Annotated in this window: 30 protein-coding genes; 14 read left to right on the top strand and 16 right to left on the bottom strand. The window is 74.6% G+C overall.

The annotated features are described in order from the left end of the window. Positions 1-168: 168 nt before the first annotated feature. On the top strand, positions 169-2,847 hold the full coding sequence (locus OO57_RS26040) for a DUF7507 domain-containing protein (protein WP_081973971.1): 2,679 nt from the start codon (positions 169-171) through the stop codon (positions 2,845-2,847). Between the two features lie 131 nt (positions 2,848-2,978). Here the strand turns inward: OO57_RS26040 and OO57_RS26035 are convergent, their stop codons facing one another. From OO57_RS26035 to OO57_RS26020, 4 genes are all read right to left on the bottom strand, one after another. Further along, positions 2,979-3,998, bottom strand: coding sequence for an N-acetylglucosamine kinase (locus OO57_RS26035; RefSeq protein ID WP_033255094.1), 1,020 nt, complete (start codon positions 3,996-3,998; stop codon positions 2,979-2,981). 61 nt (positions 3,999-4,059) lie between these two features. Beyond that, positions 4,060-5,340: a 6-phospho-beta-glucosidase gene (locus OO57_RS26030; RefSeq protein ID WP_033255101.1), complete on the bottom strand. Its 1,281-nt coding sequence runs from the start codon at positions 5,338-5,340 to the stop codon at positions 4,060-4,062. A gap of 250 nt (positions 5,341-5,590) precedes the next feature. Continuing rightward, the gene (locus OO57_RS26025) at positions 5,591-6,781 is read right to left on the bottom strand and encodes an ROK family transcriptional regulator (RefSeq protein ID WP_033255093.1); all 1,191 of its coding nucleotides are present in this window, start codon (positions 6,779-6,781) and stop codon (positions 5,591-5,593) included. 151 nt (positions 6,782-6,932) lie between these two features. Beyond that, the gene (locus OO57_RS26020; RefSeq protein ID WP_033255092.1) at positions 6,933-7,658 is read right to left on the bottom strand and encodes an SDR family NAD(P)-dependent oxidoreductase; all 726 of its coding nucleotides are present in this window, start codon (positions 7,656-7,658) and stop codon (positions 6,933-6,935) included. A gap of 90 nt (positions 7,659-7,748) precedes the next feature. Between OO57_RS26020 and OO57_RS26015 the strand changes: the two genes are divergently transcribed. Further along, positions 7,749-8,582: a LysR family transcriptional regulator gene (locus OO57_RS26015; RefSeq protein ID WP_033255091.1), complete on the top strand. Its 834-nt coding sequence runs from the start codon at positions 7,749-7,751 to the stop codon at positions 8,580-8,582. 24 nt (positions 8,583-8,606) lie between these two features. Here the strand turns inward: OO57_RS26015 and OO57_RS26010 are convergent, their stop codons facing one another. Continuing rightward, the gene (locus OO57_RS26010) at positions 8,607-9,674 is read right to left on the bottom strand and encodes a mechanosensitive ion channel family protein (protein WP_033255090.1); all 1,068 of its coding nucleotides are present in this window, start codon (positions 9,672-9,674) and stop codon (positions 8,607-8,609) included. A gap of 311 nt (positions 9,675-9,985) precedes the next feature. Between OO57_RS26010 and OO57_RS26005 the strand changes: the two genes are divergently transcribed. After that, positions 9,986-10,597, top strand: a complete 612-nt coding sequence (locus tag OO57_RS26005; protein ID WP_033212661.1) for an HNH endonuclease — start codon at positions 9,986-9,988, stop codon at positions 10,595-10,597. Positions 10,598-10,686: 89 nt separating this feature from the next. Here OO57_RS26005 and OO57_RS26000 read toward each other — a convergent pair whose 3' ends face one another. After that, a complete protein-coding gene (locus tag OO57_RS26000; RefSeq protein ID WP_051778256.1) occupies positions 10,687-14,529 on the bottom strand; it encodes a beta-N-acetylglucosaminidase domain-containing protein in 3,843 nt (1,280 codons plus the stop codon). Positions 14,530-14,824: 295 nt separating this feature from the next. Between OO57_RS26000 and malQ the strand changes: the two genes are divergently transcribed. Continuing rightward, a complete protein-coding gene (gene malQ / locus OO57_RS25995) occupies positions 14,825-17,023 on the top strand; it encodes a 4-alpha-glucanotransferase (RefSeq protein ID WP_051778255.1) in 2,199 nt (732 codons plus the stop codon). Positions 17,024-17,044: 21 nt separating this feature from the next. Beyond that, positions 17,045-17,266 (top strand): photosystem II reaction center protein PsbW, encoded by a 222-nt coding sequence (gene psbW / locus OO57_RS25990; RefSeq protein ID WP_081973970.1) that lies wholly within the window; start codon positions 17,045-17,047, stop codon positions 17,264-17,266. Positions 17,267-17,462: 196 nt separating this feature from the next. Here psbW and OO57_RS25985 read toward each other — a convergent pair whose 3' ends face one another. The 3 genes from OO57_RS25985 to OO57_RS25975 are packed head-to-tail and all read right to left on the bottom strand — an operon-like array spanning position 17,463 to position 19,962. After that, positions 17,463-18,155 (bottom strand): FAD:protein FMN transferase, encoded by a 693-nt coding sequence (locus OO57_RS25985; protein WP_051778257.1) that lies wholly within the window; start codon positions 18,153-18,155, stop codon positions 17,463-17,465. Between the two features lie 23 nt (positions 18,156-18,178). Then, a complete protein-coding gene (locus tag OO57_RS25980; RefSeq protein ID WP_033255087.1) occupies positions 18,179-18,613 on the bottom strand; it encodes an FMN-binding protein in 435 nt (144 codons plus the stop codon). A 14-nt stretch (positions 18,614-18,627) separates the two neighbouring features. After that, positions 18,628-19,962, bottom strand: coding sequence for a ferric reductase-like transmembrane domain-containing protein (locus OO57_RS25975; protein WP_033255086.1), 1,335 nt, complete (start codon positions 19,960-19,962; stop codon positions 18,628-18,630). 172 nt (positions 19,963-20,134) lie between these two features. Here OO57_RS25975 and OO57_RS25970 point away from each other — a divergent pair, with 172 nt between their 5' ends. Together OO57_RS25970 and OO57_RS25965 are read left to right on the top strand one after the other, a co-directional pair. Beyond that, positions 20,135-20,848, top strand: coding sequence for a response regulator transcription factor (locus OO57_RS25970; protein WP_033255085.1), 714 nt, complete (start codon positions 20,135-20,137; stop codon positions 20,846-20,848). Then, on the top strand, positions 20,845-22,389 hold the full coding sequence (locus tag OO57_RS25965; RefSeq protein WP_081973969.1) for a sensor histidine kinase: 1,545 nt from the start codon (positions 20,845-20,847) through the stop codon (positions 22,387-22,389). The genes OO57_RS25970 and OO57_RS25965 overlap by 4 nt, the downstream gene beginning before the upstream one ends. Before the next feature lie 173 nt (positions 22,390-22,562). Here the strand turns inward: OO57_RS25965 and pepN are convergent, their stop codons facing one another. Continuing rightward, complete coding sequence (gene pepN / locus OO57_RS25960) at positions 22,563-25,127, bottom strand: aminopeptidase N (protein WP_033255084.1); 2,565 nt, start codon at positions 25,125-25,127, stop codon at positions 22,563-22,565. Positions 25,128-25,290: 163 nt separating this feature from the next. Between pepN and OO57_RS25955 the strand changes: the two genes are divergently transcribed. The 6 genes from OO57_RS25955 to OO57_RS25930 all read left to right on the top strand — a co-directional run bounded on the left by OO57_RS25955 (position 25,291) and on the right by OO57_RS25930 (position 33,692). Further along, complete coding sequence (locus OO57_RS25955) at positions 25,291-26,460, top strand: ROK family transcriptional regulator (protein ID WP_033255083.1); 1,170 nt, start codon at positions 25,291-25,293, stop codon at positions 26,458-26,460. 180 nt (positions 26,461-26,640) lie between these two features. Next, positions 26,641-27,738 carry a sugar ABC transporter substrate-binding protein gene (locus tag OO57_RS25950; protein ID WP_033255082.1) on the top strand — a complete coding sequence of 366 codons (1,098 nt, stop codon included), beginning with the start codon at positions 26,641-26,643 and terminating at the stop codon, positions 27,736-27,738. A 155-nt stretch (positions 27,739-27,893) separates the two neighbouring features. Continuing rightward, on the top strand, positions 27,894-28,682 hold the full coding sequence (locus tag OO57_RS25945; RefSeq protein ID WP_081973968.1) for an ATP-binding cassette domain-containing protein: 789 nt from the start codon (positions 27,894-27,896) through the stop codon (positions 28,680-28,682). After that, a complete protein-coding gene (locus OO57_RS25940; RefSeq protein ID WP_033255080.1) occupies positions 28,679-29,935 on the top strand; it encodes a sugar ABC transporter permease in 1,257 nt (418 codons plus the stop codon). The genes OO57_RS25945 and OO57_RS25940 overlap by 4 nt, the downstream gene beginning before the upstream one ends. 202 nt (positions 29,936-30,137) lie before the next feature. Then, the gene (dxs, locus tag OO57_RS25935; protein WP_033255079.1) at positions 30,138-32,039 is read left to right on the top strand and encodes a 1-deoxy-D-xylulose-5-phosphate synthase; all 1,902 of its coding nucleotides are present in this window, start codon (positions 30,138-30,140) and stop codon (positions 32,037-32,039) included. A 135-nt stretch (positions 32,040-32,174) separates the two neighbouring features. Next, positions 32,175-33,692 (top strand): ArnT family glycosyltransferase, encoded by a 1,518-nt coding sequence (locus tag OO57_RS25930; RefSeq protein ID WP_033255078.1) that lies wholly within the window; start codon positions 32,175-32,177, stop codon positions 33,690-33,692. Between the two features lie 35 nt (positions 33,693-33,727). On the opposite strand, the gene OO57_RS25925 is transcribed toward OO57_RS25930, so the two are convergent. The 6 genes from OO57_RS25925 to OO57_RS25900 form a co-directional block, all read right to left on the bottom strand. Further along, positions 33,728-34,381, bottom strand: a complete 654-nt coding sequence (locus OO57_RS25925; protein WP_199811326.1) for an alpha/beta fold hydrolase — start codon at positions 34,379-34,381, stop codon at positions 33,728-33,730. A 131-nt stretch (positions 34,382-34,512) separates the two neighbouring features. Next, positions 34,513-36,639, bottom strand: a complete 2,127-nt coding sequence (locus tag OO57_RS25920) for a 3-hydroxyacyl-CoA dehydrogenase NAD-binding domain-containing protein (protein WP_033255077.1) — start codon at positions 36,637-36,639, stop codon at positions 34,513-34,515. Positions 36,640-36,641: 2 nt separating this feature from the next. Continuing rightward, positions 36,642-37,859, bottom strand: coding sequence for a thiolase family protein (locus OO57_RS25915; protein WP_033255076.1), 1,218 nt, complete (start codon positions 37,857-37,859; stop codon positions 36,642-36,644). A gap of 137 nt (positions 37,860-37,996) precedes the next feature. Then, positions 37,997-39,232: an HRDC domain-containing protein gene (locus OO57_RS25910; protein ID WP_051778253.1), complete on the bottom strand. Its 1,236-nt coding sequence runs from the start codon at positions 39,230-39,232 to the stop codon at positions 37,997-37,999. A 225-nt stretch (positions 39,233-39,457) separates the two neighbouring features. Beyond that, complete coding sequence (locus OO57_RS25905) at positions 39,458-40,198, bottom strand: response regulator transcription factor (RefSeq protein WP_033255075.1); 741 nt, start codon at positions 40,196-40,198, stop codon at positions 39,458-39,460. 373 nt (positions 40,199-40,571) lie between these two features. After that, positions 40,572-41,225 carry a DUF3000 domain-containing protein gene (locus OO57_RS25900; RefSeq protein ID WP_033255074.1) on the bottom strand — a complete coding sequence of 218 codons (654 nt, stop codon included), beginning with the start codon at positions 41,223-41,225 and terminating at the stop codon, positions 40,572-40,574. 185 nt (positions 41,226-41,410) lie between these two features. On the opposite strand from OO57_RS25900, the gene hemE reads away from it, so the two are divergent. Then, positions 41,411-42,490 (top strand): uroporphyrinogen decarboxylase, encoded by a 1,080-nt coding sequence (hemE, locus tag OO57_RS25895; protein WP_033255073.1) that lies wholly within the window; start codon positions 41,411-41,413, stop codon positions 42,488-42,490. Positions 42,491-42,585 lie beyond the last annotated feature (95 nt).

Raw genomic sequence — 42,585 nt, 5'->3', positions numbered from 1 at the left:
GGCTGACCCCGCCCCGCAGACCCCCGCCCCGCCCCCACCCCCGCCCCCAGAGTCCCGCCGCACCCGCCGCCGCGCCCACCGACGGCCCACTGGCCGGTCGGGCGTGGCCCCGCTGCTTACGCTCGCCCCGCCCGGACCGGGGCGGTGGCGCGTGCAACGGGAGAGCGGATGGCTGGACGGATGCGCACGGCGGTGCGCGGGCTGGCAGCGCTGCTGCTGGCGGCGGGCCCGACGGTGGCCGTGCCGCAGGCGGTGGCGGCCCCGGCGAACGGCGGGACGGTGATCGTGAACGAGACCTTCCAGGGCTCCTCGGTGCCGGACCCGTCCTGGGAGCCGCTGGGCGACACCTGCCTGACCGGCGCCCAGCCGGGCAGCACGCCCGCGCCCGGCGACGCGCCGATCCCGTCCTGCCCGACCGGCGGCACCCCGGCCGCGCCGGTGCCCGGAGTGGTGCCCGGCTACCTGCAGCTGAACGACTCGGCCGGGTTCGTCGGCGGCTCGGTGCTGTACCGCCGCCCGGTGCCCGCCTCGGCGGGCCTGTCGGTGACCTTCGAGCAGTACCAGTACGGCGGCACCCAGGCCCCCGGCGACGGCATCGGGTTCTACCTGGTGGACGGCTCCACCCCGCTGGACTCGAAGGGCGCGGACGGCGGCAGCCTCGGCTACGCGCAGCGCAACCTCAGCCCGGGCGTGGTCGGCGGGTACCTCGGCGTCGGCCTCGACATGTACGGCAACTTCTACAACGACGGCGAGAACCGGGGCGCGGACTGCCCGACCGGCCAGCAGTCGCCGGTCAAGGCGGACGGTCCGGTCGCGCCCAACGCGATCACCCTGCGCGGCCCGGGCGCGGGCATCTCCGGCTACTGCTACCTGGCGTCCACCACCCGGCCGCCGGCCGGCGACCCGCCGCGGGCCGCGAGCACGCTGCCCGGCAGCCTGGGCGCGCCGTACGGCACCACCGACCCGGCGCTCGCCAAGCGCACCGTCAACGTGCAGATCACCCCCGCGCCCTCGCCCCGGGTGATCGTCCAGGTGGACTTCGAGGACGGCACCGGCTGGCACCAGGTGCTGGACGAGCCGGCCCCGGCCGGACTGCCGTCCACGTACAAGTTCGGGTTCAGCGCCTCCACCGGCGGCTCCACCGACGTCCACCTGATCCGGAACGTCAACGCCGCCTCGATCCTGCCGCTGGGCGCGCTCGACCTGGTCAAGCAGGTCGACCGGTCCGGCACCCCGCTGCCCGCCGAGATCACCGCGGGCACCGTGATCCCGTACCAGTACGTGGTCACCAACGCCGGTGCGGCGGAGGTGAGTGCGCTGTCCGTCACCGACGACAGGCTGGCGCCGGTGAGCTGCCCGACCACCGTCCTGCCGCCCGCGCCCCAGCCGGGCTCGACCGTGGTGTGCACCGGCAGCTACACCGTCACCGCCGCGGACGTCGCCGCCGGGCAGGTCGTCAACACCGCGACCGCCACCGCGAACCCGGTCGTCGGCGACCCGGTGAACTCCGGGCCGTCCACCGTCACGGTGCCGCTGACCTCCGCGATGACGCTCGACAAGCAGGCCGTCACGCCCGCCCCGCACACCGTCGGCCAGGTGGTCGACTACACCTTCACCGTCACCGACACCGGCGGCTCCGCGCTCGCCACCGTGGTCGTCCAGGACCCGCAGATCACCGACCTGGCCTGCCCCTCCGCGGTGGTGGAGCCCGGCGGCACGCTGGTGTGCACCGGCAGCCACACCGTCACCGCCGCCGACCTGGCGGCCGGTTCGTTCACCAACACCGCCACCGCGAGCGCGGTCAGCCCGATCGGGCAGAACGTCACCGCGGCCCCCTCGACCGTGACCGTCCCGGTGGTCTCGACCGACGAGTTCGCCGACCTCGCCGTCACCGTCGGTGCCGACCCGACGGTGCTGCCGGTCGGCTCCACCACCACCTTCACCGTCACCCTGCACAACAACGGCCCGCACGAGGCGACCAACGCGGTCGTCGCCAACCCGGTGCCCGCCGGGACGACGCTGCTCACCGCGACACCCGACGCCGGCACCTCGTACGACCCGGCGACCGGTACCTGGACGGTGCCCGCACTGGCCAGGGACGGATCCGTGCGGCTCACCCTGCTGGTCCGGCTGGACGCCGCCGCCCCCGCCACCGACAGCGCCGCGATCACCTCCGCCGACCAGTACGACCCGGTGAAGGCGAACAACACGGCCAGCGCCACCGTCCGGCCGCTCAACGAGACCGACATCGCGATCGGCAAGAGCGTCGACCCGGCCCGCCAGACCGTCGGCGGGCAGACGGTGTTCACCGTCACCGCCACCAACAACGGCCCGGCGCCCGCCACCGGGCTGACCGTCGACGACCTGCTGCCCGCCGGGCTGGAACTGGTCTCGGCCGCCCCGAGCACCGGCGGCTACGCGGCCGCCACCGGCGTGTGGACGATCGGGAACCTCGCCGTCGGCGACCGGGCCCGGCTGCTGCTGACCGCCCGGGCCGCCGAGCCCGGCGCCCGCACCAACACCGCCGAGCTGGGCGAGCTCGACCAGCAGGACACCGACCCGTCCAACAACAGCGCGAGCGCGACCGTCACCGTCGACGCCCCCAGCCCCTCGCCGAGCCCGAGTCCGAGCCCCAGCCCCTCGCCGGAACCGACCCCGACCCCGACCCCGACCCCGACCCCGACCCCGACGCCGATGTCCACGAAGCACCCGCACCACCACGGTCCCGAACTGCCCGGCACCGGCGTGTCGGCCGCCTCCGTGGGTGCGGGCGCCGTCGCGGTGCTGCTGCTGATCGGCGGCGGCGTGCTGGTCGCGGCCCGGCGCGCCCGCGGCCGACGGAGCTGACGCCCGGGGAACCGACGCCCGGAGCGAACGGAAACCGCCGGCGGGAGCGGTCGAGGCATGTGCGGTGCCTCGGCCGTTCCCGCCGGCGGCGGCGTTCCGGGGGTCCTGCCGGGGCGGGCCGGCGGGGGCCGTCAGGCCGCTATCGGGCGGGCCGTCGGGTAGGCCTCGCGCAGGCGGCGGTGCGCGGCGGGGGCGGCGCCCAGGTGGTCCAGGCCGAGCAGGGCGGCGCCCAGCACCGGCGGGGCGACGACCACCCGCGGTTCGGCGAGCGGCGCGTCGGCGGCCAGCCGGGCGGTCAGGCTGTCCAGCAGCAGCGGCTGCCGGGAGGCCAGCACCCCGCCGCCGAGCACCACCGGCACCGGCTGCTCCAGCAGGTCGAGCCGGGTCAGCGCGACCACGGCGAGCCGGGCCACCTCGTCGGCCTGCCGCTCGATCAGGCCGAGCGCGGTCGGGTCGCCCGCCTCGCCCGCCGCGAACAGCACCCGGGCGACCTCGTGCAGCCGGGCCCGGTCGAGCAGGCCCAGGTGCATCGCCTCGGCGACGGCGTTGGCGCCCGCCAGCTCGAAGTGGGCGCCGATCATCGGGGAGAGCAGGGTCGCGGGGCCGCGGCCGTCCTCGGCCCGGGCGGCGTGCCACATCGCCTCCTCGGCGAGCCCGCCGCCGCCGCCCCAGTCGCCGGTGAGGCGGCCGAGCGCGGGCCAGCGGGCGGTGCGCCCGTCGGGCCGCAGGCCGACGCAGTTGATGCCCGCCCCGCAGACCACCGCGACGCCCAGCGGCCCGTCGGTGCCGGCCCGCAGCAGGCCGAAGGTGTCGTTGGCGACGTGCACCGACGCCGCCCAGCCGTACCCGGCTATCGCCGCGTGCAGCTGCTGCTCCTCGACCGGCAGGTCGGCGTTGGCCAGGCAGGCGCTGACGTGGTCGGTCAGCGGCCGCCCGCCGGGCCGCCAGTCGGCGCCGGCCTGCCGGGCGAGGTCGTCGACCAGCGGGGCGAGCGCGGCGACGGCCGCGGCCGGGCCGGTGTGCTGCGGCTGGAAGCCGCCGCCGCGGGCACGGGCCAGGACGGTGCCGTCGGCGCCGACCAGGGCCAGGTCGGTCTTGCTGTTCCCGGCGTCGACGGCGAGGACGCCGGGCAGGAGTGCGGAGTGGCTCATCGGCCGGTCCCCCCGTGGTGGTGCCGGGTGCTGGTGGGGCGGTGCGCGGTCATGGTGCCGGTCACGCCCAGCTCAGGTGCGCGCGGTTGTGCGCCAGCAGCCGGTCGGTGAGCTGGTCGGCGAGCTCGATCTGCCCGACCAGCGGGTGGGCGAGCAGCGCGTCGAAGACCCGGTCCCGGCCGCCGTGCAGCGCGGCGTCCAGCGCCAGGTGCTCGTACGCGGTGACGCCCGCGATCAGGCCCGCGTACAGCGGTTCGACGGGGCGCTGCGGCAGCGGGCGGACGCCGGTGGCGTCGACCTCGGCCGGGACCTCGATCACCGCGTCGTCGGGCAGGAACGGCAGCACGCCGTCGTTGCGGGTGTTGACGACCTGGACGGTGGTGCGGCCGTCGGTGCCCAGCAGCGAGGCGATCAGCTGCACCGCGGCCTCGGAGTAGAACGCGCCGCCGCGCTTGCCGAGTAGCTCGGGCTTGGTGTCCAGGGCCGGGTCGGCGTACATCTCCAGCAGCTGCTGCTCGATCGCGGCGACCTCGGCGGCCCGGGAGCCCTTGACCTTCAGCTCCTCCACCACCGCGTCGTGCTGGTAGAAGTACCGCAGGTAGTAGGAGGGGACGACGCCGAGCCGGCCGATCACCGGCAGCGGCAGGTGCAGGTCGGCGGCGATGGCCTCGCCGTGCTCGGCGAGCAGCTGCGGCAGCACCTCGCGGCCGGTGGCGGCGCCGGGGGAGTCGAGCAGGGTGACGCCGCGCTCCCAGGTCAGGTGGTTCAGGCCGACGTGGTCCAGGCGCACCAGCTCCGGGTCGACGCCCAGGTGGGCGGCGAACTTGCGCTGGAAGCCGATCGCGACGTTGCACAGGCCGACGGCCTTGTGCCCGGCGGTCTGCAGGGCGCGGGTGACGATGCCGACCGGGTTGGTGAAGTCGACGATCCAGGCGTCCGGGTTGGTGCGGCGGACCTGCTCGGCGATGTCCAGCACCACCGGGACGGTGCGCAGCGCCTTGGCGAGGCCGCCCGCGCCGGTGGTCTCCTGGCCGACGCAGCCGCACTCCAGCGGCCAGGTCTCGTCCCGGTTGCGCGCCGCCTGCCCGCCGACCCGCAGCTGCAGCAGCACCGCGTCGGCGCCCCGGACGCCCGCGGTGACGTCGGTGGCGGTGGTGACGGTGGCGCCGTGGCCCTGCTTGGCGAAGATCCGGCGGGCCAGTCCGGCGATCAGCTCCAGCCGGTCGGCCGCCGGGTCGATCAGCACCAGGTCGCCGATCGGCAGGGTGTCGCGCAGCCGCGCGAACCCGTCGATCAGCTCCGGCGTGTAGGTGGAACCACCGCCGACGATTGCCAACTTCAGTGCGGACATCAGCCCTTGACCCCTGTCAGTGTGACGCCTTCGACGAAGGCGCGCGGTGCGAAGAAGAAGCGAAGAAGAACGGAACGGTCGTACCGGTGGGAGGAGAACCGGAACGGCGCGAGGGCGGGGACCTGCGGATCGTGTCCACGGGAAGGCACTCCTGGAGCGGGTACGGGGCGGGTACGGGGGCAGGACGGCACGGCCCGGCGGCCCGTGGCGGGCCGGGGGCTTGGCGGACGGGGTCAGTGCGTCAGTGGGTGCTGAACAGGACGTCCCGGGTGCTCGCCAGCGCGCGCTGCAGCGCACCGGTCAGGACGGGCGACCCCGGCACGGCCGACAGCCGCACCTCCGGCCGCGGGATGGACATCCGGCCCAGCGCCTCCTGGACCAGCTCCCGCAGGCGTTCCCCGCCCGCGGTCGGCGTCCGCCCGGAGAGCACCACCAGCTCCGGGTCCACCACCGAGGCGATCACCGCCAGCCCGAGCGCCAGCCGTTCGGCCAGCTCGGTCAGGAAGGGCCCGCCCCCGGCGCTGTCCAGGGCCCCGGCCACCGCCTGCGCCCCGTCGGCGCCGGGCAGCCCGTGCCGGCGGGCCAGCGCCAGCACCGCGGGCTCGCCGACCAGGTCCTGGAACCCGCCGGACACCTTCCGGCGGGAGCCCAGCGACACCGGGGCGTCCGGCACCGGCATGTAGCCGACCTCGCCCGCGCCCCCGGTGAAGCCCCGGTGCAGCCGGCCCGCGATCACGATCGCCGCGCCGATGCCCTCCTCGGCCCACAGCAGCACGAAGTCCTCGCACCCCGCCGCCGCCCCGCCGGCCTGCTCCGCCACCGCGGCCAGGTTCACGTCGTTCTCGATCGACACCGGCGCGCCGAGCGCCAGCTCCAACTCCTCCACCAGCCGCGGCGAGTGCCAGCCCGGCAGGTGCGAGGCGTACCGCAGCTTCCCGGTCGCCGGGTCCGGCGCGCCGCCGATCCCGACCACCACCTCGCGCAGGCACCCCGGGGCGAGCTGCGCCCGCCGCACCGTCTCGGCGACCGCCTCGGCGACCCGGGGCACCGTCTCCGCGGCGGGCCACCCCTTGGTCGGCACCCGGTGCTCCGCCAGCGTCGTCCCGGTGACGTCCGCGACCGCGACCCGCACCGTCGTGCTCGTCACGGCCACGCCCGCGACGTAGCCCGCCGCCGGGTTCACCTGGTACAGCTGGGCGTTGGGCCCCGGCCCGCCGGCCGTCGTCCCCACCGGCACGACCAGCCCGACCGCCTCCAGCCGCGCCAGCAGCTGCGAGGCGGTCGGCTTCGAGAGCCCCGTCAGGCTCCCGATCTGCGTCCGGGACAGCGGGCCGTTCGCGAGCAGCAGCTCCAGCGCGGCGCGGTCGTTGATGGCCCGCAGCAGGCTCGGCGTACCGGCCAGCGGGGAACGGGGCGTCTTTCGGGTGGTCACGGCCCGATCCTCCTCTGCGTACGCCGTTGCGGCCAACTGTTAGGAAAGTTTCCAATTGCGGGCCGCAGATGTCAACGGTACGTGACCACTTCCTTGGCAGTACGGGCGGGACGGGCGGACGGGCAGGACGGGCGGGACGGGCGGGAGGCGGTCACCAGGGCAGCGGGCCGTCCTCGTTGAAGAAGCCGCCGCTGGGGCCGCCGTCGGGCAGCGCGGCCAGCCGGACGGCGACCGCCGCTCCCTGCGCGGGGGTGCGGGTGCCCTGGTGCCCGTTCAGGTCGGTGTCGCAGTAGCCGGGGCAGGCCAGGTTGACCAGCACGCCGGTGCCGCGCAGCTCCTTCGCGTACTGCAGGGTGACCGCGTTCAGGAAGGACTTCGACGGCGCGTACGCGGCCGAGATCGGCCCGGTGGACGCGTCCGGGTCGGACTGCAGGGTCAGCGAGCCCACGCCGCTGGACATGTTGACGATCCGCGGGGAGGCCGAGCGGCGCAGCAGCGGCAGCAGCGCGTTGGTCACCCGGATCACCCCCAGCACGTTGGTCTCCACCGCCAGGCGGACCTGCGCCAGGTCCACCGCGGTCGGCTCCTGCCCCGGACCGCCGGTCACCGCCGCGTTGTTGACCAGCACGTCGAGCCGGCCGAAGCGCTCCGCCAGCAGGTCGGCCGCCGCGGCCGCCGAGGCGTCGTCGGTGACGTCCAGCGGCACCGCGAAGGCGTCCGCGCCGCCCGCCCGCAGCGCCGCCACGGCCGCCGTCCGCCGCCCCTCGTCGCGGGCCCCGACCCCGACCCGCCAGCCCAGCGCGCCGAGGCCCGCCGCGATCTCGTACCCGATCCCCTTGTTCGCGCCGGTGACCAGCGCAACCGTCTTCTCGTTCATGCCCCCATGCTCCGGCCGCCGCCCGGGCCGCGGCCAGGACCGATCCGGGCACCCGGCGATACCCGGCGGGCATCGCCGTAGGCTGGGCCGGTGGAGACCCGGGAACTGCGGTACTTCGTGGCCGTCGCCGAGGAGTTGCACTTCGGCCGGGCGGCGCTGCGGCTCGGCATGGCGCAGCCGCCGCTGTCGCGGGCGATCGCCCGCCTGGAGCGGCGGCTGGGCACCGTGCTGCTGGAGCGCGACAGCCGCGGCGTGGCGCTGACCGGCGCGGGCCGGGTGCTGCTGCGCGAGGGCCGCACCGCGCTGGAGGCGGTGGCCGCCGCGGAGGCCCGCACCCGCCGGGCCGGGCAGCCGGGGCTGGTGCTGGCGGCGAAGGCGGGCGCCTCCACCGACCTGCTGGCCCGCCTGCTGGCCGCGTACGAGGCCGGGCCCGGTGCGGTGCCGGTGGACGTGCGGCTGTGCCAGTACGGCGAGCAGGGGCGGCTGCTGCGCCGGGGCGAGGTCGACGTCGCGCTGCTGCACCTGCCGTTCGACTCCACCGCGGGCCTGGACACCGAGGAACTGCACACCGAGGGCCAGGTCGCCCTGCTGCCCGCGGCCCACCCGCTGGCCGCCCGCCGGGAACTGCGCCTCGCCGACCTGGCCGACCTGCCGGACCTGCCCGCCCCCCGCTACCCGCGCGCGGACGGCACCCACCCGGACGGCCCGGGCCCGGCGATCCGCGACCACGCCCAGCTCCACCAGCTGATCGCCCTGGGCCGGACGTGCGCCGTCCTCCCGGAGTCCTGCCGCACCCAGCTGCGCCCGGACGTCACGCCCGTCCCCGTCCTCGACGCCCCGCCGGTCACCGCCGTGCTCGCCTGGCCCCCCGACAGCCGCTCCCGCCCGCTGGCCGCCCTGCTGCGGGCGGCGACCGGCGGCTAGACCGGGCTCAGTTCCGGGTCGGGCTCAGCTCTGGTGCGGTATGGGCTTGGCGGCCAGCGAGCGGGCCGAGTTGGGGTCGGCGAGGGCGGAGGGCGGGAGCACCTCGGGGGCGGTGGGCTGGGCCGGGACGGTGACGGCGGCCTCCTCCTTGAGCTTGACGCCGGCCAGGTCGAAGGCGGCCTTCAGGCGCACCCGCAGGGCGCGCGAGACCTGCGCGGAGCGCCCGGGCGTGCAGCGGGCCTCGATCCGCAGCTCGACGGAGTCGACGGACACCGACTCGACGCCCAGCACCTTGACCCGGCCCCAGATCAGCTCGTCGTACGGGCTCTCCTTGGCGAGCTGCTCGGCGGTCTCGGTGACCAGCAGCTCGACCCGCTCCAGGTCCTCCTTGTAGCCGACCTGGACGTCGACGGTGGCGGTGCCCCAGCCCTGGCTCATGTTGGCGATCCGCTTGACCTCGCCGTTGCGGATGTACCAGATCTCGCCGGAGGCGCCGCGCAGCTTGGTGACCCGCAGCCCGACCTCCAGCACGGTGCCGGTGGCCACGCCGGTGTCGATCTCGTCGCCGACGCCGTACTGGTCCTCCATGATCATGAAGACGCCGGAGAGGAAGTCGGTGACCAGGTTGCGGGCGCCGAAGCCGATCGCGACACCGGCCACACCGGCGGAGGCCAGCAGCGGCGCCAAGTCGACGCCGAGCACCGACAGGGCCATCAGCGAGGCGGTGCCGAGGATGGTGAAGGAGGCCACCGAGCGCAGCACCGAGCCGATCGCCTCGGAACGCTGCTGGCGCCGCTCGGTGTTGACCACGCCGCTGTTGGCGAGCAGGCCGCCGAGCACCCCGTGGTCGTCGTCGGACACCGCGGGCCGCCCCATCCGGGCCACCAGCTTGCGGATCACCTTGCTGACCACGGCCCGCAGCACCAGCGCCAGCCCGAGGATCAGGACGATCCGCAGCCCGCTGACCACCCAGCCCTGCCAGTTCTCGTCCAGCCAGCCGGCCGCCTGCCGGGTGGTGTCCGTCACATCGGCGGCGGTGGTGGGGATGGAGAACGTCGGGGCGGTGCTGTCGGCAGCGGAATCGGCGAGCATCGCCCCACTGTAGCGAGCCCTCCCACCGGCCCGTTCACCCGCTCGGACGGCTCGTCAGGGCACCCGTCCGGTTCCGGACACGCACCGCACCGCCACCCGCACGGTACGTGCAGGAGGGTCGCGAGCTGGGCATACCGACCATGGCGGGACGCGCGGGGGCCCACCGCACGCGCGCGGCCCGTTCACGGAGAAATGGTGGCGTCGTACGACGGCGTAAGGCGACACTGAGGGAGATCACGCCCCCGCGCGGGGGCGCGGTCGCCCGCTCGACTCGGCGCGAGCCACGCGCCGCAGGCGTCCAAGGAGGCCCCGTGCCGCATGTCCTTGTCCTCAACGCGTCGTACGAGCCGCTCGGTGTCGTCTCGATGCGACGCGCCCTCATCCTCGTCCTCAACCACAAGGCGATCGCCCTGGAGGATGCGGGCACCACTCTGCACAGCGCCACCGGTGCCGTCCAGGCACCGTCCGTCGTCAAACTGACCCGTTTCGTGCGGGTCCCCTACCGAGGCCCCGTGCCACTGACCCGGCGGGCGCTGTTCGCCCGCGACCACGGCCGGTGCGTGTACTGCGGGGCCGCCGCCACCAGTGTCGACCACGTCATCCCGCGCAGCCGGGGCGGCCAGCACCGGTGGGACAACGTGGTGGCGGCCTGCCGCCGCTGCAACCACACCAAGGCCGACCGGCACCTCGCCGACCTCGGCTGGCGGATGAAGCGCCCCCCGGCCGCCCCCAGCGGCCTGGCCTGGCGGGTCATCGGCACCGGGATCAAGGACCCTCGCTGGCGGCCCTACCTGGAGCCGTACGGCGGCCTCGACCAGTTCCGGGACTTCGAGCACCACGACCATCCGGAGACGGTCCTGCCCGCCCCGGTCCGCACCCGTCCGATCCGCCGCGGCGAGCAGCACGCCCCGCTCTCCGCCTGAACAGACAAGGGCCTGCCCGACACGAGAACCGGTACGCCTCATGGGCCGCCGCCGCCCCCGCAACGGGAGCGTCGGCGGCCCGCCGCGTCTCAGCCCTGCGGCACCGCGTACAGCTCGACCCCGGACAGCGCGTACCCGTACCGGGTGGCCCGGGCCACGCCCTGCACCCGCAGGTACTGCGCGCCCGGCGCGTCGAAGCGGACCGTCTCGGTGCCGCCCTGCCCGTTGTCCACCTCCGCCACCGTGGTCCACGCCACGCCGTCGGCCGAGGCCTCCAGCCGGTACGCGGAGGCGTGCGCGCCGCCCCAGTGCAGCACCGCCGAACCCAGCCTGGCGGGCTGCGGCAGCCGCAGCTGCACCCAGGCGCCGTCCTCGGCGGGGGCGCTCCAGGACGTCGCCGGGTCGCCGTCGGCGACCGCCGCCGCCGGGGTCTTCGGACCGTCCTCGGCCGAGGCGGTCGCGGTCGCGGTCGGCGCCAGGTCCGGCCCGCCGACCGGCGGGACGACGTGCACCAGCAGCTCCTGGCGGACGCTCAGCGCGCCCGCGGTGAACACCACCGGCACCCGGTAGGTGCCCGACGGGGTGTCCGCGGCCGCCGTGACCAGCAGCGGCGCGCCCGCCCGGCCGCCGCGCGGCACCGTCACCGCCGGGGCCGGGGCCACCACCAGGCCCTTCGCCACGGCCGGGACCTCGGCCCGCAGCGCGCCGGTCAGCGCGTCCGGCCGCCCGGACTCCACGGTGGCCCGGGCCGCGGCCGGCGCGGCCGCGCCCGCCACCACGTCCAGGGTCGGCTCGGCCAGCGTCAGCCGGGCCGCCGGGACGTCCGCCCACCACGGGATCACCTGGTTGACCACCGGGGCCTCGCCGCCCGGCCGCCACACCAGCCGCAGCGCCTCCACCGGCCCGCCGTCGGCCCGCAGCTCGTTGTAGCCGGGCCGCACCGGGCCCAGGTCCGCCCAGCTGCCGTCCGGGCGGCGGACCTGCGCGGTCGCCTCGGCCCGCACCGTCGGGTCGGTCAGCACGGTCAGCCGGTCCAGCGGCCGGGCCGAGCCCAGCTCCACCGTCAGCGGGTCGTCGCCCGCGGCGGGCGGCGCGGCCGCCCGGAACGCCGAGTCCGGGTCGCCGGAGAGCACCGCCTCGGGCGAGGAGCCCGGCGCGGCCGGGGGGCCGGACACCGCGGCGGCCACCGCGTCCGGCGCGGCCGCGGTGAACTCCCGCACCGCGACGGAGGTCTGCTGCCCGCCGGTGGCGCGCAGCCGCACCGCCTTGGCGACCGCGCCCGCCGGGGCGCTCGCGGTGACCGTCCGCTGCCCGTGCACCGTCGCCAGCCGGTGCCAGCCGCCCGAGCCGCTCCAGTACTCCAGCACCCCGTCGTGCAGGTAGTCGTCGGCCGCCGAACGGGAGTCCGGGTCGTCGCCCGGGCCGCCCATCAGCACCGTCACCGAGCCCAGCGGCTTCGGGGTGCCCAGGTCCAGGCCGAAGCTGTCGCCGACCTGCGGCTGCGCGGACGACCAGTAGAAGGTCTCCCCGGAGCCGTCCGCCATCAGCGCCGGGCCGTGGTCGTGCGAGGTGCCCAGCGTCGTCGTCGGGGACGCGCCCGCGGTGATGCCCGACCAGGTGTCCGCGGACTTCTCCGCCCGGTCCAGGAACGCGTCCAGCACGCCCTTGCCGACCGTCACCGGGTTCTGCTCCAGCACCCCGCGCTGCCGCCCCAGCTCCAGCCGGGCCTGCCAGGCCGCGGTGCCGTCGCCGCCCTGCTGCGCCAGCAGCACGTCCACCGCCGCCCGGCCCGCCGAGCCGTACGCCGACAGCCGGGCCAGCCACGGCGCGGCGTCCGCCGCCAGCGGGTCCCCGGCCAGGGTCCGCGGCGCGTCCGCCATCACCGCGAACGCCTCGCGCAGCGGCTGCGCGGCCGCCCGCAGCTGCGCCGCGTCGGCGGGCGCGCCGGAGGCCGGCTCGGCCGCCGCCCAGAACTCCTCCACCAGCGGCGCCAGGTACGCCGACTCCTGGCCGCCCAGCGGCGAGGACGCGCTGTTGCCCGCCAGCGCCGCCGCCGCGGCCTGCTGCGCGGGCCCCGCGGTCAGCAGCCGCAGCGCCGCGGCCAGCGACTGCCCGGGCCGGTAGCCGTCCGGCTGCCAGCCGAAGTCCGCGGCGGTCGCCAGCGGGATCCGGGACGCCACCGGCTGGCTCATCGCCGAGGTCAGCAGCACCGCCGAGCGCCGCGCCACCTCGGCGTCCCGCCCGGCGTAGCCGCCCAGGAACAGCCGGTCCGGCGCCGAGTCGTTCACCGGGTAGTTGTCCATGGTGACCAGCGGCCGCCCGAACAGGTCCGCGGTGGCGTCGGCCTGCTCGCCCGTCACCTTCTCCGGGATCGCCGCGCCGCCGCTCCACACCACCCGCACCCCGTCCGGCAGCCCGGCCGCCAGCGCCGCCCGGTACGGGGAGGTGCCCTGCTTCAGGTACTCGGTGGGCACCACCGACAGCGCCACCCGCCCGGGCCGCTCCGCCGCCAGCTTCTGCTGCACCGCCGCGGTCAGCGCCGCCTGCGCCTTCGCCGCCGCCACCGGCCCGGTGCCGAACTTGCGCCGGTCCGCCCCGCAGTGCCACTCGTCGTACGACACGTCCAGGAAGTCCAACTGGAAGGCCTGCACGCCCAGTTGCCGCAGCCCGTCGAGCTTGGCGACCAGCGCGTCCACGTCCTTGCCGGAGGAGAAGCAGAACGACTGCCCCGGCGCGACCGAGTACCCCACCGTCACGTGGTTGGCCCGCGCCCGCGCCGTCAGCTCGGCCAGCTCGGCCGCCTGCCGCGCCGGGTACGGCTCCCGCCAGCGCTGCGAGCGGTACGGGTCGCCGCCCGGCGCGTACAGGAAGTAGTCCTGCTTGGTGCGGCCCAGGAAGTCCACCAGCGCCAGCCGCTGCGCGGCGCTCCACGGCGCCCCGTAGAACGACTCCGCGGTGCCGCGCTGCGCCGCACCCGAGGGCCAGTCGCGCAGCAGCACCCCCGGGAACCCCCTGTCGCCCCCGCCGCCCTGCCCCTGGCCCGGGCCGACCGGCGACAGCAGCTGCGCCAGGCTCTGCGCCGCGTAGAAGGTGCCCGCGCCGTCCACCCCCGCCAGCACCACCGCGCCGTACGAGCCGCCCGCGGTGGGCAGTTGGCCGGACGCCAGCAGGTAGCCGCCCGAGGGCAGGCCCGCCAGCTGCGGCACCTCGGTGTCCTTCAGCCCGTTCGCCGCCGCGAGCAGCCGCAGCGCCCGGTCGACCGCCCCGCCCGCGCCCTCGTACGGGCCGCCGACGTACACCACCAGCGAACCGGGCGCGGGCTGCTCGGGCGCCTGCGCCGCGGTCACCACCCCGTCCGCGCCCGCCCGGGCCAGCAGCGCGCGCACCGCGTCCACCGCCGGGCCGTCCGCGGAGTCCGCCAGCACCACCGTCACCTGCCGGGGCACCGCCACCGGCCGGCCGCCCGCCCGCAACTCCTGCGGGCGCGGGAACACCTGGGGGTCCGTCAGCGAACCGAGCGGCAGCGGCGCCTCGGCGACGGCCGCGGGCTCGGCGGGCTCCGCGGCGTCCGTGGTGTCCGCGGCGGAACTGCTCAGGTCCTGGCGGGCGTTCGGCTCCGCGGCGAAGCCCGGTGCCGGGAGCAGCAGGCCGCCGACCACCGCCGCCGCCGACAGCGTCGCCGCCACCCGCAGCGTCCCGGCCCGTCGGCCGGTGCGGCGCTCGGCCCGCACCGAGGCCAGCAGCGGCTCGGTGCCCTTGACGTCCGCGATGAAGCGGTCCGCGGCCCGCGGCGCCAGCTGCCGCGCCGTCCGCGCCGCCGTCCGGCGGGCCGCCAGCGCCGCCGGGTGGTACAGCACCTCGCGCAGCGCCGCGCTCTGCTCCAACCGCTGTCGCAGCCGACGCCCGGCCGCCACCGACACCCGCGCCTGCACCGGAGCCTCCTCGCCCGAAACGCCCAGCTCAACGGCCCCCCGCCGCTCCGGCCCGGCCCCCCGCGGCCGTCCGGCCCGCCCACCCCACCAGCTACCCGCGCCCCTGTCAACGCCCCTGGCGGCTATGTCCGTTATCGCCCGAAAAGGCCGGAGGTCCGGTGCGGCGGCAACCGGGCGGTGCGACGTTCACCCGACCGGTGCGGGGCGCGGGCCGTGTCGGTCGGGGTCGCCGGGCGGCGGCGCGGGTAGGACTGTGCCTGTCGGCGTTCGGAAGCCTGAGGACGGAGTGCGCTGGGTGGCCGCATACCTTGACCGCGAGCAGGCGGGATTCGAACAGGTTCCGGCGGAGGACAACCCGCCGGCCCCACCGGAGTTGACGGCGCTCGCGCACGCGTACGGAGTGGACACCAGCTACGACGCCGGGTCCGGCCCGGTGCAGGTCGGGGCGCAGACGCTGACCGCGGTGCTGGCCGCGCTCGGCGTCGACGCCGGGACGCCGGAGCTGGCCGCGAAGGCCCTGGAGCGGCACCGCGAGGAGGCCGCCCGGCGCCTGCTGCCGCCGACCGTGGTGGCCTGGCAGGGGCGGCGCACCGCGCTCGACCTGCCCGCCGGGGCAGAAGTCCGGATCGAGCTCGAACAGGGCGGCGACGCCTGGGAGCTGACGGACGAGCACGCGCACTGGCTGCCCGCCGACCTGCCGCCCGGCCGCCACCTGCTGGCCGTCCGGGCGGACGGCCGCACCGGCCGCGCCGCGCTGGTCGTCGCCCCGCCGCGGATCCCCGAGCCGCAGCAGCGCAGCTGGGGCTTCCTCGCCCAGCTGTACTCGGTGCTGGGCGAGCAGTCCTGGGGCATGGGCGACCTGGCCGACCTCGCGGAGCTCGCCCAGTGGGCCGGCGCCGAACTCGGCGCGGGCTTCCTGCAGATCAACCCGCTGCACGCGGGCATGCCCGGCGCCCCCTCCGACCCGTCCCCGTACCGCCCCTCCTCGCGCCGCTTCGCCGACCCGGTGCACCTGCGGATCGAGGCGCTCCCCGAGTACGCCCGGCACGAGGAGGCCCGTGACTTCTCCCGCCGGGCCCGGCTGCTGCGCGAGGAGGTGCTGGAGCACGACGCCCTGATCGACCGCGACTCGGTCTGGTCGCTCAAGCGCCAGGCCCTGGAACTGCTGCACGCGGTGCCCCGCGGCGTCGGCCGGGAGGCCGCGTACCGGGCGTTCGTCCGGCGCGAGGGCGAGTGGCTGGAGCGGTACGCGGCGTGGAACGCGCTGGCCGAGGTGCACGGCGCGGGCTGGCACTCCTGGCCGAAGGGCCTGCGCCACCCCGCCAACCCCCAGGTGGCCGCGGCCAAGGCCGAGTTGAGGGACCGGATCGAGTTCCACCGCTGGCTCGCCTGGCTGGTCGACGAGCAGCTGCGCGCCGCCCAGCGGGCCGCCACCGACGCGGGCATGCCGCTCGGCCTGATCCACGACCTCGCGGTCGGCGTCCACCCCGACGGCGCCGACGCCTGGGCCCTGCAGGACGTGCTGGCCACCGGCATCTCCACCGGCGCCCCGCCGGACGCCTTCAACGCCCACGGCCAGGACTGGGGCCTGCCGCCCTGGCGCCCCGACGCCCTCGCCGAGGCCGGGTACGCCCCGTTCGCCGAACTGATCCGGGCCTCCGCCCGGCACGCCGGGGCGATCCGGATCGACCACGTGATGGGCCTGTTCCGGCTCTGGTGGGTACCCGCCGGGGCCCGCCCCACCCAGGGCACCTACGTCCGCTACGACGCGGAGGCGATGCTCGCCGTCCTCGCCCTGGAGGCCCACCGGGCCGGCACCGCCGTCATCGGCGAGGACCTCGGCACCGTCGAGCCCGGCGTGCGCGAACGCCTCGCCGACCACGGCGTGCTGGGCACCTCCGTGCTCTGGTTCGAACGCGACTGGCACGCGGGCGGCACCGTGCTGCCCCCCGAGCGCTGGCGCCCCGGCTGCCTGGCCACCCTCACCACCCACGACCTGCCCCCCACCGCCGCCCGGCTCACCGGCGAGCACGTCGAACTCCGCCACCGGCTCGGCCTGCTGGCCCGCCCGCTGAACGAGGAACAGGACGCCGCGACCGCCGAACTCGACGACTGGCAACGCGAGTTGATCCGGATCGGGCTGCTCTCCGAGGGCGAGCCCGCCACCCCCGAGGCGCTGTACGCCTACCTGCTCGCCACCCCCGCCAAGCTGGTCGGCGTCTGGCTCCCCGACACCGTCGGCGACCCCCGCCCGCAGAACCTCCCCGGCACCTGGGACCAGTACCCCAACTGGCGCCTGCCGATCGCCGACGCCACCGGCACCCCCCGCACCCTGGACGCCCTGGCCGCCGCCCCCGGCACCGCGGGCATCGCCGCCACCCTCGCCCCGCTCAACCCGCCCGCCCCGCTCAACCCGCCCGCCCCGCTCAACCCGCCCGCCCCGCCGCCGTCGGGACACGCCGACAGGCGCACCCCGCCGGGCGCGACGGTGTAGGGGGCCGGTACCTTGGGAAACGTGGACAAGAGGAACGCAATGCGCGCCGGTGCGGTCACCGCGGCGGCCACGCTGATGATGCTGATGTCGTCGCCCGCCATGGCCCTCGTGCGCGACGACGGCGACGACCCGGGCACCGGCCTGAGCGTCGGTGAGACCCTGGGCCTGTTCGTCGCCCTCCCGATCGTCGCCTTCGCGGTGATCGCGGGCCTCTGCATGATCCCCGGCAGCAAGAAGAAGTAACCCGGGCCCCACCGCCCGGACGACGGCGACCGCCGGATCCCGACCCAGGTCGGAGACCCGGCGGTCGCCGTCGCGTTCCGGCGCTGCCGACGAGCCCCGCCAGGGGCCCGGGGAACGGCGGGTCCGTGCCTGCCGGTGGCCGGATCCCGTCGAAGGTCCGTGCTGCTCCGGGCCGCTGAAGGGCCCTCCGGCCGCCTCAGTCCCAGCCCGCCGTCGTCTCCTGCCGCCCGTCCGGGTGGATCGCCAGCGCCCGGACGCCCTTCGCGGCCAGCCAGGGCAGGGCCCGGGGCGCGCCCATCGCGAACGCCGCGGTGGCGAGGGCGTCGAGGCGGGTGAGGTGCGGGCCGACCAGGGTGAGGGAGGCGAAGGAGGCGGCGGGCAGACCGGTGTGCGGGTCGATGACGTGCGGGCCGCGCTCGGCGGTGCCGGAGGTGGCGACGGCCAGGTCGCGGCCGGTGACGACCCGGGCGACCGCCCCTTCGCGGTGCGGGTCGGCGATGCCGATCCGCCAGGGCCCGCCCGCGGTCTGGACGTCCCCGCCGCCGCTGACGCAGTGGTGCGCGGAGCCGGACTCGCGCAGCGTCCGGGCGGCCTCCTCGACGGCCCAGCCCTTGACGTAGCCGCTGGGGTCGAGCCGTCCGCCGGGCCGCGCGGTGAAGTAGCCGCCGGTCTCCGCGCCGAGTTCCGCGCACCGCTCCAGCACCCACCGCACCTCGGGGTCGGCCTCCGCGAGGGCGAGCTCCCCGCGGCCGAGCCGGCTGATCTCGCTCTCCGGCCGGTACGTCGAGAACAGCGCGTCGATCCGGTGCAGCCGCTGCACGGCGCGCCGGAGCGCCGGGCCGGTCCCCGGCCCGGGGTCGCGGACGGCGAAGGAGAAGACCGTCCCCATCACGTGCTCGACGTGGTCGGCGGTCACTGCGCGGCCTGGTCGAGGGCGCTCTGCAGCGAGCGGGTGTAGCCCTCGCTGGTGTACGTCGCGCCGGAGACGACGTCGATGTCGGCGCTCTGCGCGGCGATCGCCTCCTGGTTGAGGACGGGAACGGCGCGCTCGTTGATCTCCTGGTCGCGGCGGTCGCGGGTGGGGTACTGCACCACGTCGATCCTGCTGATCCTGGTGCCGGCCATGGTGACCACGACCTGCACCGGCCCGTACCGGGTGTTGACCGCGCTGCCGGTGAGGGTCCGGGAGTCCGCACCGGTGTCCTGGACGCCGCCGGTGCCCCCGGCGGGGGCGGTGCCGTCCGCGGCGGGGACGGCGCGGACGGCGGCGGGGTCGTGGGGCTTGAGGGAGAGCAGCAGGACGACCCCGGCGGCGGTCGCGGAGGCGGTGATGACGGCGCGTCGCATGGCGGCGGGTGCTCCTAGAGGGCGAAGGACTCGTGGTGGATGCGGCCGGCCCGGACCCCGGCGGCGCGCAGGGCGCGCACGGCGTCGGCGGTGAACTCCTCGGGGCCGCACAGGTAGACCTCGTGCCGGGCGAGGCCGGGGACGAGCCGGCGCAGCGCCGCACCGAGGTCGCCGACCTCGGCCCGGCCGCCGAGCAGTTCGTGCACGCGCACGCCGCGCTGCGCGGCGACGGCGGCCAGCTCGCGGCGGAACAGCACGTCCTCGGGGCGGCGGGCGCGCTGCACCAGGGTGAGCTCCCCGGGGAGGGTCTCGGCCAGCGCCCGCAGCGGCGTGACGCCGACGCCCGCGCCCAGCAGCAGCACCGGCCCGCCGCGGTGCCGCCGCGCGGTGAACGCCCCGTACGGGCCCTCGGCGCGGACCTCGGTGCCGGGGGCGAGCGCGGCGAGGGCCGCGCTGTGGCCGCCCAGGTCCTTCACGGTGAAGCGCAGGAAGCGCGGGTGCGGGGGAGCGGAGAGCGAGTACGGGTTGGCGGCCCAGCGCAGTTGCGGGGTGAGGAACTGCAGCCGGAAGAACTGCCCGGGTTCGGCCCGCAGTTCCTCCAGGTGCCGCCCGGTCAGGAACACCGAGACCACGCCCGGCCCCTCGGCCCGGACCTCGGCGACCTCCAGCCGGTGCCGCCGGTCGCGCAGGTACGGGCCGATCAGCCGGTACCGGGCCAGGACGGCGGCGGTGCCGAAGTACAGCAGGTACCAGCCGGCCCTCGCGGGGCCGTCGGCCAGGTCGGCGCCGGTGGTGAGCTGGTGGGCGAAGCCGAGCGCGACGGCCAGGTAGGTGGCCAGGTGCAGGTAGTACCAGGTCTCGTAGCCGAGCCTGCGGCGGGCGGCCCGGGCGGAGACCGCGCCGGTGCCGAGCAGCAGCAGGGTCCCGGCGGTGGCCTTCAGCATGTCGGGGAAGTGGAACACGACCTCCACGGTCTGGCCCCACAGGCCCTGACCGCCGGTCAGCGCGTAGCCCCAGACCACCGTCAGCACGTGCACGGTGACCAGCGAGACCAGGTAGCGGCCGCCGTACGCGTGCCAGCGGGCCAGCCGGTCGGCGCCGACCTCGCGCTCCAGCAGCGGGATCCGGGCCATCAGCAGCAGCAGGACGGGCGCGGCGTACCCGGCGAGCAGGCCGGTGATCCGACCCGCGCCGGTGAGCCAGTCGGCGGCGCCCGCGACCCGCGGGGTGCCGGTCCACCAGAGCGCGAGGACGCCGAGCGCACCGAGCGCGACCAGGGCGGGCACGCCGCGGCGGACGGCGTCCGGGTGCGGGGCGGCGGGCCGGGCGGGGGTGGGAAGTGCGGTCAACGGGCCCTCCTTCGGCGGTACCCGGTCACGCTCGCACCGGAAGCTCTCAGTTTCCTGTGAACCCGTTGCCCGATCGATGGTCCCCGAAGGGTGTCCGCCCAGCTCGGAGGCCCGGCAGCGGGGCCCGGAGCAGTCCGACGATCTCACCGCTTTCTCATCCCGGAACGGCAGAATGGCCCCCATGCAGCACGCGGACACCCCCTGGCGGGTCCTGGTGGTCGACGACGAACCCGACCTGGTCGAGGTCCTCTGCGGGGCCCTGCGCTACGAGGGCTGGCAGGCCCGCGGCGTCACCGGCGGCCTGGACGCCGTCGCCGCCGCCGCCGACTGGCAGCCGCACGCCGTGGTGCTCGACGTGATGCTCCCCGACTTCGACGGGCTCGAAGTGCTGCGCCGCATCCACACCACCGCCCCCGAGGTGCGCGTCCTGTTCCTCACCGCCCGCGACGCCGTCGAGGACCGGATCGCCGGGATCAGCGCGGGCGGCGACGACTACGTCACCAAACCGTTCAGCCTGGAGGAGGTCGTGGTCCGCCTGCGCGGCCTGCTCCGCCGCACCGCGCCCCCCGGCCCCGCCACCCCCGGCACCCTCGCCGTCGGCGACCTGCGCCTCGACCCCGCCACCCGGGAGGCCCGCCGCGGCGACGACCCCGTCGACCTCAGCCCCACCGAGTACGCCCTGCTCCGCTACCTGATGGAGCACCCCCGCCAGGTGCTCAGCAAGGCGCAGATCCTGGACGCCGTCTGGTCCTACGACTTCGGCGGCCAGGCCCACGTGGTCGAGCTGTACATCAGCTACCTGCGCCGCAAGATCGACGCCGGCCGGACCCCGATGATCCACACCGTCCGCGGCGCCGGGTACGTCCTGCGGGCGGCCGCCGGATGACCCTCCCCGCCGACCCCGTCGGCCCTGCTGTTCACGCCGCCCCTGCCGTCCATGCCGCCCCCGCCCCCGCCCGGCGCCCCCGCACGCTCCGCCCCCGCACGCTGCGCTCCCGGCTGGTGGCCGGCCTCCTCGTCCTGCTCGCCCTGATCTGCGCGGGCATCGGCGTGGCCACCTGCGAGGCGCTCCGGCACTTCCTGGTCGACCGGCTCGACCAGCAGCTCGCCGCCGCGGGGGGCCGCTACGCCGCCAGCCTCGAACACCCCGGCGAGGACGGCCACGACACCCGCGGCCAGGCTCCCGGCACCTTCGGCGCCCGCCTGGTCGACGGCGGCCTCACCCACGCCTCGGTGGTCTGCGGCGCCCTGGCCGGGGACGAGGACGACCACGCCGACGGCACCGAACGCGTCGGGAGCACCGGGGAGGCCGACGCCGCCGTCCCGCTCGACGCCGCCGACCTGGGCGCCCTGCGCGCCCTGCCCGTCGACGGCAGCCCGCGCGACCTCCGGCTCTCCCGCCTCGGCCAGTACCGGGTCGCCGCCATCGCCGGCGACGACCGCGCCACCCTGGTCACCGGCCTGCCGCTGCACCCCGTCGACGAGACCGTCCGGCGCCTGCTGCTGATCGAGCTGGTGGTCTTCGCCGCCGCCCTCACCGCCGCCGCGGCCGCCGGGACGGTGGCCGTCCGGATCGCCATGCGGCCCCTCGACCGGGTCGTCGCCACCGCCGAACGGGTCTCCGCCCGCCCGCTCGCCAGCGGCGCCGTCGACCTGGCCGAACGCGTCCCCGACGACGACCCGCGCACCGAGGTCGGCCGGGTCGGCACCGCCCTGAACCGCCTGCTCGGCCACGTCGCGGACGCCCTGACCCGCCGTCAGAACGTCGAGGAGCGCCTGCGCGCGTTCGCCGCCGACGCCAGCCACGAACTGCGCAACCCCGTCGCCACCGTCCGCGGCCACGCGGAACTCGCCCTCCGGCACCCCGGCCCCGTCCCCGCGCCCGTCCGGCACTCGCTGGAACGCATCAGCGCCGAGTCCCGCCGGATGGGCACCATCGTCGAGGACCTGCTGCTGCTCGCCCGCCTGGACGCCGGACGCCCGCTCGCCGTCCAGGACACCGACCTCACCCGGATCGCCCTCGACTGCACCGCCGACGCGCGGGCCGCCGCCCCCGGCCACCGCTGGCTGCTCGAACTCCCCGCCGAACCCGTCACCGTCCCCGGCGACCCGCACCGCCTCGCCCAGGTCGTCACCAACCTGCTGGCCAACGCCCGCACCCACACCCCCGACGGCACCACCGTCACCCTCCGCCTCGACCCCGCCGGCCGCCTCACCGTCACCGACGACGGCCCCGGCATCCCCGCCGACCTCGTCCCCCACGTCTTCGACCGCTTCACCCGCGGCGACCGCGCCCGCTCCCGCCGCACCGGCTCCACCGGCCTCGGCCTCGCCATCGTCCGGGCCGTCGTCCACGCCCACCACGGCACCGTCACCCTCGACAGCACCCCGGGCCGCACCACCTTCACCGTGACCCTGAACGCTTAGGGAGGCGAGAACAGGGGCTCGGGGAACGGCGGGTCCGAGCTGCTGGAGGCCGGACCCCACCGGTGCGTCCGTGCTGCTCCGGGCCGTAGTGACAGCACCCGAAGCCCCACGGCACGCACCGGCGGTGAACCCCTCGCAGCCCCGGGCCCGCCGTTCCCCGGGCCCCTGATTCCTCAGCGGTCGGCGGCCTGAGCCCTGAGCGCCCGCTCCACGCCCGCCCGGGCCTCGACGACCTGGCGCCGCAGCGCCGGGGCCGGGTCCGCGGTGGCGAGCCAGGCGTCGGTGGCGTCCAGGGTGGCCTGCGAGACCGCGTAGGCGGGGTAGAGCCCGCCGATGATCTGCTGGGAGATCTCGTGGCTGCGGGTCTCCCACACCTGCTTGACCGAGGCGAAGTACTTCTCGGTGTAGGCGGCCAGCAGCTCCCGCTGGTCGGGCTGCTGGAAGCCCGCGATCACGGCGTCCTGGACGTAGTTGGTGAGGGTGTCGGAGTCGACCACCGACGCCCAGGCCTCGGCCTTGGCCTCGGCGGTGGGCCGGGCCGCGCGGCAGGTCGCGGCGTGCTCCTGGCCGGAGGAGGTGTTGTCGCGGGCGAGTTCGGCGTCGATCGCCGCCTCGTCGGCGCGCCCGGTGGCGACCAGCCGGCCGAGCAGGCTCCAGCGCAGTTCGGCGTCGACGGCCAGGCCGTCGATCTCCGCGGTGCCGTCCAGCAGCCCGGCGAGCAGGGCGAGCTGGTCGTCGGTGCGGGCGGCGCCGGCCAGCGCGCGGGCCCAGGCGAGCTGGTGGTCGCTGCCCGCGGGGGCGGCGCGCAGGGCGTCCTCGGCGGCGGCGGCCCAGCGCTGCAGGCCGGTCTCGCGCCAGGCGGGGTCGGCGTACAGCTCCAGGGCGAGCTTGACCTGGCGCTGCACGGACTGGACGACGCCGATGTCGCTCTCGCGCTGGAGGCCGGAGAGGGCGAGCGCGAGGTAGTCGCGGGTGGCGAGTTCGCCGTCGCGGGTCATGTCCCAGGCGGAGGCCCAGCACAGGGCGCGCGGCAGCGAGTCGGCGAAGTCGCCGAGGTGCGCGGTGACGACGGCGAGCGAGTCGGCGTCGAGCCGGACCTTCGCGTAGGAGAGGTCGTCGTCGTTGAGCAGCAGCACGGCGGGCCGCTTCCGCCCGGCGAGCTGCGGGACGGCGGTGCGCTCGCCGTCGACGTCCAGCTCGATCCGGTCGGTGCGCACCAGCTTGCCGTCGACGAGCTCGTACAGGCCGACGGCGATCCGGTGCGGGCGCAGCACGGCCGCGCCGCGGGCGCCGGCGGGCAGCGCGGGGGCCTCCTGGAGGACGGCGAAGGACTCGATCGTGCCGTCCGCGGCGACCGACAGCTCGGGCCGCAGCACGTTGATGCCCGCGGTCTCCAGCCAGGCGGCGGACCAGGCGCGCAGGTCGCGGCCGCTGGCCTCCTCCAGGGCGCCGAGCAGGTCGGCGAGGCGGGTGTTGCCCCAGGCGTGGCGCTTGAAGTAGGCGCGCACGCCCTGGAAGAAGGCGTCCTGGCCGACGTAGGCGACCAGCTGCTTGAGCACCGAGGCGCCCTTGGCGTAGGTGATGCCGTCGAAGTTGACCTGGACGTCCTCCAGGTCGTTGATCTCCGCCATGATCGGGTGGGTGGAGGGCAGCTGGTCCTGCCGGTACGCCCAGGTCTTCATCTGGTTGGCGAAGGTGGTCCAGGAGTGCGGCCACTTGGAGCCGGGGGCCTCGGCCTGGCAGACGACCTCGGCGAAGGTGGCGAAGGACTCGTTCAGCCACAGGTCGTTCCACCACTCCATGGTGACGAGGTCGCCGAACCACATGTGGGCGAGCTCGTGCAGGATGGTCGCGGCGCGGGCCTCGTAGGAGGCGTCGGTGACCTTGGAGCGGAAGACGTACTGGTCGCGGAAGGTGACGGCGCCCGCGTTCTCCATCGCGCCCGCGTTGAACTCCGGGACGAACAGCTGGTCGTACTTGGCGAACGGGTAGGGGAAGTCGAACTTCTCCTGGAAGTAGTCGAAGCCCTGCCGGGTCACCGCGAAGATCGCGTCGGCGTCCAGGTGCTCGCGCAGCGAGGGGCGGCAGTAGACGCCGAACGGCACGTGCTGGGCGCCGTTGTCGTAGCTGTCGAAGACGCCGACGTACGGTCCGGCGATCAGCGCGGTGACGTAGGTGGACATCCGGGGGGTGGGCTCGAAGGTCCACACCCGGGTGTCGCCGTCGCCGACGGGCTCGGGGGTGGGGGAGTTGGAGACCACGACCCACCCGGCGGGGGCGGTGACGGTGAAGGCGAAGGCGGCCTTCAGGTCGGGCTGCTCGAAGTTGGCGAAGACGCGGCGGGCGTCGGGCACCTCGAACTGGGTGTAGAGGTAGGTCTCGCCGTCGGCGGGGTCGACGAAGCGGTGCAGGCCCTCGCCGGTGTTGGTGTAGGCGCAGTCGGCGACGACCCGCAGCTCGTTCTCGGCGGCCAGGTCGGGCAGCGCGATGCGGCTGTCGGCGAAGTTCTCCAGCGGCAGGGCGCGGCCGTTGAGGACGATCTCCGTCACGGCGGGGGCGACCAGGTCGATGAAGGTGGAGGCGCCGGGTTCGGCGGCGGTGAACCGGACCACGGTGGTGGACCGGAAGGTGCCGCCCGCGCGCGCGGAGCTCAGGTCGAGCTCGATCTCGTACGCGTCCACGGCCAGGAGTGCGGCCCGGGTGCGGGCCTCCTCACGGGTCAAGTTGGTGCCAGGCACTCGCAGGACTCCTTCGTCAGGGCTCGGGTTACCGGGAATCCTCCCATGCGAGTAACGATCCGTGTTCGGGCTTGACTCCCCCTCCGAGCAGTGCCGGAGCATAGAGTTCAGAAGTTGAAGCTGAACTTCTCACGAACAGCAAGTGCGCCCTGGAGGGTGGAACATGTCGACGGACACACCGGGATCGCAGTCCTCGCTGCACCGGGCGAATCTCGAACGGGTGCTGCGGGCCGTGCGGATGGCCGGTTCGCTGACCCAGGCGGAGATCGCCCGGGGCACGGGGCTGTCGGCCGCGACGGTGTCCAACATCGTCCGCGAGCTCAAGGAGTCCGGCACCGTGGTGGTGGCCGACACCTCCTCGGGCGGGCGGCGGGCGCGCAGCGTGTCGCTGAGCGGGGACGCCGGGATCGTGGTCGGCGTGGACTTCGGCCACACCCACCTGCGGGTGGCGGTGGGCAACCTGGCGCACCGGGTGCTGGCCGAGGAGAGCGAGCCGCTGGACGTGGACGTCTCCGCGCAGCAGGGCTTCGACCGGGCCGAGCGGATGGTGGAGCGGCTGCTGGGCCAGGCCGGCTTCCCGGCGGACAAGGTGATCGGGGTGGGCCTGGGCGTGCCGGGCCCGATCGACGTGGAGACCGGGGCGCTCGGCTCGACCGCGATCCTGCCGGGCTGGACGGGCGTGATGCCGGGCCAGGAGCTGTCCGGCCGCCTGGGCATGCCGGTGCACGTGGACAACGACGCCAACCTGGGCGCGCTGGGCGAGCTGGTCTGGGGCGCCGGGCGGGGCCTGGGCGACCTGGCGTACATCAAGGTGGCCAGCGGCGTGGGCTCCGGCCTGGTCATCAACAACCAGATCTACCGGGGCCCGGGCGGCACCGCGGGCGAGATCGGGCACATCGTGCTGGACGAGGCGGGGCCGGTGTGCCGCTGCGGCAACCGGGGCTGCCTGGAGACCTTCGTGGGCTCCCGGTACCTGCTCAACCTCTTGAACGCCAACCACCCCGGCGATCTGAGCCTGAGCAAGGTGGTGCAGCTGGCCCAGCAGGGCGACCTGGGCTGCCGCCGGGTGATCGCCGACGCGGGCCGGCAGATCGGCATGGGCGTGGCGACCCTGTGCAACCTGCTCAACCCCCGCCGGGTGATCCTCGGCGGCGACCTCGCCGAGGCTGGTGACCTGGTGCTTTCCCCGATCCGCGACTCGGTGGCGCGGTACGCGATCCCCAGTGCGGCCCGGCAGTTGTCGGTGGTCCCGGGGACGCTGGGCGGCCGGGCCGAGGTGCTCGGCGCGCTGGCCCTGGTGATGAGCGAGATGGGGGAGTCGGGGGTGCTCTGACCCCCGTGCAGGTCGTCCTGAAGGCTCGCTCGGTATCGAGTCAGCCTTCAGGAAGATAACGAAAGGGTTTGAATCCGGGGCCTCCCGGTTTTACTTATTGACGTCAAGCTTCGTCACGGGGTTGACTCCTGCCCACCTCGCCGCAACGTTCGCGGCTCTGTCAGGGAGGCTCCCCCCACCATGAACGCAATGATGCGTCGCGTTGTCGTCGGTACCGCCGCTGTCTCGATGGCGCTGACCATGGCCGCCTGCGGCAAGGCCGGCGACGACAAGAAGAGCACCGACGCGGGTTCGACCGACAACAAGTCGATCGGTCTGCTCCTGCCGGAGAACGCGTCCTCGACCCGTTACGAGTCGTTCGACAAGCCGTTCATCGAGGCCAAGGTCAAGGAGCTGTGTGCCGACTGCAAGGTCGAGTACAACAACGCCGAGGGCTCCGCCGCGAAGCAGAAGCAGCAGTTCGACACCCTGATCGCCCAGGGCGTCAAGGTGATCATCCTCGACGCGTTCGACGCCAAGTCCACCCAGGCGTGGGTCACCGAGGCCGCGAAGAAGAACGTCAAGGTCATCGCGTACGACCGTCTGGCCACCGGCCCGGTCTCCGCCTACGTCTCCTTCGACAACGAGAAGGTCGGCGAGCTCCAGGGCCAGGCCCTGGTCGAGGCGCTGGGCGCCAAGGCCGCCGAGGCCAACGTCGTGATGATCAACGGTGACGAGGCCGACCCGAACGCCGCGAAGTTCAAGTCGGGCGCCCACAAGGCGCTGGACGGCAAGGTCAAGAAGATCGTCTACGAGCAGAGCGGTGAGTGGAAGCCCACCGTCGCGGGTCAGAAGGTCGGCGCCGCCATCACCCAGCTCGGCAAGGACGGCTTCCAGGCCGTCTACTCCGCCAACGACGGCATGGCCGCCGCGATCATCACCCAGTTGAAGTCCCAGGGCATCAACGTCCCGGTCGGCGGCCAGGACGCGGGCCTCGACGCCATCCAGCGCCTCGTCTCCGGCGACCAGGCCTACACCATCTACAAGGCCTACAAGCCGCTGGCCGACTCGGCCGCCCAGCTCGCGGTGAACCTGCTCCAGGGCAAGGACATCAAGTCGGTCGCCACCTCGACCATCGACAGCGACACCGACAAGGGCATCCCGGCCCAGCTGCTGGACCCGAAGGTCGTCACCAAGGCGAACATCAAGGACACCGTGATCGCCGACGGCCTCTACAAGGCCGCGGACATCTGCACCGCGGACTACGCCGCCGCCTGCACCGCGGCCGGCCTGCAGTAACACCCGCCGGGCGGGGGCTCCCTGACCACACGGGAGCCCCCGCCCGCACTGCTCCACCCCCCCAGCAACACGCACGACGCACTACCCCGCGTGCCCGGCCCGGCACGCGGGACGGCCGTGCCGGAAACGTCAGGTCCGGCACGGGACTCAAGGAGTTGGTTCACGTGACAGGCGCACCCGTACTGGCGTTGCGCGGGGTCTCCAAGCGCTTCGGTGCCGTTCAGGCGCTCACCGACGTGCACTTGGAGGTCCACGCGGGCGAGGTCGTCGCCCTGGTCGGCGACAACGGTGCCGGTAAGTCCACCCTGGTGAAGACCATCGCGGGCGTCCACCCGATCGACGAGGGCGTCATCGAGTGGGAGGGCAAGGCGGTCGGCATCAACCGCCCGCAGGACGCCCAGCAGCTCGGCGTCGCCACCGTCTACCAGGACCTCGCGCTCTGCGACAACCTGGACGTGGTCGGCAACCTCTTCCTCGGCCGCGAGCTCAAGCGCTTCGGCACCCTGGACGAGGTCGCGATGGAGAAGCGCGCGCGCGAGCTCCTCGACACCCTGTCGATCCGCATCCCCAGCGTCCGCATCCCGATCGCGGGCCTGTCCGGCGGTCAGCGCCAGGTGGTCGCGATCGCCCGCGCCCTGGTCGGCGACCCCAAGATCGTCATCCTGGACGAGCCCACCGCCGCCCTCGGCGTCGAGCAGACCGCCCAGGTCCTGGACCTGGTCGAGCGGCTCCGCCAGCGCGGCCTCGGCGTGATCCTGATCAGCCACAACATGGCCGACGTCAAGGCCGTCGCGGACACCGTCGCGGTGCTCCGCCTGGGCCGCAACAACGGCAGCTTCGAGGTCGCCAGCACCTCGCACGAGGAGATCATCTCCGCCATCACCGGCGCCACCGACAACGCGGTGACACGTCGTCAGGCCCGAATCGCGGAGGAAGCCAAGTGAGCACCGAGACCCCCACCACCCCCGCCGCCCCCGCGGTGGACCCGCGCCTGCTGGTCCGCAAGGAGGGCCTGGCCGGCTACTTCGACGAGTTCACCCGCAAGATCCGCAGCGGTGAGCTCGGCTCGCTGCCGGTGGTCATCGGCCTGATCATCATCGCCGCGATCTTCCAGGTGAAGACCGGCTCCTTCCTCAACGCCGACAACCTCACCAACATCACCAAGTGGATCGCGGGCCCCGGCCTGATCGCGGTCGGCGTGGTGTTCGTGCTGCTGCTCGGCGAGATCGACCTCTCGCTCGGCTCGGTGGCCGGCGCCACCGCCGCCATCACCTCGGTGCTCTCGGTCCGCCAGGGCCTGAACGAGTGGCTCGCGATCGTCCTGGCGATCGCCTCCGCGATCGCCATCGGCGCCCTGCACGGCTACTTCTTCGCCAAGATCGGCGTCCCCGCCTTCGTCGTCACCCTGGCCGGCATGCTGGCCTGGAACGGCCTGCAGATGCTGGTGCTCGGCACCCTCGGCACCGTCAACAACCCGAACGACGGCGTGGTCGCCAACCTGGACAACTACTTCCTGGGCGACGGCGACATCATCTGGGCCTGGCTGTTCGCGATCGTCACCATCGTGCTGTTCGCCGCCGGCCAGCTGCTCGACTCCCGCCGCCGCTCCGCGGCCGGCCTGCCGGCCCGCCCGGTCAGCGAGATCGCGCTGCGCACCGGCGTGATCGGCGTCGTCGTCCTGGTCGCCGCCTACATGCTCAACCAGGACAGCGGCCTGCCGCTGCCGCTGGTGATCTTCGTGGGCATCGTGGCGCTCGGTGACTTCGTGCTCCGCCGCACCGCCTACGGCCGCCAGATCTTCGCGGTCGGCGGCGGCATCGAGGCGGCCCGCCGCGCGGGCATCAACGTCGCCTGGGTCCGGATCTCGGTCTACATGATCTCGGCCGGCCTGGCCGGCTTCGGCGGCCTGTTCATCGCCTCCCAGCAGGGCTCCGCCGACAAGGCGCTGGGCACCGGCAACGTGCTGATGAGCGCCATCGCCGCCGCCGTCATCGGCGGCACCAGCCTCTTCGGCGGCCGCGGCAAGACCTGGTCGGCGCTGCTCGGCATCCTGGTCATCCAGTCCATCACCACCGGTCTGGACATGGTCCGCGCCCAGCAGGCCATCCAGTACATGATCACCGGCGCGGTGCTGCTCGCCGCGGTGGTCCTGGACTCGGTCTCCCGCCGCACCCAGAAGTCCCACGGCCGCGGCTGACCCCCCGGCCCCACCCCGAACCGCGCGACCGGCGCCCCATACCAGGGGCCGGTCGCGCGGTTCGGCGCGTTCGGCGCACGGCCACCCGAAGAGCTGGTCGGCTTGCCCCCCGTACTACGGACCGGTAATGGACATTAGACTCGAGCGGGGCGTACGCCCTCCGGGCCCATGCGGGCGCGAGAACTTGGACGAGGAGGAACGGGTGGCCCTGCTGACCCGCATTCGGGGACCGCGCGATCTCGATCGACTCACGCCCGCGCAGCTGTCGGCGCTCGCCGAGGAGATCCGCGGCTTCCTGGTGGAGGAGGTCTCCAAGACCGGCGGCCACCTCGGCCCCAACCTCGGCGTGGTCGAGCTCACGCTCGCGATGCACCGGGTCTTCGACTCGCCGCGCGACCGCATCCTCTTCGACACCGGGCACCAGAGCTACGTCCACAAGCTGCTGACCGGCCGCCAGGACTTCTCCCGGCTCAAGATGAAGGGCGGCCTGTCCGGCTACCCCTCGCGCAGCGAGTCCGAGCACGACGTGATCGAGAACTCGCACGCCTCCACCGTCCTCGGCTACGCGGACGGCCTGGCCAAGGCCAACAAGATCCAGGGCCACAAGGACCGCCCCGTGGTCGCCGTGATCGGCGACGGCGCGCTCACCGGCGGCATGGCCTGGGAGGCGCTCAACAACATCGCCGACAGCCGCGACCTGCCGATCGTCATCGTCGTCAACGACAACGAGCGCTCCTACTCGCCGACCATCGGCGGCCTCGCCAACCACCTCTCCACGCTGCGCACCACCCAGGGCTACGAGCGCTTCCTGTCCTGGGGCAAGGACGCGCTGCAGCGCACCCCCGTGGTCGGCCAGGCGATGTTCGACACCCTGCACGGCGCCAAGAAGGGCCTAAAGGACTTCATCGCCCCGCAGGGCATGTTCGAGGACCTCGGCCTCAAGTACATCGGCCCGATCGACGGCCACGACCTGCAGGCCCTGGAGTCCGCCTTCACCAAGGCGCGCGGCTTCGGCGGCCCGGTCATCGTGCACTGCATCACCGAGAAGGGCCGCGGCTACCACGCCGCCGAGAACAACGACGAGGACCGCTTCCACGCGGTCGGCGTGATCCACCCCGACACCGGCCTGCCGGTGAAGACCTCCGGCAAGGACTGGACGTCCGTGTTCGGCGAGGAGATGGTCGCGCTCGGCCGCGAGCGCCGCGACCTGGTCGCGATCACCGCCGCGATGCTGCACCCCGTCGGCCTGGCCCCGTTCGCCAAGGCGTACCCGGAGCGGACCTTCGACGTCGGCATCGCCGAGCAGCACGCCGCGGTCTGCGCGGCCGGCCTGGCCACCAACGGCCTGCACCCGGTCGTCGCGGTGTACGCGACCTTCCTCAACCGGGCCTTCGACCAGGTCCTGATGGACGTGGCGCTGCACCGGCTGGGCGTCACCTTCGTGCTCGACCGGGCCGGCGTCACCGGCACCGACGGCGCCTCGCACAACGGCATGTGGGACATGTCGATCCTGCAGGTCGTCCCCGGCCTGCGGCTGGCCGCCCCGCGCGACGCCGAGCAGGTCCGCCTGCAGCTGCGCGAGGCCGTCGAGGTGACCGACGCCCCCACCGTGGTCCGCTACTCCAAGGGCAACGTCGGCCCGGCGGTGCCCGCCGTCGGCCAGGTCGGCGGCATGGACGTGCTCCGCCGCAGCGAGGGCGGCTCCGCGGACGAGGCCGCCGACGTGCTGATCGTCTCGGTCGGCGCGATGGCCCCGATCTGCCTGGAGGCCGCCGAACTGCTCGCCGAGCGCGGCGTCACCAGCACCGTGGTCGACCCGCGCTGGGTCAAGCCGGTGGACGCCGCGCTGCCCGGCCTGGCCGCCCAGCACCGCCTGGTGGTCACCGTCGAGGACAACGGCCGGGCCGGCGGCGTCGGCTCCGCGATCGCCCAGGCGCTGCGCGACGCCGACGTGGACGTCCCGCTGCGCGACTTCGGCATCCCGCAGGAGTTCCTCGACCACGCCTCGCGCGCCGAGATCATGGCGGAGATCGGGCTGACCGGCCCGGCGGTCGCCGAGAAGATCGAAGCGCTGGTCAGCGCCCGTTCCTTCGCCCGGAGCTGACCGCCCGGAACCTCCGTGGGCGCACCGTCCGGAAACCGCACGACGGCTCCCGGGCGGTGCCCCTATTGTCGGACCGTCACACTCATTCCTGGACTGGCGCTCCTCGGCCCGTTCGCGCCCGGTAGGTTGTCACCCGTGCCCATCACCGCCACGAGCCGCCCACGCGCCCTCGCCGACCGCCTCCACGGGCACGTCCGCGCCGGGTACTGGACCAGACTGGTCCCGCTGCTCGCGGTCCTGGCCACCGTCACCCACTTCCCCTCCTTCCTGCGCCCCGTGTGGAGCCCCGACGAGGGCTACCTCGCCACCCAGGCCCGGATGCTCGCCGACGGCGGCGTCCTCTACGACACCGTCGTCGACCGCAAGCCCCCGCTGCTGCCCTGGCTGTACGAGGCCTGCTTCGCCCTGTTCGGCTCCGTCTCGCTCTGGCCGCTGCGCACCCTCGCGATCGGCGCCCACCTCACCACCGCCGTCCTGCTCGCCTCCATCGCCCGCGGCCGCTGGGGCGACCGGGCCGGACGCTACGCGGGCGCCCTCTACCTCCTGGTCTCCATCGGCCTCTCCCCGGAGGACACCCAGGCCGCGACCTTCGAGGTCTTCATGCTGCCCGCCATGGTGCTCGCCTTCCGCTACGCGGAACGCCGCCGCTGGCTGGCCGCGGGCATCGCCGTCGCCCTCTGCTCCCTCACCAAGCAGACCGGCGGCGCCGTCATGCTGCCCGTCCTGTGGATGCTCCTCCAGGACACCCGCCGCCGCGGCGTCCCCTGGCCGCCCGCCCTCGCCAAGATCGGCTTCGGGTTCGCCCTCCCGATAGCGCTCGTCGCCGCCATCCTCACCAAGCCCAAGGGCTTCCTCTTCTGGGTCGTCACCGGCTCCGGCGACTACGCCGGGCTCGGCTCCAACTGGCCCCAGATGCTCGGCCGCGCCCTCGGCAACTCGGCGATCCTGATGAGCGCCGGACTGGCCTTCCTGCTGCCCCACGCCCACCGCCTGTGGCTGCGCCGCCGCCGCCGTCCCGTCCCCGCCCGCGGCCCCGAACGCGGCTCCACCGCCGACCTGTGGGTGTGGCTGCTCTCCTCGGTCGTCGCGGTCTCGGTCGGCTTCCACTTCTTCGGCCACTACTACCTCCAGCTGATGCCCCCGCTGGTCCTGCTCGGCGTCGGCGCCGTCGCCACCTCCGCCGTCCCCTGGCGCCCCGTCGCCGCCTACTCGGCCCTCGCCAGCACCGTCTTCCTCTCCCTCGCGGTCTTCTGGCCCGGCCAGCGCCTCACCCAGACCACCGAGGTCGCCACCGCGGTCGCCGCCCAGAGCTCCCCCAAGGACACCGTCCTGGTCTGGGGCATGCACCCCGAGCTCTACTGGCTCGCCGACCGCCGCCCCGCCAGCCGCTACCTCACCGCCGGCTTCCTCACCAACTTCAGCGGCGGCAAGGGCGGCGAGAAGGTCGGCGAGCAGTACTCCGTCTCCGACGCCTGGCAGACCTTCGACGACGAGATCACCACCAACGGCCTCCCCGAGGTCTTCGTCGACGACTCCGGCACCGCCCCCTACCAACCCGACAAGGTCCCCCGGATCGCCACCCTCCTCGACACCCACTACGAGGTCGTCGGCGTCACCGGCGACACGGTGATCTACCGCCTCAAGAAGAAGTAGCGCCCCGCCGAGAAGACCCCGTCACGAAGGCCCCGTCAGGGGCCCGGGGAACGGCGGGCACGGGTCCGCTGACGGTTCACTGCCAGTGCGCGCACCGGCTCCGGGTTCCGTCCCCACCCGGTCAGCGCAGCGACGAGCGGCTCCGGCCGGAACGCCGGGTGCGGCGGCTCCGGGCAGCCCGGCAGTTCCACCGCGCCGGGGACGAGGCCCAGCAGCGCGTCGGCCGTGCGGCGCCGGTGGACGGGGTTCTCCGGGTCCGCGGGCAGGACCGCGACCGGCAGCCGCAGCCCGGCGAGCTCCGCGTCGTCGACGCCCCGCAGCGTTCCGCCGGCGAGCAGCCCAGCCGCCTCCGGCAGCGCCTCGCGGATCCGCCCGTCCAGCCGCCCGTCGCCCGCCGTGGCGGGCCAGGCCAGGACCAGGGCCCGGACGCGCTCCGGCGCCGCGAGGGCCAGCCGGACCGCCGCCGAGCAGCCGTTGGAGCCGCCGACCAGGACGACCGGCGGCCCGTCCGGCAGGGCCGCCGCGAGGTGCTCCGCCTCGGCGGTCCAGCTCCCGGCCCGCATCGCCCGGTCGGGCGCGGCCACGGCGGCCCCGGCCGCCCGCAGGCCGTCCACCACCCCGGGCCGCTCCCAGAACGCCGCCGCGTCCACCGGGTCGTCCCACAGCCCGCCGTGCACCAGTACCAGCACGTGCCCCTCCACCCCTCAGCGCCCGAAGGACCGGCAGCATACAGAAGAGCCGCCGGGCGGCACCCGTCCCGGAGGAGGGGTGACGCCCGGCGGCTCCCGGCGTTGCGTCAGGCGTTGCGTCAGGCGGTGCGTCAGGCGGGGACCGAAGCCAGGCCGGGGGCCAGGAACTTCTTGCCGTTGACGCGCTCGGAGACGCCCTCGCGGTCGAGGTACGGGGTGATGCCGCCGAGGTGGAAGGGCCAGCCGGCGCCGGTGATCATGCAGAGGTCGATGTCCTGGGCCTCGCCGACCACGCCCTCCTCCAGCATCAGGCCGATCTCCTGGGCGACGGCCTCCAGGGCGCGGGCGCGCACCTGCTCCTCGGTGAGGACGCTGTCGCCGAAGGTCAGCAGCGCCAGCACCTCGGGGTCGAGGACCTGGGCGCCGTCCTGCCAGGTGTAGAAGCCGCGCTTGCCGGCCTCGACGACCTTGCCGAGGTTCGCGGAGACGGCGAACCGCTCCGGGAAGGCGCCGTGCAGGGTCTCGGAGACGTGCAGGGCGATGGCGGGGCCGACCAGTTCGAGCAGGGCGATCGGGGACATCGGCAGGCCGAGCGGCTTGACCGCGGCCTCGACGGTCTCGAACGGGGTGCCCTCGTCGATGATGCCCTGGATCTCGCCCATGAAGCGGGTCAGGATCCGGTTGACCACGAACGCGGGGGCGTCCTTGGCGAGCACCGCGGTCTTCTTCAGCTTCTTGGCGACGCCGAACGCGGTGGCCAGCGAGGCGTCGTCGGTCTGCTCGGCCCGGACGATCTCCAGCAGTGGGAGGATCGCGACCGGGTTGAAGAAGTGGAAGCCGACCACGCGCTCCGGGTGCCGGAGCTCGGAGGCCATCTCGGTGACCGACAGCGAGGAGGTGTTGGTGGCCAGCACGGCGGTCGGCGAGACCACCGCCTCCAGCTCCGCGAACACCTTCTGCTTGACGCCCATCTCCTCGAAGACGGCCTCGATCACGAAGTCGGCGTCGCCGAACGCGACGGCCTTGTCGAGGTGGCCGGAGACCAGGCCCTTGAGCTTGTTGGCCTTGTCCTTGCCGATCCGGCCCTTGTCCAGCAGCTTGTCGATCTCGGCGTGGACGTAGCCGACGCCCTTGTCGATCCGCTGCTGGTCGATGTCGGTGAGCACCACCGGCACCTCCAGGCGGCGCGCGAACAGCAGCGCCAGCTGGGAGGCCATCAGGCCGGCGCCGACCACGCCGACCTTGGAGACCGGGCGGGCCAGCGACTTGTCCGGCGCGCCGAACGGCCGCTTGGCGCGGCGCTGTACCAGGTTGAAGGCGTACAGCCCGGCGCGCAGCTCACCGCTCATGATCAGGTCGGCGAGCGCGGCGTCCTCCGCGTCGAAGCCGGCCTGCAGGTCGCCGTCCTTGACCTGCTGGATGATGTCGAGCGCCTTGTACGCGGCCGGGGCGGCCCCGTGCACCTTGGCGTCGGCGACCCAGCGGCCCCACAGCACGGCGTCGTCCCAGGCCTTGCCGCGGTCGAACTCCTCGCGCTCCACGGCGACCCCGCCGGTGAGGACCTTCGCGGCCCACAGCAGCGACTGCTCCAGGAAGTCGGCCGGCTCGAAGATCGCGTCCGCGATGCCGAGCTCGAACACGTCCTTGCCCTTGAGCTGCTTGTTCTGCGCCATCGAGTTCTCGATGATGACCTTGACGGCCTTGGCGGGGCCGATCAGGTTCGGCAGCAGGGTGCAGCCGCCCCAGCCGGGCACCAGGCCGAGGAAGACCTCGGGCAGCGAGAACGCCGGGACGCCCGCGCTGACGGTGCGGTAGGTGCAGTGCAGGCCGACCTCGACGCCGCCGCCCATCGCCGCGCCGTTGTAGAACGCGAAGGACGGGACGGGCAGCGCGGCGATCCGCTTGAAGACGTCGTGGCCGCCCTTGCCGATGGCCAGCGCGTCGGAGTGCTCGGTGAGCAGCTCGACGCCCTTGAGGTCGGCGCCGACCGCGAAGATGAACGGCTTGCCGGTGATCGCGACCGCGACCACCCGGCCCGCCGCGGCCTCCGCCTCGACCTGGTCCAGCGCCTCGGACAGCTTGGCCAGCGAGCCGGGGCCGAAGGTGGTCGGCTTGGTGTGGTCGAAGCCGTTGTCCAGGGTGATCAGCGCCAGCTTGCCGGCCCGCAGCGGCAGGTCCAGGTGGCGTACGTGCGCGGTGGTGACGACCTCGCCGGGGAACAGTCCGGCGGCGCGCTGCAGCAGTTCAGTGGTGCTCATGGTCACTTACCACCCTCGAAGTGGGGGTTCTCCCAGATGACGGTGCCGCCCATGCCGAAGCCGATGCACATGGTGGTGATGCCGTAGCGGACGTCGGGCCGCTGCTCGAAGCGGCGGGCCAGCTGGGTCATCAGGCGCACGCCCGAGGAGGCCAGCGGGTGGCCGAACGCGATCGCGCCGCCGTACGGGTTGACCCGCTCGTCGTCGTCGGCGATGCCGTAGTGGTCCAGGAAGGCCAGCACCTGCACGGCGAAGGCCTCGTTGACCTCGAACGCGCCGATGTCGTCGATGGTCAGACCGGCCTTGGCCAGTGCCTTCTCGGTCGCCGGGACGGGGCCGATGCCCATCACCTCGGGCTCGACGCCCGCGAAGGCGTAGCTGACCAGGCGCATCTTGACCGGCAGGCCCAGCTCGCGGGCCACGTCCTCGGCGGCCAGCAGCGAGGCGGTCGCGCCGTCGTTCAGGCCGGCCGCGTTGCCCGCGGTGACGTTGCCGTGCGGGCGGAACGGGGTCTTCAGGCCCGCCAGCGACTCCATCGTGGTGCCCGGCCGCAGCGGCTCGTCCACGGTGGCCAGGCCCCAGCCGGTCTCGCCGACCTCGGGGTTGGTGTTGCGGACCGCGATCGGCACCAGGTCCGGCTGGATGTCGCCGTTGGCGTACGCCTTCGCGGCCTTCTCCTGCGAGCGCACCGCGAACGCGTCGCAGCGCTCCTTGGTGATGTGCGGGAAGCGGTCGTGCAGGTTCTCCGCGGTCATGCCCATGAACAGGGCGGACTCGTCGACCAGCTTCTCCGAGACGAACCGCGGGTTCGGGTCCACGCCCTCGCCCATCGGGTGGCGCCCCATGTGCTCGACGCCGCCGGCCACCACGACGTCGTACGCGCCGAAGGCGATGCCGCCCGCGGTGGTGGTGACGGCCGTCATCGCACCGGCGCACATCCGGTCGATCGCGTAGCCGGGGACGGACTTCGGCAGGCCGGAGAGCAGCGCGGCGGTGCGGCCGATGGTCAGGCCCTGGTCGCCGATCTGGGTGGTCGCCGCGACGGCGACCTCGTCGATCCGCTCGACGGGCAGGCTCGGGTTGCGGCGCACGAGCTCACGGATGCACTTGACGACCAGGTCGTCGGCGCGCGTCTCGTGGTAGATGCCCTTCGGGCCGGCCTTGCCGAACGGGGTGCGGACGCCGTCGACGAAGACGACGTCCCTCGCGGTACGAGGCACGGGGGCTCTCCTCCCAGGGGGACATGACGATGAGCGCGCCCAGGAGCGGCGCCGCTACGCCCACCAATCTACCCACGAGTAACAACGCCCGGCAAGGAGCTGCGGACGTGACCCGGACGACGCGGCCGCGCCGCCGCTCAGGCCGCGGCCTCCCGGAACGCCTTCGCCAGCGCCGGGGCGACCAGGTCGGTCTGCCAGGCGCGCGCGCCCAGCGCCCGCAGCGCGGCCGCGACGGCGTCGGAGTCCGGCTCGGCCGGGGGCTCCCAGGAGACCCGGCGGACCAGGTCGGGGGTGATCAGGTTCTCCGCGGGCAGGTGGTGCTGCTCGGCGAGGGCGGCCACGGCGGCGCGGGCGCCGCTCAGCCGGGCCGCGGCGACCGGGTCCTTCTCGACCCAGGCGCGCGGCGGCGGCGGGCCGTCGTGCGGGGCGGTCGCGGGCGGCAGCGCGGCCTCGGGGATCTCGCGGGCGCGCTCGATCGCGGCCAGCCACTGCTCCAGCTGGCGGCGGTTCACCCGCGGCCCGAAGCCCTGGACGGCGATCAGCGCGGGCGCGTTGAGCGGCATGGCGAGCGCGGCGTTCACGATCGCGGCGTCGGCCAGCACCCGGCCGGGGGAGACGTCCCGCTCGCGGGCGATCCGGTCCCGGGCGAGCCACAGCTCGCGGACGGCGGCGAGCTGGCGGCGGCGGCGGACCTTGTGCAGCTGGGAGGTGCGCCGCCAGGGGTCGACCCGGGGGGAGGGCGGCGGCGCGGCGGCCAGCGCGGCGAACTCCTGGTGCGCCCAGTCGAGTTTGCCCTGCCGGTCGAGTTCGGCCTCCAGCGCGTCCCGCAGGTCGACCAGCACCTCGACGTCCAGCGCGGCGTAGCGCAGCCAGGGCTCGGGCAGCGGGCGGGTGGACCAGTCGACCGCGGAGTGCTCCTTGGCCAGCGACAGGCCCAGCACGTTCTCGGTCATCGGGCCGAGCCCGACCCGGGCGAACCCGGCGAGCCGCCCGGCCAGCTCGGTGTCGAACAGCACGCCCGGGTGCATGCCGACCTCGAACAGGCAGGGCAGGTCCTGGGTGGCGGCGTGCACGACCCACTCGGCGTCGGCGAGCGCGGCGTTCAGGCCGGTCAGGTCGGGGCAGGCGATCGGGTCGATCAGCGCGGTGCCCGCGCCCCGGCGGCGCAGCTGGATCAGGTAGGCGCGCTGGCCGTAGCGGTAGCCGGAGGCGCGTTCGGCGTCGACGGCGACCGGCCCGGTGCCGCCGCGGAGGGACTCGACGACGGCGGCGAGGGCCGCGTCGTCCGCCACCACCGGTGGGAGTCCGTCCCTGGGTTCGAGGAGCGGAACCGGGGCGGTCTCTTCGGGGATGGAGGCTACGGCGTCGGTCACCCCCCAAGGGTACGTCGTGTGCCGCCGCCGGGAGTGTTGTCTGACTGGTCGGACGATGTTCGGACATATGCCAGCCGGGGTCGGCGCGCGGTTCGGTCGCCGCCGCGGAACGCCGCCCGGGTGGGCTGACGGGCCGTCACCGGCGGCGGTCCGGCCGCCCGGGAGCGGGCGCGACGACGGCCCGGAGGAAACGTTCCTCCGGGCCGCCACCAGGGACGATGCGGGTCAGTGGATGATGCCGGTGCGCAGCGCCACGGCCACCATGCCCGCCCGGTCGCCGGTGCCCAGCTTGCGGGCGATCCGCGCCAGGTGGCTCTTCACCGTCAGCGCCGACAGGCCCATCGCCACGCCGATCGCCTTGTTCGACTGGCCCTCGGCGACCAGCCGCAGCACCTCCACCTCGCGGCCGGACAGCTCCCGGTACGCCGAGGGCTGCGCGCCGGGCGCACCCGGGGCGCCGGGCGCGGCACCGGGCTGGCCGGGGGCGCCGTGGTGGCCGGGCGCACCGGGGTGGTGGTGGCCGGGGATGCCGGGGCGGCGCATCCGCCCGGCCAGCCCGGCGCCGATCGGCAGGCCGGGGCGGCCGGGCATCGGCATGTTGGTGCGGGTGCCGGTCACCACGTATCCCTTGACGCCGCCGGCCAGCGCCGAGCGGACCGCGCCGATGTCGTCGGCGGCGGACAGCGCCAGGCCGTTGGGCCAGCCCGCGGCGCGGGTCTCGGCCAGGACGGTCAGGCCGGAGCCGTCCGGCAGGTGGACGTCGGCGATGCAGATGTCGCGCGGGGTGGAGACCCGGGGGCGGGCCTCGGCGATCGAGGAGACCTCGATGACGTCACGGACGCCCAGCGCCCATAGGTGCCGGGTGACCGTGTTCCGGACCCGGGGATCTGCGATGACCACCATGGCGGTGGGCTTCGTCGGACGGTAGGCGACCACGCTTGCGGGGTGCTCGAGAAGGACCGACACCTGAGGCCTCCGGGGGGAGTGGCGGACGAACCCCGAGGGGGCGGTCGGAGCGTTCCGCGTCTGGAAAGGGTCACTGACACCTTCGGCATCAACCGTGCCCGGCTTTAGCGGGTGATCACGATCTGGTGAGTAACAATACGGACAAATCGTGCAGATGACCGGTACGACATGCCTGGAAATCGCACAGAATCGATCACTGTCGACACTTTGGTGATCGTGAACGTGCAGGTAATTGACCTGGAGTGCCCGCGAAGTCACACTCCGTCAGTCCTGCGGGTGGCACCGGGACCGGAGCGCGGGGTTGTCCCCCTGAGGTGTCGGGAACGCCTGACGGCCGCTCAGCGGCCGGTGGCGGACGGACGCGCCGACGGCGTCAGTGCGAGTTGCGCGGACGGCGGCGGGCCGGCATCGGCACCACCCCGCCCAGCACGCCCGGCCCCTCCGCGGGCAGCGGCGCCGGGGCGGACGGCGGCAGCCCCGCGCACACGCACAGCAGGTCCGCCCAGGCGGCCAGGTGCCGCTCGAAGCGGCGGTCGGCCGGCGTCCAGGACGCCCGCAGCTCGATCTCGGTGGACGAACCGCGCTCGACCAGCGCACCGAAGTACTGCGAGTGGCACCTGGTCACCGTGCCGGACGGCTCGGTGTACCCGGCGGCCTGCGTCTGCAGCGCGTCCAGCAGCCAGCTCCAGCCGACCTCGGACAGCAGCGGGTCGCCCGCCATCTCCGGCTCCAGCTCGGCCCGGGTCATGGTGACCACCCGGAAGTCCCCGCTCCACGCCTCCGGCGCGGACGGGTCGTGCAGCAGCACCAGGGTGCCGTCCGCCAACTCCTCGCCGTCCACCTCGACCGAGGCGGAGAGCGCGAAGGCGTACGGGGCCAGCCGACGGGGGGCGGGCTGCGGCGACAGCCGCACCTCGGGACGCAACCGCGCCCCGGTCAGCGCCTCGACCGCGTCGCGGAACTCGATCGGCGCCGACTCCCTGCCCGTTCCTCCACCCTGTGCGGATTGCCCGCCGACCGCTGCCATGACCGGAAGCCTAGGCGGCGCGGACCCGCAATCCGAGCACTTTCGTACCTCCGGCGTGCCGAAAACCCGGAAAACGACCGGGCCGTGGACCCCGCCCCGACGACCGCCGCCCGAGGTGTCCGTTTTGCCTGGCCGCGCCACCCGCCCGGACGGGAGCGCACCGGCCCCGTGCGAGGATGTGACCCGTGAGTGAGACCCCCGCAGCCCAGTCCGGTCAGCGGCCCCGCGGCGCCGCCTACGACTCCGTCTTCCTGCGCGCCGCCCGCAACGAACCCGTGCCGCACACCCCCGTGTGGTTCATGCGGCAGGCCGGGCGCTCGCTGCCCGAGTACCTCAAGGTGCGCGAGGGCATCCCGATGCTCGACGCCTGCATGCAGCCCGACCTGGTCAAGGAGATCACCCTCCAGCCGGTGCGCCGCCACAAGGTCGACGCGGCCATCTTCTTCTCCGACATCGTCGTCCCGCTCAAGGCCGTCGGCATCGACGTCGAGATCAAGGGCGGCGTCGGCCCGGTCATCGCCGACCCGATCCGCACCGCCGCCGACCTCCAGCGGCTGCGCCCGCTCGAACCCGACGACATGCCCTACATCACCGAGGCCGTCGGCCTGCTGGTCGCCGAACTCGGCGCCACCCCGCTGATCGGCTTCGCCGGGGCCCCCTTCACCCTGGCCAGCTACCTGGTCGAGGGCGGCCCCTCGAAGTCGTACGAGAACACCAAGGCGATGATGTACGGCGCCCCCGAGCTGTGGGCCGAACTCGTCGACCGGCTCGCGCAGATCACCTCCGCCTTCCTGAAGATCCAGATCGAGGCCGGCGCCTCGGCGGTCCAGCTCTTCGACTCCTGGGCGGGCGCGCTCGCCCCCGACGAGTACCGCCGCTCGGTGATGCCCGCCAGCGCCAAGGTCTTCGACGCGGTCGAGCCCTACGGCGTCCCGCGGATCCACTTCGGCGTCAACACCGGCGAACTCCTCGGCCTGATGGGCCAGGCCGGCGCGGACATCGTCGGCGTCGACTGGCGCGTCCCGCTCGACGAGGCCGCCAACCGGGTCGGCCCCGGCAAGGGCCTGCAGGGCAACCTCGACCCCGCCGTCCTCTACGCCCCCACCCACGTCGTCGAGACCAAGGCCCGCGAGGTCCTGCACGCCGCCCAGGCCCTCGGCGGCAGCCACCACATCTTCAACCTCGGCCACGGCGTCATGCCCACCATGGACCCGGACGCGCTCACCCGCCTCGTCGCCTTCGTCCACGAGGCGAGCGCCCGCTAGGTGTACTGACCACGGAGGTTGGTGACGGGGTTCACGGTGTGGTGATCTTGAAATGAGTGAGGGCCTTCTGGCTCGGTGTGGATTGCGACATCTGC

This window comes from Kitasatospora phosalacinea, from assembly GCF_000717185.1.
Classification (GTDB): Bacteria; Actinomycetota; Actinomycetes; order Streptomycetales; family Streptomycetaceae; genus Kitasatospora; species Kitasatospora phosalacinea_A.
This window is presented reverse-complemented; position numbering and strand designations above follow the sequence as displayed.

Bases quoted from the DNA above. Each gene is read 5' to 3' on its own strand.
- OO57_RS25955 (WP_033255083.1), top strand. From the start codon at position 25,291: ATGTCGACGGACACACCGGGATCGCAGTCCTCGCTGCACCGGGCGAAT.
- OO57_RS26040 (WP_081973971.1), top strand. From the start codon at position 169: ATGGCTGGACGGATGCGCACGGCGGTGCGCGGGCTGGCAGCGCTGCTG.
- OO57_RS25965 (WP_081973969.1), top strand. From the start codon at position 20,845: ATGACCCTCCCCGCCGACCCCGTCGGCCCTGCTGTTCACGCCGCCCCT.
- OO57_RS26035 (WP_033255094.1), bottom strand. From the start codon at position 3,998: ATGAGCCACTCCGCACTCCTGCCCGGCGTCCTCGCCGTCGACGCCGGG.
- OO57_RS25920 (WP_033255077.1), bottom strand. From the start codon at position 36,639: ATGAGCACCACTGAACTGCTGCAGCGCGCCGCCGGACTGTTCCCCGGC.
- OO57_RS25900 (WP_033255074.1), bottom strand. From the start codon at position 41,225: ATGGCAGCGGTCGGCGGGCAATCCGCACAGGGTGGAGGAACGGGCAGG.
- OO57_RS26010 (WP_033255090.1), bottom strand. From the start codon at position 9,674: ATGCTCGCCGATTCCGCTGCCGACAGCACCGCCCCGACGTTCTCCATC.
- OO57_RS25985 (WP_051778257.1), bottom strand. From the start codon at position 18,155: ATGGGGACGGTCTTCTCCTTCGCCGTCCGCGACCCCGGGCCGGGGACC.
- OO57_RS25980 (WP_033255087.1), bottom strand. From the start codon at position 18,613: ATGCGACGCGCCGTCATCACCGCCTCCGCGACCGCCGCCGGGGTCGTC.
- OO57_RS25970 (WP_033255085.1), top strand. From the start codon at position 20,135: ATGGCCCCCATGCAGCACGCGGACACCCCCTGGCGGGTCCTGGTGGTC.
- OO57_RS26020 (WP_033255092.1), bottom strand. From the start codon at position 7,658: ATGAACGAGAAGACGGTTGCGCTGGTCACCGGCGCGAACAAGGGGATC.
- OO57_RS25950 (WP_033255082.1), top strand. From the start codon at position 26,641: ATGAACGCAATGATGCGTCGCGTTGTCGTCGGTACCGCCGCTGTCTCG.